The sequence below is a fragment of the Mesorhizobium sp. WSM4816 genome (genome assembly GCF_055811535.1).
Genome location: NZ_JBVVQR010000013.1, coordinates 1 through 57,671 on the forward strand (window position 1 = coordinate 1; position 57,671 = coordinate 57,671).

Sequence of the window (57,671 nt, forward strand, 5' to 3'; positions counted from 1 at the left end):
TGCGACATCGATGGCGTGAACCACCACGAAAGCGCAAATTTCAGTCCATGCCGAAGCTATCTTAGCGCATATGCCCTTGAGGGGGAGATGGCCGCGAAGCGGCCAGAGGGGCCGGTCCGACCGGGCTCGGCCCCTTATCGCAGACGCAGGAGGTTGGCGCTCCACGCGACACGACCCCCTCTGTCGCCTTCGGCGACATCTCCCCCCTCGAGGCGGGAGATTCGCCAGCCTGTTGATCGTCAGAAAACCTTCATGGTTTCGAGATGTGCGTGAAACATTGAGGCTGGACCTTGGCGGCGACGTTTAAGCCATCCAGGAGACAGCCATGAACAAGATTTCGCGCCGCGCTTTTGTCACGTCGGCGAGCGCCGCCGGCCTCGTCGGCGTATCGGGCCTCGCGCTTCCCTATTATTCGCGCGCCAATCAGCGGCCCGCCTTCACCCATGGCATCCAGTCGGGCGATGTCGACGCAACCAGTGGCGTGGTGTGGACGCGGACCGACCGCCCTTCGCGCGTCATGTTCGAAGTCTCGTCGACGGAGAATTTCGCCAATCCCTTGCGCCTTGCGCCGCTCGATACGTCGCCGGCCAGCGATTACACGGTAAAGCGGCTGCTCACCGACCTTACCTCCGACCAGGACATCTTCTACCGCATGGTCGCGGCCGATCTTGCCGACATCAACGCCGTCTCCGAGCCGATCGTCGGCCGCTTCCGCACGGCGCCGGCCTCGAAACGCGACATCCGCTTCGCCTGGTCGGGCGATACCGCCGGCCAGGGCTGGGGCATCGACGACACCGGCATGAAGACTTATGCCACGATCGGCAAGCATACGCCCGACTTCTTCCTGCATTCCGGCGACACCATCTATGCCGACGGCGCGATGAAGGACGAGGTCGAGCTGCCCGGCGGCAGCAAGTGGAAGAACAAGGTCCTCATTGACGAAAAGCGCAAGGTTGCCGAGACGCTGGACGAGTACCGCGGCCAGTGGAAGTACAACATGATGGACAGACATGTGCTGGGGCTCAACGCCATCTGCCCGACCTTCTACCAGTGGGACGACCACGAGGTGGTCAACAACTGGTCGGATTCGAAGAACCTGAGCGCCGACGACCGCTACTCGGAAAAAAACATCCATGTGCTGGCGGCACGCGCGGCACGCGCCTTCCACGAGATGACGACGATCCGCTACGAGCCGTCGGAACCGGGCCGCGTCTATCGCAAGATCGCCTACGGGCCGCTGCTCGATGTGTTCTTCCTCGACATGCGCTCCTATCGCGGCGCCAACGGTCCTGGCATGCAGGATACGGTGACGCCGCAATCGCGCATCCTCGGCGAACAGCAGATGAAGTGGCTGAAGCGCGAACTGGCAAACTCCAACGCGACCTGGAAAATCATCGCCGCCGACATGCCGCTTGGTCTCGTCGTCTGGAACGACGCCACCAACAAGGCCGGCGCCGAGGCCGTCAGCAATGGCGACAATGGCCCGGCCAAGGGCCGCGAACTGGAAATTGCCAACCTCCTTCGCTACATAAAGAATGCCGGCATCACCAACACCGTCTGGCTGACCGCCGACGTCCACTACACGGCGGCGCATTACTACAATCCCGACAAGGCGCAGTTCCAGGACTTCAATCCGTTCTGGGAATTCGTCTCGGGTCCGCTCCACGCCGGCAGCTATGGACCCAATGATTTCGACATGACCTTCGGCCCGGAGCTGAAATTCATCAAGGCGCCAACCGCCGAGCAGGGGCAGAACCTGCCACCCTCGGCCGGCCTGCAGTTCTTCGGCCTCGTCGACATCGACGGCGCCACTGAACAGATGACGGTGCGGCTGATGGATCGCGACGACAATGAACTCTACAAGGTCACGCTCGACCCGGTGCATTCGGCGTGAGGGGCTGAGTCACTTTGTATCAATCCTGGGTGACGTCGCGCTGCCCCTCATTGTCCTGCCGGGCATTTCTCCCCGTAAACGGGGAGAAAGTGGCCCGCATCGAAGATTTCGCTAATCGCGAACATTGCAGAGCCGACATTTAGCGCAGCGGGCTTCTCCCCGTTTACGGGGAGAAGGTGCCGGCAGGCGGATGAGGGGCTGCGCCGGCGTTGGCAAAACTTCAGGAAGGGTCGATCCGACCTTTTCGACAATGTGCGGAAAGCAGTCCTAATCCGGATAGCAAACGGTCGGAATATTGGGCCAAACAGCGCTGTCGCAGTTGGCGGCCTCCTGCCTTTGCTTGAAGGCGGCGCTGACCGGCCCGGTCACCACCGGGTCGACGCCATCGGGAGCGTCGGCAAACAACTGCTCCGCCGTTCGGGTGTCGGACGGCAGGGCAGGCTCCTTCGACGTCGCGGCCGACTGTGCCACGCCTGCCGCAAGCAGAACGGCGAGGGCAGCCCATGCAAGGATTGGCCGGTATCTGATGCCCGTTTTGCTCATGAAATTTGAACTGTCCCGACCGTGAAAGGTTCCGCTTTGGTTAATAATTCAATTTCACACCAAGACGCTTAAGATTTGGTGACCATGTATTTGGTGGCACGCCTCCTCTTTCGCAATTGCGAAAAACCCTGTATGAGCCGCCCAACCGAAAGAGGCAGCGCCTTTTGGCCTGCTGCCTGCAACGCTCCCGAGACCACAACATGAAAATTCGTAATATCGCGATCATCGCGCACGTCGACCATGGGAAAACCACCCTCGTCGACCAGCTCCTGAAACAGTCAGGCTCGTTCCGCGACAACCAGCGCGTTGCCGAACGCGCCATGGATTCGAACGACCTCGAAAAGGAACGCGGCATCACCATCCTGGCCAAGGCGACCTCGGTCGACTGGAAGGACACCCGCATCAACATCGTCGACACCCCCGGCCACGCCGATTTCGGCGGTGAAGTCGAGCGCATCCTGTCGATGGTGGATTCAGCCATCGTGCTGGTCGACGCCGCCGAAGGGCCGATGCCGCAGACAAAATTCGTCGTCGGCAAGGCGCTCAAGGTCGGATTGAAGCCGATCGTCGTCATCAACAAGATCGACCGGCCGGACGCCCGCCACGTCGAGGTGGTCAACGAAGTGTTCGATCTGTTTGCAGCGCTCGACGCCACCGACGAGCAGCTCGACTTCCCGATCCTTTACGGTTCGGGCCGCGACGGCTGGGTCTCGGAAAACCCCGAAGGTCCGAAGGACCAGGGTCTGGCGCCGCTGTTCGACCTCGTCATCGAGCATGTCCCGGCGCCGACCGTCCACCCCGGCCCGTTCCGGATGATCGGCACCATCCTGGAGGCCAATCCGTTCCTTGGCCGCATCATCACCGGCCGCATCGAATCCGGCACGCTGAAATCCAACCAGGCGGTCAAGGTGCTGCATCATGACGGCACCCAGGTAGAAACCGGCCGTATCTCGAAGATCCTGGCTTTCCGCGGGCTCGAGCGCCAGCCGATCGACGAGGCGCAGGCGGGTGACATCGTCGCCATCGCCGGCCTGTCGAAGGGCACCGTCGCCGACACGTTCTGCGACCCGTCGGTGACCGAGCCGCTGCATGCGCAGCCGATCGATCCGCCGACGGTGACGATGTCGTTCCTCGTCAACGATAGCCCGCTGGCCGGCACCGAGGGCGACAAGGTGACCAGCCGCGTCATCCGCGACCGCCTGCTGCGCGAGGCCGAAGGCAATGTCGCGCTGAAAATCGAGGAATCGCCGGACAAGGATTCGTTTTTCGTCTCCGGCCGCGGCGAATTGCAGCTTGCCGTGCTGATCGAGACGATGCGCCGCGAAGGGTTCGAGATCGCCGTGTCGCGGCCGCGCGTCGTCATGCAGAAGGGCGAGAATGGCGAGTTGCTCGAGCCGGTCGAGGAAGTCGTCATCGACGTCGACGAGGAGCATGCCGGCGTCGTCGTGCAAAAAATGTCGGAGCGCAAGGCCGAGATGGTCGAATTGCGCCCGTCAGGCGGCAACCGCCAGCGCATCGTCTTCCACGCGCCGACGCGCGGCCTGATCGGCTACCAGTCGGAACTGCTGACCGACACCCGCGGCACCGCCGTCATGAACCGGCTGTTCCATGCCTACGAGCCTTACAAGGGTGAGCTGCCGGGCCGCACCAACGGCGTGCTGATCTCCAACGAACAGGGTGAATCAGTGGCGTATGCCATGTGGAACCTGGAAGACCGCGGCCCGATGGTCATCGATCCGGGCGTCAAGGTCTATCAGGGCATGATCATCGGCATCCATTCACGCGACAACGACCTCGAAGTGAACGTGCTGAAGGGCAAGAAGCTGACCAACATCCGCGCCGCCGGCAAGGATGAGGCGGTGAAGCTGACGCCGCCGATCCGCATGACGCTGGAACGCGCGCTGGCCTGGATCCAGGACGACGAGCTGGTCGAAGTGACGCCGAAGACCATCCGCCTGCGCAAGCTCTATCTCGACCCGAACGAGCGCAAGCGTTTTGAGAAGTCGGCGAAAGTGGTCGGCGCGGCGTAAGGCCATTTCTTCTCAGCGATTGTGAGGAAGGGAGCACGCGCGTGCTTCCTCCCATTTTACTTTACCCGCCGGCAGCCGAGATGATGGCCTCGCGATCGGATTCGCGGGCCAGATCGATGCGCATCACCGTTCCCGCTCGAGCCGGCTTGCGCAAGGCTTTGGCCCCATCCGGATCAACGACCAGCAGTCTCTTCGCGTCCCAGGCCTGGAGCCGCGATCGCGAGATGTCGAGTTCACCGGCGAGCAACCGGTCGAGCCGCAGCGCTGTCGGCATTTCGAGCCTGAGCTGGAGCCCTAGAGCGGTGGTGTTTTCCGGCCTCTCCCCGAGCACCTGCTTGTGAACGGCGGCTTCAGGAAACTCCTCGACGCGCCCGACCCTGCTTCGCAGTGCGACAGCATCGAAAGCATGGCGACGCGCCAGGGCCGGGTCGTTGCTTTCGAGTGCCTGCAGCAGCGCAGAGTCGATGTCGCGGCGGTTGCACCGCTCCAGAATACCGAAATTCCAGGAATTGTCGCAATCTACGCAGCGATAGATCAGCCACGCATCGATGCGTTTACCGTTGGCGTTGACGCGGAATTTCCCGCTGCTGTGGTAAGCCTTCAGGCTGTTGCAACGGTTGCAGTTGATGTGCGGTCGAGGTGCGGTTTTGGGTGCGATCGTCCAGCGCATACGCAGTGTTGAAGACATGCCGAAAAGCCCTTCCCGTCGGGAAGTTCGTCAGATCGGCGATGTCGAGATGCCCATGCGGGCACGGCGTGGCGAGAGGCTGCGGTGGTCGGGAATCAGATGTCGCGGGTGGTAAAACGCGCCAGCGGTTCAGCAGTGCCAAACCGGTCTCGAACCGCCGCCCTGAGGAACACATAATATGAAACAGACGCTGCGAATGCGGCGCCATGCATTGTGTCGGGGGAGTTGACGAGACCGGCAGTTACGTAGGCAAAGTGAAGCTCGAAATTGTGTCGGGACGAAACTTCTAGCCGCGAGGTGTCGAGCCGACAAGCCTCTTCCTTGATCGATGCTACCGCCGGTGGAGCACTTGCGCTACAATCGAGCGGTCAACCTCTCGAGCAAAGATCCCGGTCATGCACGTCACCTCGCTTTTGATCTTCGCCGCCGCCCTTTTCGTCGCCGCGGGCTCGCCGGGCCCCTCGATTGCCGCCCTGGTGGCGCGGGTTATCGCAAAGGGCTTTCGCGACGTGTTTCCATTCCTGCTCGCCATGTGGATCGGCGAGGCCATCTGGCTGTCGCTTGCGGTGTTCGGGCTGGCGGTGGTGGCGCAGACCTTCCATCTTGCCTTCGTCGTGCTGAAATGGGTCGGCGTCGCCTATCTCGCCTACCTCGCCTGGAAGATGTGGACGGCCCCGGTCGAGGCGCGCGAAGGCGAGATGCCGCGCGAGGAGTCGGCCGTCAAACTGTTCTTTGCCGGCATGGCGGTGACGCTCGGCAATCCCAAGATCATGATGTTCTACCTGGCGCTGCTGCCGACCATCATCGATCTCGCCTCAGTGACGGTCGTCGGCTGGATCGAGCTGACGCTGACCATGGCCGTGGTTCTGGTCGCCATCGATCTGGCCTGGGTGCTGGCGGCAGCGCAGGCGCGAAAACTCTTGAAGAGCAGGCGGGCGATGAAGATCGCCAACCGCGTCAGCGCCACCACGATGGCCGGTGCCGCGGCGGCGATCGCAGCGCGATCCTGAGCCGTTGCATCAACCCATTTCGATGATCGGCGCGATCTCGACGCTGAAACCCGGGTCCTTCAGGATAGGACAATCCTTGGCCTTGGCGACGGCATCGTCGATGTCGTTCGCTTCGATGATTGTGTAACCGGCGGTCGGATTGCTGCCGCCATTGTTCTCGACTTTGCCGCCGGGCAGCACGGTCTTCGACATGCCGACCGGATTGCCACCGTCGACCACGGCCGAGCCAAGCTTGCCGTACCATCCGTTCCAGGCATCCATCGCTGCTTGCCGTTCGGCCTCGTCGGTCGGCATTTTGCCGGAGCCGTGATAGACATAGAGAAATTTCGCCATGTTCTCCTCCGTTGATCTTCCGTTGATCGGCGGGCGTCGAACCGACATGCGGTCACGCCGCAGGGGCAATCATCGGACCAAACCGGCAAAGACGCAACGAGAATGCGAATCACTAATGTGAGGTCCAGTTGGCTCGCAATCGCCATGCTCTTACCGCGCCATCGCCTGGTATGTCGGTGAAGGCATGCAGCTTCGCTTCATCGAAAGCGTAGGCCAAAAGCACGTTGGGAACGAGACCGAGCTTCTCCTCGCATTTGGCGAAATAGGCTTTCGTCGCTTCGCTCAGTTCCGCAGGCGCGAGGTCAAGTGCGACGATTTTGTCTTCTATGGCGGATTTTCTCCTCATTTTCGGTGACCCACCGGCGAATCCCGACATTTCGTCGCAAGCGGTCAAACCTTTGTCGCCAAATATCGGTCATCTGCTACCATAGTCGCAAAACATATGACGGGAGGGATTTAGCGACATGGCCGGCCTGAAATCTGCAAGCCAGTTGAAAAAGATAAGCACGGCCAAGGGCAGCGAGAAACCCGGCAGGCTTGCCGATTACCTGCTGGCCCGTGCGCCGGCCGAAGATGTCGCCGCCTATGACGTCACCGCCCTCGAACGCGCAGCCGATCTCGCCGGACGCGCCGTCGCCAGACACAAGAAGGGCGATTGCGTCGTCGCCATAGAGGTTGATTCCGGTGTCATGCGCCAGGGCAGGCCGATGACGGTGATCACCGTCGTCAACGACAACATGCCGTTCCTGTTCGATTCCATCCTCGGCGAGATCACCGAGAGCGCCGGGGAACCGCTGCTGGTTACCCATCCGGTCATCGTCGTCAGGCACGGCAAGAGCGGCGTCGACGAAATCCTCGGCGATGGCGGGTTCGCCAAGGGCGATCACAGTCATGAACGGCTGAGCGTCATCCACGTCCATATCGGCCGTGTTTCGTCCGAGCAGGCCGAGGCATTGGCTGACCGGCTGAAGAAAATATTGGGCCAGGTGCGCGCCGCCGTCACCGACTGGAAGCCGATGCTGGCCCGCCTCGACCAGGCAATCTCCGAGTTCCGCTACGCTCCGGTGCCGCTCGACAAGGCCAACGTCACCGAAGCGATCGCCCTCCTCGAATGGCTGCGCGACGACAACTTCACCTTCCTCGGCATGCGTGAGTTCAAATATACCGGCGGCGAGAAGAGCGGCACCCTGGAGCGCACCGAAAAGCCCGGCCTCGGCATCCTCTCCGATCCCGACGTGCTGGTGCTGCGGCGCGGCACCGAAGCGGTGTCGACGACGCCGGAAATCCGCGCCTTCCTACACGGGCCGGAACCGCTGATCGTCACCAAGGCCAATGCCAAATCGTCGGTGCACCGCCGCATCTATCTCGATTACATCGGCGTCAAGACCTACACCGCCAAGGGCGTGCTTGCCGGCGAGCTGCGCATTGTCGGCCTGTTCACCTCGACTGCCTACACGCGCTCGGTGATGAAGATCCCCTATCTCAGGTCGAAAGCCGAAACCATCATTGCCAAATCCGGTTTCAACCCTGAAGATCACTCCGGCAAGGCACTGATCAACGTGTTGGAGAGCTATCCGCGCGACGAGCTGTTCCAGGTTCCGGTGCCGATCCTGCGCAAGCACGCCGAAGCCATTCTGGGGCTGATCGAGCGGCCGCGCGTCAGAGCGCTGGTGCGCGCCGATCAGTTCGACCGCTTCGTCTCGATCCTCGTCTTCGTGCCGCGCGACCGCTACGACAGCGTTGTACGCGAGAAGATCGGCACCTATCTCAAGACGGTGTTCCAGGGCCGGCTGTCGGCCTACTACCCGGCCTTTCCGGAAGGCGGGCTGGCGCGCGTCCATTTCATCATCGGCCGTTCCGGCGGCAAGACGCCGAAGGTCGACCAGGCGACGATCGAGGCAGCGATCCGCGCAATCGTGCGGACCTGGGACGACATTCTGCGCGAGACCGCGGCCGAGACCGGCGCCGATGCGGCGCTCACGGCGATCGCCTCGCGCTTCTCGGGAAGCTATCGCGACAGCTTCTCACCGGCGGAGGCGCTGGCCGATGCCGGGCGCATCGCCAGGATCAGCGCGGCCAATCCGATCGCCATCGACTATTATCGTCATGCCAACCAGGAACCGCATCAGGCGGCGCTGAAGATCTATCACCATGGCAGCCCGGTGGCGCTGTCGCGGCGGGTGCCGGTGCTGGAGAACATCGGTTTCCGCGTCATCAGCGAGCGCACCTTCGAGGTCGGGGACGAGGCTTCCGGTATGATCGATAGTGATCAGCCGGGCATGGTCTTCATCCACGACATGGAGCTCGAAAACAGCTACGGCAAGCCAATCGACCTTGGCGACCGCGGCGCGCTGTTCGAGGACGCGTTCCTTTCCGTCTGGCGCGGCGACATCGACAATGACGGCTATAATGGCCTTGCCCAGACCGCCGGCCTGTGGTCGGGCGAGGTTTCCATCCTGCGCGCCTATGGCCGCTATCTGCAGCAGGCCGGGATTCCGCAAAGCCAGGATTTCATTGCCGCCGCACTCAACCGCTATCCGCAGATCGCGCGTGGCCTGCATGAGCTATTCGTCGCTCGCCTCGGACCGACGGCGCAGACGGAAGGGGTGGTCGCGGCCAGGCACCTCAAGGCCAAGGTCAGGGATGCGCTGGAAGAGGTTCCCAACATTGATGACGACACCATTATCCGTCGCTACCTCAACCTGATCGAAGCATCGCTGCGCACCAATCATTTCGTTCCCGATCTGAAGGAGAAGGGCCAGTCGCTGGCGATCAAGCTCGACTCGCAAGCGATCGACGGCCTGCCGGCGCCGCGGCCGTGGCGGGAGATCTTCGTCTACGGGTCCGAGGTCGAGGGCGTGCATCTACGCTTCGGCCCGGTCGCCCGCGGCGGCCTGCGCTGGTCGGACCGCGCCCAGGACTACCGCACCGAGGTGCTCGGCCTGGTCAAGGCCCAGCAGGTCAAGAATGCCGTGATCGTGCCGGTTGGCGCCAAGGGCGGTTTCTATCCGAAGAAGCTGCCGATGGGTGCCGGTCGCGACGCCATCTTCGAAGCCGGCGCGTCCGCCTACAAGAATTACGTCTCCAGCCTGTTGTCGATCACCGACAATATCGGCCTCGACGGCGTCATTCCGCCAGATGGGGTCGTGCGGCGCGACCAGGACGACCCCTATTTCGTCGTCGCCGCCGACAAGGGCACCGCAACCTTCTCCGACACCGCCAATGCCATCAGCGAGAAGCATGGCTTCTGGCTCGACGACGCCTTCGCCAGCGGCGGCTCGGCCGGCTACGACCACAAGAAGATGGGCATCACCGCCAAGGGCGCATGGGAAGCGGTCAAGCGGCATTTCCGCGAGATGAACCGCGATATCCAGGCCACACCCTTCACCGTTGTCGGCGTCGGCGACATGTCAGGCGACGTGTTCGGCAACGGCATGCTCCTGTCCGAGCAGACCCGGCTGATCGCCGCCTTCGACCATCGTGACATCTTCATCGATCCCGCTCCCGACATGGCAGCTTCGATGGCCGAGCGCCGGCGCATGTTCGCCCTCGCCCGTTCGAGCTGGCAGGACTACGACAAGACAAAACTGTCCGAAGGCGGCATCATCGTCTCGCGCAGCCAGAAATCGATCACCCTGCCGCCGGCCGCGGCCGCGGCGATCGGCCTCGGCAAGACGACCGCCTCGCCGGTCGAGATCATGAGCGCCATCCTCAAGGCGCCAGTCGACCTTTTGTGGTTCGGCGGCATCGGCACCTATCTCAGGGCATCGACGGAAACCAACCAGGACGCCGGCGATCGCGCCAACGATGCTATTCGGGTGACTGCGCTCGAAGTGCGCGCCAAGGTCATCGGCGAGGGCGCCAATCTCGGCGCGACGCAGCGGGCCCGCATCGAGTTCGGGCTGAATGGCGGGCGCTGCAATTCCGACGCCATCGACAATTCGGGCGGCGTCAACTGTTCCGACGTCGAGGTCAACATCAAGATCGCGCTGGCTTCCGCCATGCGCAAGGGGGCGCTGACCCGCCCAGCGCGCAACAAGCTTCTCGCCGAAATGACCGACGAGGTGAGCGCGCTGGTGCTGTCCAACAATTACGAGCAGACGCTGGCGCTGTCCCTTGCCCGCAAGCGCGGCCTTGCCGATATCGCCCATCAGAGCCGTTTCATGGCAGCGCTCGAGGCGCGCGGCCTGCTCGACCGCAATGTCGAAGCTCTGCCGTCGCCGGCAGCCCTTGCCGAGCGCGAGACGCGCGGCGAGCCGCTGACCAGGGCCGAGCTCGGCGTGCTGTTGGCCTATGCCAAGATCGTGCTGTTTTCCGACATCGTCGCCAGCGACGTGCCGGACGATCCGCATTTCGACCGTGACCTGATGGGCTATTTTCCGGACCGTATGACGAAGAAATTCGCGGCCGAAATCCATGGCCATCGCCTGCGCCGCGAAATCATCGCCCGTGTCGTCGCCAACGATCTGGTCAATCGCGGCGGCCCCCCCTTCGTCAACAGGCTGCAGGAAGCAACCGGCCGCAGCACGGCCGACGTGGTCCGGACCTTCGCTGTGGTGCGCGACGGCTTTGGCTTGCCGGCGCTCTATCGCCAGATCGACGCGCTCGACAACCAGATCGACGGACAGGTGCAGCTCGACCTTTATCAAGCCGTCAGTCGGCTTACCTATGTCGCCAGCGGCTGGTATCTCAAGAACGATACCAGCACCGCTCCGCTCGGCCAACGGATCGCCGAATTGCAGAACGCCCGCAAGGCACTGGAGCCGAAGCTCCCTTCGCTGCTTCCGGCCTTCTCGCGCGAGCGGATAGAGGAGCGGCGGCATGGTCTGGCCAAGGGCGGCGCGCCCGAACAGCTGGCAGAACATCTGGCGCTGACCGATGTGGCCGGCGTCGTGCCTGACATCGCGCTGACGGCCCGAACGGCGAATGCCGACATCATCGCCGCCGCGAAGGCGTTTTTCGCGGTCAGCGATGCCTTCCGCATTCCGCGCGTCGAGGATGCGGCGCGCTCGATCGCGCCGTCCGACTACTACGATCAATTGGCGCTTTTCCGCGCCACCGACACGATCGGCGCAGCCAGGCGCGGCATCGCCGTGGCGGCGCTCACCGGCCATGCCGGGGCGGCGGACCCGGTGGCGGCATGGCTGGAGGCCGGCGGCGAGAGGGTCGGGCGCATCCGCGAGCGGCTGCAGGCGCTGACCGAGGGCGGCGACATCACCGTGTCGCGGCTGTCGGTGGCATCGGGGCTGATCAGCGACCTGACGGCGCTGTGAGCTGTTCACTTCACAAGGCCGGCGCTGCCCCTCATCCGGCTGCCGCCACCTTCTCCCCGTATAGTGACGGGGAGAAGGAACTTGCTGCAATGCCAGCGCCTTTTCTGCAACGGCAGCCGTTCGCGAAACCGCCGATGACAATGTCTTTCTCCCCGTCCCTATACGGGGAGAAATGCCCGGCAGGGCAATGAGGGGCGGCGCGGCCCCTGTCATTTGCGTGAGCACCGGAAACATGCAGACATGGCGCCGGTCGCAGGCCAAGCGAACGGGGCAGGAGCGCATATGGCCGAGGTAGCAGTGCAGCGAGCGCCGGAACGCGGCATCTGGGGATGGATGCTGTTCGACTGGGCAGCACAGCCGTTCTTCACCGTCATCACCACCTTCATCTTCGGTCCTTATTTCGCTTCGCGCATGGTTCTGGATCCGGCTGCCATGCAAGCTGCCGAGGCAGCCGGTCCAGCCGCAGTTGAAGCTTACGTCGAATCCCAGCATCTACTTGGCCTGACGGTCTGGGGTTGGAGCATCGCCGCGGCGGGACTGGTCATTGCCGTTTTGTCGCCCATATTCGGGTCGATCGCAGACCAGACCGGCCCGCGAAAGCCGTGGATCGCGTGCTTTGCCGCGATCAAGATCACGAGTCTTTGTTTGCTCTGGTTTGCCGCGCCGGGCTCAAATCTGTTTCTTATCGCGGCTTTGTTTTCGCTTGCGTCGGTGGCGGCGGAATTCTCGACGGTGTTCAACGATTCGATGATGCCGCGCCTGGTTCCGAAGAGCGAAATCGGCCGCATCTCGAATATGGCCTGGGGTCTTGGCTATCTCGGCGGCATGATCGCGCTGATCTTCGTCGTCGCCTTCATGGCGGGTTTGCCGGAGACCGGTAAGACGATCGTCGGTCTCGACCCGCTCCTCGGTCTCGACCCGATCTTCGGCGAAGACGCTCGGGCGACCGGACCACTGTCGGCTGGCTGGTACTTGCTGTTCATCCTGCCGATGTTCTTCTTTACCCCGGATGCCGCCAAAGGCATTCCGATCGGGCCGGCGGTGCGCGAGGGGCTGTCGGAGCTGAAGTCGACACTGGCCGAAGTGCGCCAGCGCAGCGGCATCTTCCGCTTCCTGGTCGCCCGCATGATCTATCAAGACGGCGTCAATGCGCTGCTTGCGCTGGGAGGACTTTTCGCGGCAGGGATGTTCGCCTGGTCGATCACCGAGATCGGCCTGTTCGGCATCATCCTCAACGTCGTTGCCATCGTCGGCTGCTGGATCGCCGCCCGTCTCGACACGGCGCTCGGCTCCAAGGCCGTGGTGATGATTTCGCTGGTTATGCTGTCTGTCGCGACAATCGGCATCGTCTCGACCGGACCGGGTTTCACGCTGCTCGGGATGCTACAGCTCTCCACCGCCGATTCGGGCGGCCTGTTCGGCACGGCGGCGGAAAAGGCCTACATTCTTTACGGCTTGCTGATCGGCCTTGCCTTCGGGCCAGTACAAGCCTCGTCACGCTCCTACATGGCGCGTAGCGTCACCGCGGCCGAATCGGGCCGCTATTTCGGCATCTATGCACTGGCCGGACGGGCGACCAGCTTCCTCGCGCCGTTTCTGGTGTCGACCATAGGCTGGGTAAGCGGTTCGCAACGGCTCGGCATGGCTGTAATCGTGCTGTTCCTCGGTGTCGGCCTGGCGATCCTGGTCCGCACGCCGTATCCGGCAGACAACCCGACGGCGGAGTGAGCTTACCCTCCCCCTTGTGGGGAGGGTCGATCCGCGAAGCGGAGCGGGGTGGGGGGCGGCGCTGCCCCCACCCCGTCTCACGAACTTTGCTTCGCAAAGATCGTTCGCGGCCCCTCCCCACAAGGGGGAGGGTAAGGCGCCTAATGCCTGAAATGCCTGACGCCGGTAAACACCATGGCGATGCCGTGGGCGTCGGCGGCGGCGATGACATCGTCGTCGCGCATCGAGCCGCCCGGCTGGATAACGGCGGTAGCGCCGGCTTCGATCGCAGACAAAAGCCCATCGGCGAACGGGAAAAAGGCATCCGAAGCGACGACAGAATTCTTGGTCAGCGGTTCGGCCAGGCCGCCTGCCTCGGCCGCGTCGAGCGCCTTGCGCGCGGCGATGCGCGAGGAATCGACCCGGCTCATCTGGCCGGCGCCGATGCCGACGGTGGCACCGTCTCTGACATAGACAATGGCGTTCGACTTGACGTGCTTTGCGACGCGGAAAGCGAATTTGAGATCGGCCATTTCGGCCGTTGTCGGCGCCCGCCGGGTCACCACTTTCAGGTCGAGGTCGTCGACCACCGCATTGTCGCGGCCTTGGACGAGCAACCCGCCGGAAACAGATTTCACAGTGGAGCCGGCCGCGCGCGGATCGGGCAAGCCGCCGGTGACCAGCAAGCGCAGGTTCTTCTTGGCGGCGACGATGCGGATTGCTTCGTCCGAGGCGCCCGGCGCGATGATGACCTCGGTGAAGGTTTTGACGATCTCTTCGGCTGCCTCGGCATCGAGGGTGCGGTTCATCGCGACAATGCCGCCAAAGGCCGACACCGGATCGCAGGCAAGCGCTTTGGCATAGGCCGCCTTCAGCGAAGCGCCCGCGGCGACGCCGCATGGGTTGGCGTGCTTGATGATGGCGACGGTGGCGGAGCGCGCCGGATCGAACTCGCCGACCAGTTCGAAGGCGGCGTCGGTGTCGTTGATGTTGTTGTAGGAAAGCTGCTTGCCTTGAAGCTGGCGCGCCGTCGCGACGCCCGGTCGCTTGTCGCCATCGACGTAGAAGCCGGCGCTCTGGTGCGGGTTCTCGCCGTAGCGCATCACCTGGTCGAGCCTGCCGCCGAAGGCGCGCCAGGTGGGATGCTCGATCTCCAGCGCTTCGGCGAACCAGCCGGAAATCGCCGCATCATAGGTCGCGGTGCGGGCGAAGGCCTTGGCCGCCAGCTTCTTGCGGAAATCCAGCGAGAGCGAGCCGAAATTCATCTCCAGCGCGTTGAGCACCGAGGCATAGTCCTCGGGATCGGTGACGATGGCGACATAGGCGTGGTTCTTGGCGGCGGCGCGGATCATCGCCGGGCCGCCTATGTCGATGTTCTCGACGATCGACGCGTAAGCGGCGCCGGAGCGGCGGACATCCTCGAAAGGGTAGAGATTGGAGACGACGAGATCGATTGGCTCGATGCCATGATCGCGCATCGCCGCGACGTGTTCGGGATCGTCGCGCACGCCGAGCAACGCGCCATGCACGGACGGATGCAGGGTCTTGACGCGGCCGTCCATGATCTCGGGAAAGCCGGTGAGTTCGGAGACGTCGCGCACAGCCAAGCCTGCCTCGGCGATCGCCTTTGCCGTGCCGCCGGTGGAGACCAGCTCGACGCCGGCAGCGGCCAGCGCCCTGGCGAAATCGATGAGCCCGGTCTTGTCGAAAACGGAAAGCAGCGCGCGACGAACGGGAACGAGGTCGGGCGCGGGAATGTTCTTGGCGGCGACGGCCATGGGCTGGCGGCCTTTCACGGCTGGTTGGGACAGTGTCCGCGCGCCGTAGCACATGAGGCCTGGAAATCAAACTGCGGGGCTACCGCAGTCTCAGCTTTTTGCCGGATGACCGGCGATGGCCGTCCGTGTCAGTTGCCAATGGACTTCGGAAATCTCTGACGCCTTGAAGGCCAGCACGATCTGCCGGCTGCGGCGCGGCCCGCCAAGGCCGGCGAAATAGATGGATTCCTCGACCTCGGGCGCCACCTCGGTGCAGGTGAACACCCATGTGTCGGCTTCATCGGCGGTCAGCACCAGACGGTCGTGCTCGTCCTTGAGCAGGCCTATGTCGGGATGGATGTGGAAGCGCACGGTGACGAAATCGCGGCCGTTGTTACGGATCGCAGCATTGCCCGGCCGCAGAAGGCGATCCCTGCCGGCGAGCACATTGCCGTTCATCGACAATTTCAGTTCGCGCTCATGCAGCAAGCCGAAGCGCGCGACATAGCCGTCATGGCGAGCCAGAAAACCCTGGCTGCCTGGCTGGTCGGTGCGCTTGCAAGGCACATGCTGCGGGCCGCCGATCAGCGGCGTGCCGAGCAGATCGTTGACGCGCAGCGAGTGGCTGAAACGCGCCGACGAGGTGTCGTTGATGGTGGCGGTCGAATGGGCGGCCGTGGCGCGGGCAAGCGGCCGGAATTCGGCGGCGCCATAGGTGTCCACGCCGGCGTTGACGATATAGTGGCGGCGGCCGGAAGACAGCTCGAAGGAAAGGCATCCGGCGTGCGCCGCGTTGGAAACATCGATGCGCGGTGGCGGGCCGGTATCGGCGATCACGGTGACGCCGCCCATGGAGAGGCGCTCGTAGCCCGAATGCGGTGCGTGCAGCAACGGCGCGCCGGCGGTGTCGTCGTGGCGCAGAATGGTGGCGATGCGGTTGTGGATGGTCGCGCCCATGCCGTTGAAGCGGGCGAGGCTGCCGTCCTGGTGGCGAAAGAAACGCAGCGCTGGCAGCATGCGATCGATGGCGCCCATCAGCGCCGCCGGCGGCGTTTCGGCCTGATTGGCATAGGTCTGGCGCAGCGGCAGAAGGTCGGCGAGGATTTCAAGCACGGCCATCGGATTGCGGGAAATATGGCCGCCATCCGGCAGAATCTGACGGTCGAGCTCCTCGGCGAGGTTGCGGGTCGCGCCACGCAGCGCCGACGCCGGCGCCGGTAGCGACAGAGCGGCAAAGGCAAGCGCGATGCGGGCGCGCAGCCTGTCCTTGCCGTCCGGCATCTCGCGTGCCATCGCCCTGAGATAGCGGATCTGCATGGCCAGCGATTTCAGGAAGGCCCGGTAGAAGGGAAATTCAGCACCCTGCAGCACCACCGAGGAATGCTGCAGCCAGGCAATGACGCGCTTGGCCGTCGTGCCGGGCTCCCAGGCGACACCGGAAATATTGCTGCCATGAATGGCGATCCAGTCGGAGACCAGCGCGCGGGCATTGGCGGCGGCAAGCTCGGTACCGGCGGCGCGCATATGGCGCAGCCAGCGAAAGCCGTGCAGGGCCTTTTGCCAGCCGGGATTGGCCACGGCGATCTGGAAGGGCGACTTGCCGCCGGTTTCGACCAGATGTCCCGACAGCGGATAGCGGCCATAATAAATCTCGAGCGCGATCTGCCGGTCGGCCAGGCGCAGGTCCGGCGGCGCGATCAACACCCGTTCCGGTGTGCGGCCGGAGTAGCGCCAGCGATGGATCGGCCCGCCACGCAGGCGCCGGCGCGTCTTGCGCCAGAACTCCTTCGCGACGAGCGTCCATAGACGCGTCGTGCTGCCGGCAGCGATCGCCAAAAGCCCTCCTCATAGCGCCCAATCCGAAGACAAGCTTATGTGATTCAAGAACTTATGCGAAGGTGAATTCCACGGAGGCCATGAAATTCAGCCTGTTTTCCGCAGGATTCTTCCTAAAACAGTCTTCAAATTTTCAGCGCTGGCCGGCTCTGCGCATGCGGGCGGCGAAGAAGCCATCCAGGCCGGACCGTTCCGGGGAGCCGAGTTCCAGATCTGCGGGCGTGGTGCGCAGCGTGCCCTGCGGCGTCAGGAACGGATCGATGCCGGCGATCTCGCCCGGGCGGAGCGGATCGTCGACAATGTCAGCCGTCCCGGCGAGGAAGGCGCGGTGAAGCGCCTCGCCTTCGAGCGGGTCGAGCGAGCAGTTGGAAAAGACGATGCGCCCGCCAGGCCTGACCAGGCTGACGGCGCGGGCGAGCAGCCTGCGTTGCAGATCGGCGAGTTTTTCGATGTCGGCCGCCGTCTTCGTCCACGGCACGTCGGGATGCCGCCGCACCGTGCCGGTCGAGGAGCAGGGCGCGTCGAGGAGGACGGCGTCGAACAGTTGTTCCGGCTCGTATTTGAGCAGATCGGCCTGGACAATTTCTGCGGACAAACCGAGCCGTTCGAGATTTTGCGAGAGCCGCGCCAACCGGTTCTTCGAGGAATCGATCGCGGTGACCGTGGCGCCGCCGAGAATGAGCTGAGCGGTCTTGCCGCCGGGGGCGGCGCAGAGATCGGCGACGCGCAAACCCCTCACGTCGCCGAAAAGCCGGGCCGGAAGGCTGGCGGCGGCATCCTGGACCCACCAGGCGCCGTCTTCAAAGCCGGGCAGTTCAGTGACCGAGGCGCTGAGTTTCTCCACGCGCACAGTGCCGGTCGGCAGCACGATGCCGCCGAGCCGCTCGGCCCACAGCGCAGGATCCGTCTTGACCGTGAAGTCTACCGGCGCCTCGTATCTGTGGGCGGCGAGGATTTGCCTGGCTTTCTCAGTGCCATAGGCGGCTTTCAGCCGATCGGAAAACCATTTCGGCGCTTCGTCGGTGGCGGCAAGCGCTGCAGCGAGCTCGGCCTGCTTGGATCGCGCCAGCGTGCGCAGCACGCCATTGACGAGACCGGAGAAGCGCACCGTGCGCGGATCGGACTTGGCGTGGGTCACGGCAAGGTCGACTGCGGCGCTGTCGGGAATATCGAGGAACAGGATCTGCGCCGCTGCTACATGCAGAATATGCGAAAGCGCGGTGGCGTTGGGTGGCAGCGGCTTTTCCAGGCGGCGGGCCAGCAACCCTGATATGGTCATGCGGAAGCGCAGCGCAGTGACCAGTATGGCGCGCACCAGCGCCCGGTCGCGCAAATCGAGCGCCTTGTATTGCGGATGGCCGTTCTCGTGGTCGGTCAGCCCGTCCAGCGGCGTCCTCGCATCGATGACGGCGGCCAGCAATCGTGCCGCGGCCTTGCGCGCGGCCAGGCCGGCAACAGATTCGCCGGGGCTCGCTGCATTGTTTTCATGATCGCCTGAAATTCGGTGCCGGCGTTTCGCTTCGCTCACGACCACGGACCCTTGGGTCCGGTCGGATTGCGGCCCCAGGGATTGGACTTTGGCCTGGCCGGCTCAGCCGGCTGCTCAGCTCTCTCCCACGGGCCCGAAGGCCGCTGTTCGTCTGCCTGCCGCGACATCGGCGTTTGCGGCCGCGCGGAGGCGGATGCGCCACCGGCCATGTCCTGCGCCATCGCCTGCAGGGCGGCGATGCGGTTGTCGGTGCTCGGGTGGGTCGAAAACAGGCTGTCCATGCGCTCGCCGGAAAGAGGATTGATGATGAAGAGGTGGGCAGTTGCCGGATTGCGCTCGGCATCCGGGTTGCGGATGCGTTCGGCGCCGCGAGCGATCTTATCAAGGGCCGAGGCAAGCCAGAGCGGCTGTCCACAGATCTCGGCGCCGCGCCGGTCGGCCTCGTATTCGCGGGTGCGGCTGACCGCCATCTGCACGATCATCGCGGCAAAGGGCGCCACGATCATCGCCACCAGCACACCGATAATGCCAAGGGAATTGTTGTTGTCGCGGTTGCCGCCGAAAAAGAAGGCGAAATTGCCGAGCATCGAGATCGCACCGGCAAGCGTGGCGACGATCGTCATGGTCAGCGTGTCGCGGTGCTGGACATGGGCGAGCTCGTGCGCCATCACCGCCGCGACCTCTTCGTGCGACAGTTGCTGCAGCAGTCCGGTGGTGGCGGCGACCGCGGCATTCTGCGGGTTGCGGCCGGTGGCGAAAGCGTTGGGCTGCGGGTTGTCGATCAGATAGGTTTTCGGCATCGGCAGGCCGGCCTGTCTGGCGAGGCTCTGCACGATGGCGTAATATTCCGGGGCGTTCCTTTCGTCGACCTCGACCGCACGGTTCATCGACAGCACCATCTTGTCGGCGTTCCAATAGCTGAACAGGTTCATCGCGGCGGCAATCAGCAAGGCGATCACCATGCCGCCCGATCCGCCGATCAGATAGCCGACGCCCATGAACAGCGCGGTCATCGCTGCCAAAAGCATGGCGGTGCGAAGTGTGTTCATTGTCTGCTCCGTTTCTGCCGGCCTTTCGGAAAAAGGGTCGATCCTTGTCGGCTCATCGCTATATGATGGGAAACGTGTGGCCCTGTTTCAATTGGGGCCGGTTTCAATCGCCGGGAATATCGCATGATCGACGGAGCCAATATATCAGGCGAAACCAGCAATGCAGACGCCGGCCCCGGTCACGACGTGCCGCAAAGGACGCTGACACCGGCAGCCCGCCGCGCTTTGGCGGAAGCGGAAGCACGGCGCGAACACTATCGACGGCAGGAAGCCGCGATGCCCCGGGAACTCGGCGGCCGTGGCGGCAGGGAACCCGGCCGCTATGGCGATTGGGAAGTGAAGGGCCTGACCAGCGATTTCTAAAGGGTATGTCGATATTCAGGTGATGCCGGCCTGCGAACAGCGGATTCCTGCGCTTCTCACGGACCTGAAAGTCCGCTCCGTTCCGGTTCTCGGAACCCACCTAGTCTGGTCGCTTCGCGCCCGTCTTCGACTCCGGCTCGGCCTGACCTGAATCTCAACATACCCTAAGCCGCAGCGCGCTCCGCGCCGAGGACAATCCAGCCGCGGTCGTCGACGGTGACGCCGATCCCCTCATAACCGGCGATCGCAGCATGCGGCGTTTGCAACGGATGCTGGTGCGTGGCGCTGATCACCACGACGGTGGCTCCCGCGGCCTCGGCCGCCGCTATCCCGGCGGGCGCATCTTCGAAAACGAGGCAGTCGCGCGCGTCGACGCCCAGCCGCTCGGCCGCCAGCCGGAAGCAATCCGGCGCCGGCTTGCCGCGGGAAACGTCCTCGGCCGCGACAAGGGTGGCGGGAAGCGGGATGCCGGCGGCCGCGATGCGCAGCAGAGCCAGCTCGCGCGGCGCCGAAGTGACGATTGCCCAGCGCTCGGGTGGCAGCGACGCCAGAAACGCCGCGGCGCCGGCGATTGGAAGGATGCCGTCGATATCGGCCACCTCGGCCTGCAGAAGCGCATCGGCTTCACGCATCGGGTCAACGCCTGGAAGCGCCAGCCGAGCGATGGTCTCGATCGCCCGCACGCCGTGGATCGTTGGCAGGAATGCGGCAACGTCGAGATCTTGCCGGCGTGCCCAATCTGCCCAGACCCTTTCTGCCGCGGCAATCGAATTGACCACCGTGCCGTCCATATCGAACAGCAAGGCTGCGAATTTTCTGCCTGCGAACATCTGCTATCCCAAGTTGTTTCGGAAGGAACCAAAGCCTGTCGATCGACCGTAACGTCGCACCGGCGGCATGGGAAGGCACGAGATCGCCTTTTTCGACAGGCCAGGGAACCACGGCCGGCCATCTCGCGTTAATCCAATCGCCTTCCACGACATTCACAAGAGGGGAACCGCAATGCTGATTCGGCTCGGCTACGAAATCGCCATCGACTGTGCTGAATCCACCCCGGTGATTTCGCTGCTCGAGATCCACAAGCAGCGCCAGGCCGACATCAAGCGGCAAACGCGCGTGCTGACCTCGCCTTCCGTCCCAACCAGGCTCTATCACGATCTTTATGGCAACACCTGCCGCCGCTTCACCGCGCCTGGCGGAGGCTTTCGCATTCTTTACGACGCCGTCGTCGAGGACAGCGGCGAGACCGACGAGGTCAACACGCTGGCCAGGGAAGTGCCGGTGGCGGAGTTGCCCGACGAGGTGCTCTGTTATCTGCTCGGCAGTCGCTATTGCGAAACCGATCATCTCAGCGATCTGGCCTGGCAGGTTTTCGGGCCTGTTCCATCCGGCTGGGCCCGGGTTCAGGCGATCGTCGACTATGTCCACAACCGTCTGTCGTTCGGCTACGGCTATGCGCGCCCGACCCGCACGGCGGCGCAGGCGCATGAGGAGCGCGTCGGCGTCTGCCGCGACTTCGCTCATCTGGCGATCACGCTCTGCCGCTGCATGAACATCCCAGCCCGCTACGTGAACGGTTATCTCGGCGACATCGGCGTGCCGGTCGACCCGGCACCGATGGATTTTTCGGCGTGGCTGGAAGTGTTCCTCGACGGCAAGTGGTACACGTTCGACCCCCGCCACAACATGCCGAGGATCGGCCGCGTCGTCATCGCGCGCGGTCGCGACGCGACCGACGTGCCGCTGCTGCACAGTTTCGGCCCGCACCGGCTCAGCCTGTTCAAGGTCTGGACCTACGAGCAGGAAAGCAATCTGTTCAACCCGCCCCATCGCGACGTCGACAGGACGGCCAGCGCGCAGATGCTGGCATAGGAGCGCAAGCGCGAACGGCGCGTCCGGCTCTTACGATCATCGGCTGTCCTACGGATATGATGCGCCTGATCCGCTTCGGCACAGACCCTCTGTGCCGGATCGGGATCGGGCTGTTGTGCTCCACGGCAGACCTCGGGATCATGGTAAGCGCTTGGTAAACGAAACTGCCGCAGCGGCTTGTCGTTTACCGCCTATTTACCTTGCCCCATTTCGAAACCAAGCAAAAACAATGGCTTGACTATGAGCCGCCGGCATTTGCTGCGATGAGGACGCCGTCCGGCCGGAATCCTGCAATGCGGCCTTCACACGGCTCGAGTCGTGGCGAATGGAGGCGAGCATGCGGCGTTTTGGGGGTCTTGTTCACGCGATCGGCGGCTTTGCCGGAGATCGAAGCGGAAATTTAGCGGTTCTGTTCGGCATGGTCGCGTCGGTGCTGGCGCTTGCCGTCGGCTTTGCCGTCAATGCTTCGCAGCTCTACAACACCAAATCGAGCTTGCAGGGCGTGGTCGATGCGGCGGTGACCTCGACGGCACGGGACCTGACCACCGGCGTCATCACGGAGGCCGAGGCCAACAAGTCGGTGCAGGCGTTTCTCGATGCCAACAGCCGAGCGGGCATGCTGCAGGCTGATCGGATCGTCCTCGACAAATTGACCATCGACAAAATCGCCAAGACGGTTCAGGCGGAGATCCATGTCGATCTTGGCCTCTATTTTCCAATCTTCGGCATGGGCGACATGAAGCGCATTGCCGCATCGACGACGGCAGTCTATTCGGACAAGACGATCGAAGTGGCGATGATGCTCGACGTCACAGGTTCAATGGCCGGCCAGAAAATAATCGACCTGAGGACGGCCGCAGCGAACGCGGTCGACAGCTTCCTGGGCGGTCAGGACCCCGCCAACCCCCGAGTGCGAGTCTCCATCGTGCCCTACGCCAACTCGGTGAATGCCGGCGCGCTTGCCGGCAGCAGCGTCTACGTCGAAGCCTCGACCAGCCAGCGCAAGCAGGCGCCCGGCAATGGCGCTATACAGTATGTCTCCGGCTTAACGCGTCCGGACAATTGCGCCACCGAGCGCAAGGGCACCTATCAATATTCGGATGTAGGTCCCGACATCAGCATGATCAATCGCGATTACCTGTTGTCGTTCTTCGCCTGGCCGACCGGCACGGCTACCTGCCCGGTCGCCGCGTTGAAGCCGCTGACGGCGGACGCCGTGGCGCTCAAGAACGTCATCAAGAACTTTGTCGCATCGGGCGGCACCGCGGGCCATATCGGCGTGCAGTGGACCTGGTACATGCTTTCGGAAAACTGGGGCAGTGTGATGAACGCGTCGCAGCGGCCGGCCAAGGCGGATCCGAAAAAGGTCGCCAAAATCGCGATCCTGATGACCGACGGCGAGTTCAACCTGTCCTATTTCGATGCCAGCACTGTCGGTGAGGTCTACAATGATGCCGGCAAGGAACCGACCCGCACGGCAGCCAAGACGCTCTGTACCGCCATGCGCGACAAGGGCATCGAAATCTTCACCATCGGTTTCGATCTCAACGAGGAGAATGCCCAGGCGACACTGCAGAATTGCGCGAGCCCGGATACCGGCAAGATCAAGCACTTCTATCAGGCCGCGAACGGGACGGAACTCAACCAGGCTTTCCAGGACATAGCGCGCAACATCGAAAGCCTGGCATTGACCAAATAGAGGGCATTGACCAGGCAGGATCCGGACAAGGAAAAGGCCGCCGCTTCTTTCGAAGCCGGCGGCCTTCCGTGTTTCCGTCCATGGCGCGGCTCATGGCGGCGACGTGACTTAAAGTGCTGGAGCGTTCTTTGCGCGTCCAAAGGACGCGCGGCGCTCCAGGCGTCGCCAGCCGCGCATCTCGCGCCTTAACGGGAAGACTGCTTCCCGAAAGTGCAATCCGCTGAGGCCACGTTCTGGAAAACGAAATCACTCGACATCGGATCACCTCCTTTCGATTTGTTGAACACGCCCTCATGATGGGGTGTCGATCTGCAAATGGCAAGGCGCCATAGTGAAAATGCGGTGCGCGTTTGCCGCTAACTGCTTGCGGCTATCCGATCGGACAGGCAATGTCGCTGCCGGACCGTCAGGGGCTGAGCAGGAGGAACGGGGATGGAGGCAGCCGAGAGAGCCGCACGGATCGTTCGAACGGTTATCGAGACATTGAAGCCGGGTTTCGCGGTCAAGCTGTGGAACGGCGAGCGGATCGGCCCCGCCACCGGCCCGGTGGTCACCATCAACGACCAGGACATCGTCTGGCAGGTGATGCGCCGGCCCAACCTCTCGACGCTGATCGAAATGTGGATTTCCAAGACCATCGACGTGGAAGACGGGTCGCTGTTCGATTTCTACGCTCTGCCTGCGCAGGGCAAGCTCAGGGCGAAGCTCAAGTCGTTGCCCAAGCTCGCGGTCCTGCGCGACCTGCCGGCCGTGCTGTTTTCGAGAAAACAGATGACGGCGCGGACCGACCTTTCCGGGCGCAACCCCTTCGTCAGCGGGTCGAACAGGCAGGCAATCCAGCACCACTACGACATTTCGAACGCCTTCTACCGGCTCTTTCTCGACGACCGCATGGTCTATAGCTGCGGCTATTTCACCGATTTCGCCAATGGCATCGATCAGGCGCAGAAAGACAAGCTCGACCATATCTGCCGCAAGCTCCGGCTGAAGCCTGGCGAAAGGCTGCTCGACATCGGCTGCGGCTGGGGAGCCATGCTCATCCATGCCGCGAAAAATTACGGCGTCGTCGGCCATGGCGTCTCGCTGTCTGAAGCCCAGACCCAGCTCGCCCGCGAGCGCATCCGTGCTGAGGGACTGGAGGATCGCATCACCATCGAGATAAAGTCCTATGCCGAGCTGTCCGGCTCCTTTGACAAGATCTCGTCGATCGGCATGTTCGAGCATCTGGGGCTGGCCAACCACGCCGCCTATTTCTCGACCATTCGTCGCCTGCTCAAGCCAGGCGGCATCTATCTGCATCACGCCATTACCCGGCGCGACAAGGGCAGCATCAAGAAGACCTTGCGCAAGGGCCCGGAATTCAAAGCGCTGATCAAATACATCTTTCCCGGCGGCGAACTCGACACGATCGGCATGACGCTCGGCAATCTCGAAGCGCACGGCTTTCTTGTCTACGATGTCGAGAATTTGCGCGAGCACTACGCCCGCACCTGCCGTCTGTGGGCCGAGCGCCTCCACGCACGCTTCGACGAAGCGATCGCCGAGGTCGGCGAAGCCAAGGCGCGCCTCTGGCTGCTTTATCTCACCGGCTGTTCGATCACTTTCGAACGCGCCTCGGCGCAGATTTTCCAGACCGTCGTCACCAAGCGCGCGCGGGGCCCGAGCGGACTGCCGCCGACGCGGGCGGACCTTTATCAGTAGAGCGCCAGCGAGCCGATCTCATCCGATGGGGTTTCCGACGACCGTCGACCGGATGTTTCTTATGTCCGCTTGTTTTGCCGGTTGGCGATGAGGTCGTCGACGACCGCCGGGTCGGCCAGCGTCGAGGTATCGCCGAGCGCGGCAAAATCGTCCTCGGCGATCTTGCGCAGGATGCGACGCATAATCTTGCCCGATCGGGTTTTCGGCAGGCCCGGAGCGAACTGGATCTTGTCGGGCGTGGCGATGGCGCCGATGTCCTTGCGGACGTGGGTGACAAGTTCCTTGCGCAACGCCTCGTCCGGCTTCTCGCCAGCCATCAATGTGACGTAGCAGTAGATGCCCTGGCCCTTGATGTCGTGGGGGTAGCCGACGACGGCGGCTTCCGAGACTTTCTCGTGCGAAACCAGCGCCGATTCGACCTCGGCCGTGCCCATGCGGTGGCCGGAGACGTTGATGACGTCGTCGACCCGGCCGGTGATCCAGTAGTAGCCGTCGGCGTCGCGGCGGCAGCCGTCGCCGGTAAAATATTTGCCCTTGTAAGTCGAAAAATAGGTCTGCACGAAGCGCTCGTGGTCGCCATAGACGGTGCGCATCTGGCCCGGCCACGAATCGGCGATGCAGAGATTGCCGCTGGCAACGCCTTCCAGCACCTTGCCGTCGCCGTCGACCAGTTGCGGCTTGACGCCGAAGAACGGCTGCGTCGCCGAACCTGCCTTGAGCGGGGTGGCGCCGGGCAGCGGCGTGATCAGGATGCCGCCGGTCTCGGTCTGCCACCAGGTGTCGACAATCGGCACCTTGCCGTTACCGACGATGTTGAAATACCACTCCCAGGCTTCCGGATTGATCGGCTCGCCGACCGTGCCGAGCACGCGCAACGATTTGCGCGAGGTTTTGGCGACATGGGCGTCGCCGGCGCCCATCAGGGCGCGCAACGCCGTCGGCGCGGTGTAGAAGATGTTGACCTTGTGCTTGTCGATGACCTCCCAGAAGCGGGATTGCGAGGGATAGTTCGGCACGCCTTCGAACATCAGCGTGGTGGCGCCGTTGGCGAGCGGCCCGTAGACGATATAGCTGTGACCGGTGACCCAGCCGACATCGGCGGTGCACCAGTAGGTGTCGCCGTCGTGATAGTCGAAGACATATTGGTGGGTCATCGAGACGTAGACGAGATAGCCGGCCGTGGTGTGCAGAACGCCCTTCGGCTTGCCGGTCGAGCCCGATGTGTAGAGGATGAACAGCGGGTCCTCGGCCTTCATCTTCTCCGGCTTGCATTCCGCCTTAACCGTCGCGATCTCGTCATGGTACCAGACGTCGCGCCCGGCCACCCAGCCGGTCTTGCCGCCGGTGCGGCGCACCACGACGACCTTTTCGACTTTCGTTCCGGCCTTGGCGGCGATTTCGATCGCCTTGTCGGTGTTGTCCTTCAACGGGATCGGCTTGCCGCCGCGCAGGCCCTCGTCGGCGGTGATCACGAAGCTTGATTTGCAGTCGTCGATGCGGCCCGCCAGCGCGTCCGGTGAGAAGCCGCCGAAGACCACCGAATGGATGGCGCCGATGCGCGTGCAGGCAAGCATCGCATAGGCGGCTTCCGGGATCATCGGCATGTAGATGGTGACGCGGTCGCCTTTTTTGACGCCGTGCTTCTTCATCACATTGGCGAGCCGGCAGACATGCGCATGGAGCTCGTTATAGGTGATCTTCCTGTCATCGTAGGGATTGTCGCCTTCCCAGATGATGGCGGTCTGATCGCCGCGCTTCTTCAGATGCCGGTCGATGCAGTTCCAGGAAACATTGGTCTCGCCGTCCTCGAACCATTTGATCGAGACCTTGCCGTCGAAGGAGGTGTTCTTGACCTTGCTGTAGGGCTTGAACCAGTCGATGCGCTTGCCGTGCTTGCCCCAGAACTTGTCCGGGTTCTTCACGCTGTCGGCGTACCATTTCAAATAGGTGTCTTTATCGATCAGCGCATTCTTCTTCCACGCCGGCTGGACGCGATGGACATGAACCTCGGACATATCTTTGCTTTCCTCCCGAAACCAGGCCGCCCGGCTTGACCGCCGGCGGCATCGCGGCGAAGCGGCCGCGAATTCGCGCGCATTATTAACAGTTCCGCGGTGACGGCAACATTAGACGTTGGATTCGCGCGGCGGGATGCCGCACAGGTTTGAGTTGCAGCTATCAGCACTCGACCACGATCGCTGCTAACTGCATGTTTTTGTGTCGTAAATCCGGCCTCTAACTACGAAATATCAATAGACGATTAAGCAAATTGCGGGCACAATTTCAAATTGGGAGGAAGGAGAATCAACCGGGGGACCGCGATGCGTGACCATTCCGAAATGGACCTGATGCTCAAGGGCTATGGCTTGACCACGGCCAAAATCCTTTACCATTTTCCCGATCATCCGCATCTGCTGCAGAGCTTCATCTGGCAGGACTACGACATCGCTCCGAAATTTCCGGTGCTGATCCGGTTCATCGAGTTCTGGCAGGCCAAGCTCGATGGTCCGCTGCATTCGGTGAGCTATACGCACCAGAAGCTGATCGCGCCCAATGAGTGGCGGAAGCTCGATGGCGAGTTCGTGCTGCATTAGGGCAACGGCGCAGAAAGTTCTGGCGGGCTGCTTGCATGATGGATCTGCCTTAGTGATTGGCGGAAACATCCCGGAGCTTCGTCATCCTGGGGCGGAGTAAGGAGCGGAGCGACGCGGCGCAGACCCCAGGATCCATGCCGTGACTTCAAAGCGCCGGCTGCGGTGCCGAATTCTGCTCCGCTGCACCCTACGGCCAAGGTTATGGCATGGATCCCAGGGTCTCCGCGACGGAGCTTCGCTCCTGCTTCGCCCAGGGATGACGAAGTTGGGGAGGCTTCGGCTAGTCCCGAATGTTTATGATGGTCACCCGAACGAGCGATCGAGTCTCTCAGACCGCAGGCTGGCTCAACCGGGCAAAACCCTCCTGCCGGCGATACGGAAAATACGGGTAGGCTGCGGTCACCGCGCTTGCTGCGTCGAGCGTCTTGATCTGGTCTGATGTCAATGACCAACCGACGGCACCAAGATTCTGGCGCAGCTGTTCCTCGGTGCGCGCGCCGATAATGACGGAGGCGACGGTCGGCCGCTGCAGCAACCAGTTAATGGCGATCTGCGGCACGGTCTTGCCGGTTTCCCTGGCCGCGGCTTCGAGCGCATCGACAACCCTGTAGAGCAACTCGTCTTCTACCGGCGGCCCGAAGCTTGCGGTGTCGTGCAGCCGGCTTTTTTCCGGCAGTGGCTCGCCGCGGCGGATATTGCCGGTCAGCCGGCCCCAGCCGAGCGGGCTCCAAACCAGCGCGCCAACGCCCTGGTCGAGGCCGAGCGGCATCAACTCCCATTCATAGTCGCGCCCGACCAGCGAATAGTAGACCTGATGGGCGACGTAGCGCGGGTAGCCGTGCTTGTCCGCCAGGGCGAGCGATTTCATCACTTGCCAGCCGGAAAAGTTGGAGACGCCGACATAGCGCAGCTTGCCGGCGCGCACGAGACTGTCCAGCGTCGACAGCACCTCCTCGATCGGCGTTGCGGCGTCGAAAGCATGCAGCTGCAGCAGGTCGATGTAATCGGTGCCGAGACGCTTGAGCGCGTCCTCGACCGCGTTGATGAGGCGCGAACGGGAGGAGCCGGCATCATTGGGTCCGTCGCCCATCGGCAGCGAGGTCTTGGTCGAAATCAGCACGGCATCGCGGCGGCCCTTGACGGCTGCGCCGAGCACTTCCTCGGAGGCGCCGTTCGAATAGACGTCGGCGGTGTCGAACAGGTTGACGCCGGCCTCCAGGCAGATGTCGACCAGCCGCCGCGCTTCCGTCGCATCGCTGCTGCCCCAGGCGCCGAACAGCGGCCCCGAACCGCCGAAGGTTCCAGCGCCGAACGAGAGCGCCGGAACCTTCAGGCCCGAGGCGCCAAGACGTCGATAATCCATCTTTTTCTCCTGTGATGTCTAAGGGGTTCGTCGGGTTGCTACGAGCGGGCAGATGCCGGCTCGCCAAGCGTCGGGCGATCGAGGCGCAGCGCCAGCCACGCCACGGCGAGCGCCGAGAGCGGCAGCAGGGCGGCGACCCAGGTGACGGCGCCGAGGCCGGGGCCATGCGCGATGACCATGCCGCCGAGCCAGGCGCCGGCGGCGTTGCCGAGGTTGAAGGCGGCGATGTTGATGGACGAGGCGAGGCTCTGGCCGGCGCCTTCAGCCTTTTCCAGGACCCACATCTGCAGCGGCGCTACGGTGGCGAAGGCGGCGGCGCCGAGCAGGCCGACATGGATGACAGCCATCGCCCGGCTGTGCAGGGCGAAGGTCATCGTGCCGAGCACCAGCGCCAGCACAACGAGACTGCCGAGGACGGAAGGCACCAGCCAGCGGTCGGCGAACTTGCCGCCGGCGAGATTGCCGGCGATGAGGCCGCCGCCGAAGACAAGCAGGATCGGCGACACCGCCGCTTCCGCAAAACCGGTGATCTCGGTCAGCAGGGGGGCGATATAGGTGAAGACGGCGAAGACGCCCGCATAGCCGAGAACGGTGACGGCGAAGCCAAGCAGAACCGGGGCGCGGCCGAGCACGGCGAGATCGCCGCGCAGGTCGCTCTTTTCCAGCGCTGTCGGGCTGCGCGGCACCAGCAGGAGAATGATGGCGAAGGCGACGATGCCGACCAGGGTTACAGCCCAGAAGGTCGCCCGCCAGCCGAAGGCCTGGCCGAGCCAGGTGCCGAAGGGCACGCCGAGGATGTTGGCGATGGTCAGGCCGGTGAACATCAGGGCGATCGCCGAGGCCTTCCTGTTGGGAGCGACCAGCCCGGTCGCAACCACCGCACCAACGCCGAAGAAGGTGCCGTGGGCGAAGGCGGTGAGCACACGGGCAGCCATCAGCGTCCAGTAGTCGGGGGCCAGCGCGCAGGCGAGGTTGCCCAGCGTGAAGACCGCCATCAGCACCAGAAGCACGGTCTTGCGCGGCCAGCGGCCGGTGGCGATCGTCAGCAGCGGCGCGCCGATGACGACGCCCAGCGCATAGCCGGAGATCAACTGGCCGGCGGCCGAGATCGAGACGCCGAGATCGGTGCTGACGTCGAGCAGCAGGCCCATAATGACGAATTCGGTGACACCGATGCCGAACGCACCGGCGGCGAGAGCATAAAGTGCAAGAGGCATTGCGGTTCCCACTCGATGACAGCAGTTTTGACGACAGGACGCCGTGTCCTCCTGCGCCCCGACCCGGAAGATCGTGTTGCCATGTGCTGTGAACCAGCCTTGCGTCGGGCACATTGTCTGTGAAATAGATTCACGAATGGCGAGGCCTGACATCAACCGCTCCGGCGAGATCGAAGTGTTTGTCCGTGTCGTCGAAGCGGGCAGTTTTTCGGCTGCGGCGCGGATGCTGCGGATGACGCCGTCAGCGGTGAGCAAGCTGATTGCGCGGCTTGAGGCGCGGCTTGGCGCGCGGCTGATCAGCCGTTCGACGCGCAAGCTGCAACTGACACCGGAGGGAGCGGCGTTCTTCGACAGCGGCGTGCGCATCCTGGCCGACATGGCGGCAGCCGAGCGCGAGGCGGCGGCTGGTGCTGCGCCGCGCGGCCGGCTGCGGGTCAACAGCTACGTGCCGTTCGGGCAGCACCGGCTGATCCCGCTGTTGCCGCGCTTTCTCGAACGCTATCCGGAAATCGCCATCGATCTGGTTTTGACCGACAATGTCATCGACCTGATGGAGGAGCGCGCCGATGTCGCCATCCGCGCCGGGCCGCTCGGCGAGTCACGTTTGGTGGCGCGCAAGCTCGGGCAGAGCCGGCTGGTCGTCGTCGCCGCGCCATCGTACATCAGGACGCATGGCGCGCTCCAAACGCCGGCCGATCTCGATCATCACAATCGGATGGGTTTCTGCTTCGTGCGCCATGTCGACGGCTGGCCCTTCGTCAGCGCGGCCGGCGAGGCCTTCATCGTCCCGATCACCGGAAACACGCTGGTCAGCGACGGCGAGGCGATGCGGCTGATGGCGCTCTCGGGCGCTGGCATCGCCCGGCTGGCACGCTGGCATGTGGAGCCCGACATCGCCGCCGGTCGGCTGGTCCCGCTTCTGGAGGACTTCAACCCCGGCGACGAGGAGCTTACCCACGCTGTTTACGTCGGCCAGGGCAAACATTTGCCGGCGCGAGTGCGGGCCTTTCTCGACTTTCTGGTCGAGACGGTCCGGCTGAGCTGAGCCCAAAAAGATCGGGAGCCCGCCGGCTCCCGAAATCGAAGATAAGATTGAATTACTTTTTCGCCGCAAAGGGTGCCGGATGCCGGCCAGCCGCCTGGCGCTCGATCATCCAGCCCGGATATTCGGATGGCAGCGCGCTGACTTCGTCGAGACGAGCAAGATCGTCGCTGTCGAGCTTCAACGCGGTGGCGGCAAGGTTCTGTTCGAGCTGCTCCATGCGGCTGGCGCCGATGATCACGCTCATCACGAAAGGCTTGGCCAAGACATAGCCAAGTGCCACCGTGGCGACGCTGGCGCCGTGCTTGCCGGCGATCTCGCGCATGACGGCGACCGCCGCCCAGGCGCGGTCTTCATCGACCGGCGGGAAATTGAAGCTGGCGCGGCGGCCCTCGCCATTGCCGGGCGCGCCGGGTCCGTATTTGCCGGAAAGCAGCCCGCCCGCCATCGGCGACCAGACCATCAGCCCAAGCTTCTCCTCGTTGAGCAGCGGCACGATCTCGCGCTCCAGATCGCGGCCGGCGATCGAATAGTAGGACTGAACCGTCTCAAAACGGGCAAAGCCCTTGCGTTCGGCGATGCCCAATGCCTTGGCGATGCGCCAGGCCGCCCAGTTCGAGACGCCGACATAGCGGACCTTACCGCTGGCAACCAGATCGTCGAGCACCCTGAGCGTCTCGTCGATCGGCGTTACCGCGTCGGTGCCGTGCAACTGATAGAGATCGATATGGTCCAGTTGCAGCCGCTCGAGACTGCCGTCGACCGAATCCATGATGTGGCCGCGCGAGGAGCCGCGCTGGTTGGGGCCGTCGCCCATGGCGCCATGGACTTTGGTGGCGATGATCACGTCCTGCCGCTCGATTCCGAGATTGCGCAGCGACTGGCCGAGAAACCGTTCCGATGCGCCGAAGGAATAGACATCGGCCGTGTCGAAGAAATTGATGCCGGCGGCGAGCGAGCGCTGGACGATCCTGTCGACGCCATCCTGGTCGAGGCTGGCGATCAGGCCCCATTGGTTGTTTTGGTCGGCGGCGCCGAAGGTCATGGTGCCGAGGCAAAGTTCGGAGACAAACATCCCCGTGTTTCCAAGTTGACTGTAGCGCATGGTGCGGCTCCGGAAAGTTTTGGAATGACCCGGTCGATATAGGAACGATACGTTTCGTTTCTACTTGCTGGTGTAACGGCCTGGTGGTTCTGGACCAAGCTCCGCGACGCGACGATCCGGTGCAGCGGGAAACAGGTCAGATTGTCCAAGGATCGAGGACCGTCACCCCGGTATCGTCGAAATCGGCGACGTTGCGCGTAACCAGAATGAGCTCGTGGACAAAAGCTGTGGCGGCAAAGCGTGTCGGCGCGCCCGACTATCAAGGCTGATCGCTAAACTGCCGCTAAAATGCGGCTGCCGAAGATCGCCGAGCCGACCCTGATGCTGGTTGCACCGAAGGCGATCGCGGTTTCATAGTCGCCGGACATGCCCATCGAAAGCGCCTCCACCCCTGCCTCCGTGCTGAGCTTTTCCAGCAGAGCGAAATGCGGGCCGGGATTCTCATCGGCCGGCGGAATGCACATCAGGCCTTCGATGGCGAGGCCATGGACCTCGCGGCAGCGCGTAACGAAGGGTACGGCTTCGCGCGGCTCGATCCCTGCCTTTTGCGGTTCCGAGCCGGTGTTGACCTGAACGTAGAGTTTTGGTGACCGGCCTTGCCTGGCGATTTCCTTGGCGAGTTCGGCGGCGATCTTCTCGCGATCGACCGTCTCGATGACGTCGAACAGGGCGACTGCTTCCTTCGCCTTGTTCGATTGCAGCGGACCGATCAGGTGCAGCTCGATGTCGGGGAAGGCTTGCTTCAGCGCTGGCCATTTGGCTTGTGCTTCCTGGACGCGGTTCTCGCCGAAGACGCGCTGCCCGGCGTCGATGACCGGGCGGATATCGTCGGCGCTGAAGGTCTTCGAGACCGCGACCAGCGTCACCGCGCCGGCTTGCCGTCCTGCCTCGCGCTCGGCGGCGGCGATCCTCGCCTTGACCGTGAAAAACTGTTCGACGGCGCTCGCCATGCCTATATCCTGACTCTGGTTTTTGTCCTGGCCGGGGCGTCGCAGTTGACGGGTCCGGCAATCCATGGTGAACACCGCGACGACATTTCCTGAGCCGCCGGGCATGTCCGGCTGTTCGCGCATGCTTTTTAAGTGAAAAACACCCAATGGCAACCGAACGATACAATCCGCGCGCATCAGAGCCCAAATGGCAGAAGGCCTGGGACGCCAAGAAGCTGTTCGAGGCTGACAACGACGACGCGCGTCCGAAATACTACGTGCTCGAGATGTTTCCGTATCCGTCGGGGCGCATCCATATCGGCCATACCCGCAACTACACGATGGGCGACGTGGTGGCGCGCTACAAGCGGGCCAAGGGTTTCAACGTGCTGCACCCGATGGGCTGGGACGCCTTCGGCATGCCGGCCGAGAACGCGGCGATGCAGAACAAGGTCCATCCCAAGGACTGGACCTATCAGAACATCGCCGCCATGCGCGAGCAGCTCAAGGTCATGGGCCTGTCGCTCGACTGGGCGCGCGAATTCGCCACCTGCGATGTCGACTACTACCACCGCCAGCAGCTGCTGTTCGTCGATTTCGTCGAGAAGGGGCTGGTGACGCGCAAGTCCTCCAAGGTCAACTGGGATCCGGAGGACATGACGGTGCTTGCCAACGAGCAGGTCATCGACGGACGCGGCTGGCGCTCCGGTGCGCTGGTCGAACAGCGCGAGCTGACGCAGTGGTTCTTCAAGATCACCGACTATGCGCAGGACTTGCTGGACTCGCTGGAAGGCCTCGACGAATGGCCGGAAAAAGTCAAGCTGATGCAGGCGAACTGGATCGGCCGTTCGGAAGGCCTGCTGATCCGCTGGCCGCTGGCCACTCCAGTTGACGGCGAAGATGAGCTGGAGGTCTACACGACGCGGCCCGACACCATCTTCGGCGCCTCCTTCATGGCGGTCGCAGTTGACCATCCGCTGGCCAAGACGGCGGCCGAAAACAATCCGGCGCTGGCCAAGTTCAACGACGAGGTTCGTCACATGGGCACTTCGGTGGCGGCGCTGGAAACGGCCGAAAAAAAGGGCATGGATACCGGTATACGAGTCGTCCATCCGTTCGACGCGAACTGGACGCTGCCTGTCTATGTCGCCAATTTCGTGCTGATGGAGTACGGCACCGGCGCCATATTCGGTTGCCCGTCCGGTGACCAGCGCGACCTCGACTTCGCTAACAGATATGGCCTGCCGGTCATTCCGGTGGTGATGCCGGAAGGCGAGATCCAGGGAAACTTCCAGATCATCGACGAGGCCTATGTCGGCGACGGCGTGATGATCAATTCGCGCTTCCTCGACGGCATGAAGCCTGATCAGGCGTTCGACGAAGTGGCCAAGCTGCTGGAACAAAAGACCATCGGCAACCGGCCGATGGCCGAGCGCAAGGTCAACTTCCGCCTGCGCGACTGGGGCATTTCACGCCAGCGCTACTGGGGCTGCCCGATCCCGATGATCCATTGCGAGGATTGCGGCGTGGTGCCGGTGCCGAAGGCGGACCTGCCGGTCAAGCTTCCCGACGACATCGAGTTCGATCGCCCCGGCAATCCGCTCGATCGCCATCCGACATGGCGGCATGTCAAATGCCCGCAATGCGGCAAGGATGCACGCCGCGAAACCGACACGATGGACACGTTCGTCGATTCGTCGTGGTATTTCGCGCGCTTCACCGCGCCCTGGGCGAACGACCCAACCGATCCCAAGGCAGCTACCGAATGGCTGCCGGTCGACCAGTATATTGGCGGCATCGAGCACGCCATTTTACACCTGCTCTATTCGCGCTTCTTCACCCGCGCCATGCGTGAGACCGGCCATGTCGATCTCGCCGAGCCGTTCAGGGGCCTGTTCACGCAAGGCATGGTGGTGCACGAGACCTATCGGGTCGGCATTGGCGCGAACAGCCGCTGGCTTGCGCCCAGCGAGGTGCGGCTGGAGGACGTTGATGGCAAGCGCCGCGCCATAGAAATCGCGACCGGCGAAGAGGCGGTGATCGGCCCGCTCGAAAAAATGTCGAAGTCGAAGAAGAACACGGTGAGCCCCGAAGAGATCACCGACGGCTACGGCGCCGACACCGCGCGCTGGTTCATGCTGTCGGACTCGCCGCCCGAACGTGATGTCGAATGGACCGACGAGGGCGCCGCCGGCGCGCACCGCTTCATCCAGCGTATCTGGCGCCTGGTGTCGACAGCCGCCGAATCGCTCGCCGGAATCCAGCCGGCAGCGGCGAAGCAGGGCGAGGCAGGGACTGTTTCCAAGGCCGCGCACAAGATCCTGAAATCGGTGGGCGAGGACATTGAAAAGCTCGCCTTCAACCGCGCCATCGCCCGCATCTACGAACTCGCCAATGCGCTCAACACGCCGCTCAACGAGGCGGCCGAAGGCAAGGCCGATCCGGCGCTCAAAGCTTCTTGCCGGCAAGCCGTCGACATCCTCGTGCATTTGATTGCGCCGGTCATGCCGCATCTGGCCGAGGAATGCTGGCAGGCGCTCGGCGGCACCGATCTGGTCGCCGAACGGCCCTGGCCTGTCTTTGATCCGTCGCTTGTCGTCGACAGCGAGATCGTGCTGCCGGTCCAGGTCAACGGCAAGAAGCGCGGCGATTTGACAATTGCCCGCGACGCGGACCAAGGTGCCGTCGAAAAAGCGGTTCTGGCTCTCGACTTCGTGCAGAAAGCGCTCGAAGGTAAGGCACCGCGCAAGGTGATCATCGTCCCGCAGAGGATCGTCAATGTCGTTGCCTGATCCGAGGAAGACAGAAGTGACGCATTTGCTGCGCCGTGCCGCGCTGTATGGACTGGTCGCTTCGGTTGCGCTGGTTTCGGCCTGCACGGTGCGCCCGCTCTATTCGAGCGCGCCGCTGTCGGCCGGTTCGCAAGTTGGCGCTGCCGCCGAACTCGGGTCCATCTCGGTCAAGCCGGTCAACACGCGCTACGCCCAGCAGGTCCGCAACAATCTGATTTTCGCGCTCGGCCAGGGTGCGGGCGAGCCGGCGTCGCCCGCCTATTCGCTCGATCTCGGCGTTACCGAACTTATTGAATCCGCTGCAAAGGTGCAGGTCACGACCGATGACGACGAACCAACCGCGGGCACGGTGACACTGACCGCGAATTATGTGCTGACCGACGCCAGGACCGGCACGACGATCGCGACCGGCAAGCGCTCGATAGCGTCGTCCTTCGACCGGCCCCGTCAGGAGTTCGCCTCCTACCGGGCGCAAATCGACGCCGAGAACCGCGCGGCGCGCGAACTGGCGGACCTGCTGCGCCTGTCGATCGCCCAGGCTCTGGTCAAGCACGGCAAGACGGTGGCGGGTTAGCGCCGTTCGGCCTGGATCAAGACGTTCCGGCTACCGCCGAGGCCTGATTGCTGGCGCAAAAAAAGGCCGATTGCTAGGCCTTTTTTACGGGAACACGGCGTTTTGATTTCAGCCGATCTTCTTGATTTCAGCCGATTTTCTGGCCGGTCTTGGCCCAGTCAGCGAGGAACTGCTCCAGGCCCTTGTCGGTCAGCGGGTGCTTGACCAGCGCCTTCAGCGTCGCCGGCGGCGCGGTGATGACGTCGGCGCCGATCAGCGCGGCCTGCTTGACGTGGTTCACCGTGCGCACCGAGGCGGTCAGGATCTCGGTCTGGAAATCATAATTGTCGTAGATGGTGCGGATATCGGCGATCAGTTCCATGCCGTCCCAGCCGCTGTCGTCGATGCGGCCGACGAAGGGCGAGATGAAGGAGGCGCCGGCCTTGGCGGCGAGCAGCGCCTGGGTAGCCGAGAAGCACAGCGTGACATTGACCATGCGGCCGTCCGAGCGGATGTCCTTGCAGGCCCTCAGGCCGTCGAGCGTCAGCGGCACCTTGATGCAGACGTTGTCGGCGATCCTGGCCAGGATCTTGGCCTCCGCCATCATGTCCTTGTATTCGGTGGCGACGACTTCGGCCGAGACCGGGCCCTTGACGATCTCGCAGATCTCTCTGGTGACTTCGGCGATCTTGCCGCCGGATTTGAGGATCAGCGAAGGATTGGTGGTGACGCCGTCGAGCAGCCCCAAATCGTTCAGTTCACGGATTTCCTTGACATCGGCGGTGTCGACAAAAAATTTCATGACGGTCTCCTGAAGATTTTTATCGCATCGGCCCGAAAATCGAATCGATTTTCGGAAGCACGATGCGAGGTTTAAAGTTCTAGAGCGTACTTTGTGCGTCCGGATGGACGCACGTCGCTCTAGTCATGTCATGCACCTCTGGGGGTCGGACTTTGATCTAGACGAAAGTCGGGGCAAGGTCACGCCTCATGATCGAAGATTCGCCCTTTGTCGCGGCCGCACCGGTGCTGGTGCCGATGCCCGCCGAGCGGCCCTACACCTATGCCGTGCCCGCCGGCATGCGCGTGGTGCCGGGCTCGATCGTACGCGTGCCGCTCGGTCCGCGCCAGGTTGCCGGCATCGTCTGGGACGGCGCCGTCGAAAAGGTCGATGCCAAAAAACTGCGCTCGATCGAGCAGGTCTTCGACTGCCCGCCGATCGACCGCGCCATGCGCCGCTTCGTCGACTGGATTGCGCAATACACGCTGTCGCCGCCCGGCATGGTGGCGCGCATGCTGCTGCGGGCGCCGGAGGCCTTCGACCCGGAACCGTGGATCGAAGGCCTGCAACGCACCTTGGCCAGACCCGACCGTGTGACGGATGCGAGGATGCGCGTGCTGGAGACAGCCGAAGGCGGGCTCGCCTGGACGCGGTCCGGTCTGGCGCATGCGGCCGGCGTGTCGTCGACGGTCATCGACGGGCTGAAGGCGCAAGGCGTCTTCGAGACCGTCATGATCCCGCCGCGACCGGTGGTCGCAGCACCCGACCCAGGCTACGCCCAGCCATCGCTGATGCCGGACCAGCGCGATGCAGCCGAGATGCTGCGCAGCAATGTCGCGGCCGGCGCATTCGGCGTCACGCTGCTCGACGGAGTGACCGGATCGGGCAAGACCGAGGTCTATTTCGAGGCGGTGTCGGCGGCGCTCGACCGCGGCAAGCAGGTGCTGATCCTGCTGCCGGAGATCGCGCTGACCCACGCCTTCCTCGAGCGCTTCCAGGAACGGTTCGGCGCCAAGCCGGCCGAATGGCACTCGGACCTGCCGCCAAGGATGCGCGAGCGTGTCTGGCGGCAGGTGACGGAAGGTGGCGTGCGCGTCGTTGCCGGCGCGCGTTCGGCGCTGTTTTTGCCGTTCAGGGAGCTTGGGCTGATCGTCGTCGACGAGGAGCACGACCCCGCCTACAAGCAGGAAGACCGCGTCTTCTACAATGCCCGCGACATGGCGGTGGTGCGCGGCCACATCGGCGGCTTTCCGGTCGTGCTCGCCTCGGCGACACCGTCGGTCGAAAGCCGGGTCAATGCGAGCCAAGGCCGCTATAGCAGGGCGGTGCTTTCGGCGCGCTTTGCCGAGGCGGCGCTTCCCGACCTGAAGACGATCGACATGCGCCGCGCCCCGCCGGCACGCGGCGGCTTCCTGTCGCCGGTGCTGCTTGGCCATATGCGCCAGACACTGGAGAAGAAGGAACAGTCACTGCTGTTCCTCAACCGGCGCGGCTATGCGCCGCTGACGCTGTGCCGGGTCTGCGGCCATCGCTTCGGTTGCCCGGTCTGCTCGGCCTGGCTGGTCGAGCACCGCTTTCGCGGCCAGCTCGTCTGCCACCATTGCGGGCACAATGAGCGGCGGCCCGAGGCCTGCCCGGAATGCGGCACGCTCGACCATCTGGTCGCCTGCGGGCCGGGCGTCGAGCGCATCGCCGAAGAAGTCGTCGCGCATTTCCCCGACGCCCGCACCATCGTCCTGTCGTCCGACCTGATGGGCGGCGTGCGGCGGCTGAGGCTGGAGCTTGAAGCCATCGCAAATGGCGAGGCCGACATCGTCATCGGCACGCAGCTCGTCGCCAAGGGACACAATTTCCCCAACATGACACTGGTTGGCGTGGTCGACGCCGACCTCGGCCTGGCCAATGGCGATCCGCGCGCCGCCGAGCGCACCTTCCAGCTGCTCAGCCAGGTGACCGGCCGCGCCGGCCGCACCGGCAAGAAGAGTCTTGGCCTGCTGCAGACCTTTCAGCCCGACCACCCGGTCATGCGGGCGATCGTCTCCGGCGACGCCGAGGCTTTTTACGAGCGCGAAATCGCTGAGCGCGAGCGGGCGGTGCTGCCGCCTTTCGGCCGGCTCGCCGGCGTCATCGTCAGTGCTTCGACGCGGGCGGAAGCGGAGGGCCATGCGCGGGGTTTGCGGCGCGCCGCACCTCAGGCCGCCGATCTGTTCGTGCTCGGCCCGGCCGAGGCGCCGCTGTCGCTGATCGGCGGCCGCCATCGCTTTCGCCTGCTGATCCAGGGCGAACGGCGCGCCGACATTCAGGGGTTCATTCGCGCCATGCTGGCCGAGGGACCGAAGCTGCGGGGCTCGGTGCGCGTGCAGGTCGACATCGACCCGCAGAGCTTTTTGTGAGGCGTTTGGAGTTAGCCTAGTCAGCCGCAGGCGGGTCTTGCAATATGTTCCAGCACCACCCCTCGAGCGCCTCACTCCCTGTGTGGTCTCATGTGGTCATAATGCATAACGTTCCATAAAGTAGGAACAGCCCGTCATGAAGCTCTTGGTACGACGCGCATCCATACCGAGGCGGCGGTCGTGTTCGCGTTGGACTGATGCGCGCCCGTAATTCGTGACGCGCATCTGGCGCATGTCTCTTGCTTCGCTAGAATGCCAGAAATTTCGAAACAGCCATTTGCGAGGGGACAGTATGGAATTTGCGTTTCCGTGGCCGATGAGCCAGGGCGAGTGGCTGGCGTGGTCGAGCGCCGTCGTGACCTTGCTGTTCGGGCTGATGTTGTTCCTGGCGCCGGCACTGGCTTTCCGGATACTCAGACTGCAGGTCAAGCCCGAAAAGGCGGCGGCGATCGCCGAAGGGCGCGGCAGGATGTCGGGCTTCTATCTCGGCGTCGGCCTGTGCTGCATTCTGCTTGCGCAACCGCTGCTCTACATGGCGCTTGGCTTTTCCTGGCTGTTCACCGCCTTCGGCCGCCTGCTGTCGATGATGTCGGATGGCGCCAACACGCCCTTCAACTGGGTTTCCATCGTGGTGGAACTGGTGCTGGCGGCGCTGCCGCTTGCCTTCGCCTTCGGCTTTGTGCCTTGAATCAAAGGCTAATTCGGGACCGGCGGTCGAACCGCGCCGCCGGATGCGACAATAGTGCCTGAAAACCATGCCGGGCGACGCATTGCGGTCTTAAAATGCCTGTGCTAGACGGCAATCGACTTTCGGCCGGGGATAGCGGAAGCCGCGTCTTCGTGCTTGGAAAAATGCAGTAAGGTCAAAGATTTAGCCAGAGTTTTCGCTCGCGCCAATAATCTGCGGCCTGTCAGACAAGAGAAAAGACGGTCCGTGGCCCAATCGTCATCGCCAATCTCAGGTGTCGCAGAGCGCTATGCGGGTTCGCTGTTCGAGCTCGCGCTCCAGGCGAATTCGGTCGGCCAGGTCGAGGCCGACCTCAACAGTTTCGCGGCGATGCTCGAAGGCAGCGCGGATCTGACCCGCCTGATCAATAGCCCGGTGTTCTCCAGCGAGGACCAGGCCAAGGCCATTGCGGCGATCGCCGACAAGGCAGGGATCACCGGCCTCACCGGCAATTTCCTGCGCGTCGTCGCCCAGAACCGCCGGTTGTTCGCCATTCCCGGCATGATCAAGGCATTCCGCCAGATCGCCGCCGAGCATCGTGGCGAGACCGCCGCTGAAGTGACCTCGGCGCATGCGCTGACCGACGCCCAGCAAACCGAGCTGAAGGCGGCGCTGAAAAGCGTTGCCGGCAAGGATGTCGCGATCACCGTGACCGTCGATCCGTCGCTGTTCGGCGGGCTGGTGGTCAAGATAGGCTCGCGCCAGATCGATACGTCGCTCAAAACCAAACTCAATTCGCTCAAGCTTGCACTGAAAGAGGTCGGCTGATGGACATCCGCGCCGCGGAAATTTCCGCAATTCTGAAAGACCAGATCAAGAATTTCGGCAAGGAGGCCGAGGTCTCCGAAGTCGGCCAGGTTCTGTCCGTCGGTGACGGCATCGCCCGCGTCTATGGCCTCGACAATGTCCAGGCCGGCGAGATGGTCGAGTTCCCCGGCGGCATCCGCGGCATGGCGCTCAATCTCGAAGCTGACAATGTCGGCGTCGTCATCTTCGGCGCCGACCGCGACATCAAGGAAGGCGATATCGTCAAGCGCACCGGCGCCATCGTCGATACGCCGGTCGGCATGGGCCTGCTCGGCCGCGTCGTCGATGCGCTCGGCAACCCGATCGACGGCAAGGGCCCGATCCAGGCGACAGAGCGCAAGCGCGTCGACGTCAAGGCGCCCGGCATCATTCCGCGCAAATCGGTGAACGAGCCGATGTCGACCGGCCTCAAGGCCATCGATGCGCTGATCCCGGTCGGCCGCGGCCAGCGCGAGCTGGTCATCGGCGATCGCCAGACCGGCAAGACCGCGATCATCCTCGACACGATGCTCAACCAGAAATCGGTGCACGAGCACGGCCCGGAGAAGGAAAAGCTCTACTGCGTCTACGTCGCCGTCGGCCAGAAGCGCTCGACTGTTGCGCAGTTCGTGAAAGTTCTCGAAGAGCGCGGCGCGCTCGATTATTCGATCATCATCGCCGCCACCGCTTCCGATCCGGCGCCAATGCAGTTCCTGGCGCCGTTCACCGCCTGCACGATGGGCGAATATTTCCGCGACAACGGCATGCACGCGCTGATCAGCTACGACGATCTGTCGAAGCAGGCCGTCGCCTATCGCCAGATGTCGCTGCTGCTGCGCCGCCCGCCTGGCCGCGAAGCCTATCCGGGCGACGTCTTCTACCTTCATTCGCGCCTGCTGGAGCGGGCCGCCAAGCTCAATGACGACAATGGCGGCGGCTCGTTGACGGCTCTGCCGATCATCGAGACCCAGGCCAACGACGTGTCGGCCTATATCCCGACCAACGTCATCTCGATCACCGACGGCCAGATCTTCCTGGAAACCAATCTGTTCTTCCAGGGCGTCCGCCCGGCGGTCAATGTCGGCCTATCGGTGTCGCGCGTCGGCTCCTCGGCGCAGATCAAGGCGATGAAGCAGGTCGCCGGCTCGATCAAGGGCGAGCTCGCGCAGTACCGCGAAATGGCGGCCTTCGCCCAGTTCGGCTCCGACCTCGACGCCGCGACGCAGCGCCTGCTCAACCGCGGTGCACGCCTGACCGAACTCCTGAAGCAGCCGCAATTCTCGCCGCTCAGGGTCGAAGAACAGGTCGCGGTGATCTTCGCCGGCGTCAACGGCTATCTCGACAAGTTGGCGATCGACCAGGTCAGCAAATTCGAGCATGGCTTGCTCAGCCACATGCGCTCGGCCGGCAAGGAGGTGCTCGACGGCATCCGCAAGGAGAAGGCGCTGTCGGACGATCTGCGCGCCAAGCTGAAGGCGGAGATCGACACCTTCGCCAAGACCTTTGCTTGAACGACGGCCGGACGGACGGGATCAGGTTTGAAGCATGCCTTCACTAAAAGACCTTCGTAACCGTATCGCCTCGGTCAAGGCGACGCAGAAGATCACCAAGGCGATGCAGATGGTCGCCGCGGCGAAGCTGCGCCGCGCGCAGGAGGCGGCGGAAGCAGCGCGCCCCTATTCGGAGCGCATGGGTGCGGTGCTGGCCAACATCACCCAAGCGATCGGCGGCGGCGGCGAAGCCCCGGCGCTGATGACCGGCACCGGCAAGGATGATGTGCATCTGCTCGTCGTCTGCACCGCCGAGCGTGGTCTGTGCGGCGGCTTCAATTCACAGATCGCACGCCTTGCCCGCGACCACATCCGCAAGCTTTTGGCCGACGGGAAACAGGTCAAGATCATCTGCGTCGGCAAGAAGGGGTTCGACATCCTGCGTCGCGACTATGCGGCGCTGATCCTCGAGCGCGTCGACTTGCGCGAGGTGAAGACGCTGGGCTTCGTCAATGCCGATGGCATTGCCAAGAAGGTCATCCAGCTCTTCAACGAGGGCGGCTTCGACATCTGCACGCTGTTTTATTCGCAGTTCAAATCGGTGATCAGCCAGATCCCGACAACCCAGCAGATCATCCCGGCAGGCGTGCCTACCGCTCCCGCCGAAGCGACGGACGGCGGCAGTGCCGTCTATGAATACGAGCCGGAGCCGGGCGAAATCCTCTCCGACCTCATTCCGCGCAACATTTCCGTACAGGTTTTTCGCGCCCTGCTCGAAAACGCCGCCGGCGAGATGGGCGCCAAGATGAGCGCCATGGACAATGCGACGCGCAACGCAGGCGACATGATCAACAAATTGTCGATCACCTACAACCGCCAGCGGCAGGCGCAGATCACCAAGGAATTGATCGAAATCATTTCGGGCGCCGAGGCGCTCTAGGCGCGCTCCCATGAAGGTCAGCGACCTTCAGGCGGATCGCGTGAGAAACAAGAGACGAAAAGGGTAAAGACGATGGCGAAAGCAGCGACCCCCCAGAAGGCGGCCCCGAAGACCGCCGCGACGGCGGCAGCACCGGCAAAGCCTCCGGCAGCCGCAGCGAAGGCGGCTCCGGCCAAGAAGGCGGCAGCGCCCGCCAAGGCTGCCGCGGCGAAGGCGCCGACCGTTGCCATCAACAAGACCGGCCTGGCTGGCAAGGTTCGCCAGGTCATCGGCGCCGTTGTCGACGTGCAGTTCGGCGAACATCTGCCGGCGATCCTGAACGCCCTGGAAACGTCCAATGTCGGCAATCGCCTCGTGCTCGAGGTGGCGCAGCATCTCGGCGAGAATACGGTGCGCTGCATCGCCATGGACTCGACCGAAGGTCTGGTTCGCGGCCAGGACGTCTATGACACCGGCGCGCCGATCACCGTGCCGGTCGGTCCGGGCATGCTCGGCCGCATCATCAACGTCATCGGCGAGCCGGTCGACGAGGCAGGCCCGGTCGACGGCATCGAGATGCGCTCCATCCACCAGCCGGCGCCGACCTATGTCGAGCAGTCGACGGAAGCACAAATCCTGGTCACCGGCATCAAGGTTCTCGACCTGCTGGCGCCCTATGCGCGCGGCGGCAAGATCGGCCTGTTCGGCGGCGCCGGCGTCGGCAAGACGGTGCTGATCCAGGAATTGATCAACAACGTCGCCAAGGCGCATGGCGGCTTCTCGGTGTTCGCCGGCGTCGGTGAGCGCACCCGCGAAGGCAACGATCTCTATCACGAGTTCATCGAGTCCGGCGTCAACAAGAAGGGCGGTGGCGAAGGATCCAAGGCGGCGCTGGTCTATGGCCAGATGAACGAGCCGCCGGGCGCACGCGCCCGCGTCGGCCTGACCGGGCTGACTGTTGCCGAATATTTCCGCGACCAGGGCCAGGACGTGCTGTTCTTCGTCGACAACATCTTCCGCTTCACGCAGGCTGGCTCCGAAGTGTCGGCGCTGCTCGGCCGTATCCCCTCGGCCGTGGGCTATCAGCCGACGCTGGCCACCGACATGGGCGCGCTGCAGGAGCGCATCACGACGACGACCAAGGGCTCGATCACCTCGGTGCAGGCGATCTACGTGCCGGCCGACGATCTGACCGATCCGGCGCCCGCGACCTCGTTCGCCCACCTTGACGCGACGACCGTGCTCAACCGCGCGATCTCGGAAAAGGGCATCTATCCGGCCGTCGATCCGCTCGATTCGACCTCGCGCATGCTCGACCCGATGGTCGTCGGCGAAGAGCACTACCAAGTCGCCCGCCAGGTGCAGTCGATCCTGCAGCGCTACAAGTCGCTGCAGGACATCATCGCCATCCTGGGCATGGACGAGCTGTCGGAAGAGGACAAGCAGACGGTGGCCCGCGCCCGCAAGATCGAGCGCTTCCTGTCGCAGCCCTTCTTCGTCGCCGAAGTGTTCACCGGCGCGCCGGGCAAGCTGGTCGATCTCGCCGACACCATCAAGGGCTTCAAGGGCCTCTGCAACGGCGACTACGACCACCTGCCGGAAGCCGCCTTCTACATGGTCGGCGGCATCGAAGAAGCGGTCGAGAAGGCACAGCGCCTGGCGGCCGAAGCGGCGTGATTGGTGAATGGTCAATAGTGAATTGTGAATGGGGAGCAGCGGACAGGAAATCGAGGCTGAGTGAAGGTCTTTCGGACCATTCACCATTCACCATTCACCATTCGCTGAGTTGATCATGCCTGAAGCTTTCAAATTCGAACTGGTCTCGCCGGAGCGCCTGCTGGTTTCCGAGCAGGTCGAATCCGTCGTCATTCCGGGCGCCGAAGGTGAAATGACCGTCATGGCCCATCACGCGCCGGTCATGACCACGATCAAGCCCGGCGTCGTCACGGTGAAGACCGCGGAAGGCAAGACAGAGCGCTACGTCGTGTTCGGCGGCTTTGCCGACATTGTTCCGGCCGGCTGCACGCTGCTGGCCGAATCGGCTGTAGCCGTCGGCGACATCGACCGCGCCGACCTCGCCCGCCGTATCCAGGAAGCCAGGGAAGACGTCGCCGACGCCAAGGACGACGAGACGCGCAGCAAGGCCGAGCAGTTCCTTAGCCAGCTCACCACACTCGAAGGCGCGATTTTGCCGGCATAGAGGGCAGGGCGCCACTTCCCTTCTCCCCCTTGTGGGAGAAGGTGGAATGGCGCGCAGCGCCAAGACGGTTGAGGGGTGTTGGAAGAAATGAGGCGTCGGTGTTCTCGGGAACACCCCTCATCCGGCCGAGCTTCGCTCGGCCACCTTCTCCCACAAGTGGAGAAGGTAAGTAGGCGGTCGGCCCATTAGCGAATCTACCGCGCGCATGGCGCGTTTCAGGGCGGCCTCATGGCCTTTTAGTGACTATCCCCAGCGCTGTGAAAGCAGCAGCCACGCCGCCCTGGCGCAGGCGTTCGAGATGGGCGGCCGCGAGGTCGATCAGCGTCAGGCGCTCAGCACCGCCCTTGGCGAAGCCGGCCAGTTCGAACACCGCCACCACCGCTTCGCCAGCCGACAGATGCCGAGTGTCGAGTGCGGCCAAAGCCAGGTCGAGCGGGTCGGTGAAGTGGTTTTCCGGCAAGGCTTTGCCGCGCGCCTCGCAAGCCGCGATCCAGGCGGCGACCACCAGCATCAGATAGGCGGGCGGGGCACCGTCACTCATCCGCTCCATTGCCGAGGCAATGATGCGCTGGGGCAGTTTCTGGCTGCCATCATTGGCGATCTGCGCCGTCCGATGGGCGAGCGCGGTGTTCGAATAGCGCTTGGCAAGCTGGGCCGTGTAGTCGGTCGTGTCGAGCCCGGCGTCCTTCGGCAGTGTCGTGATCGCCTCGGCCCACAATCCGTCGACAAATTGCTGGATCGCCGGATCGGCGAAGGCGCGGTCGACCGTCTCAAAGCCGCTGAGCAGGCCAAGATAGGCGATCGCCGAATGCGAGCCGTTGAGCAGGCGCAGCTTCATGTCCTCGAACGGCCCGACGTCACCGACCATGGTGACCCCGAACCTTTCCCAGGCCGGCCTGCCCGCCGGGAAATCGTCTTCGACCACCCATTGGCAGAACGGCTCGGTCATGACAGGCCAGGCGTCATCGACGCCGAGCTGGCCTGATATCCGTGCCCGGTCGGCATCGGTGGTCGCCGGCACGATGCGATCCACCATGCTCGACGGAAACGCCACCTCATCGGCGATGTGGCGGGCGAGATCGGTACCGCGCAAAGCGGCGAATTCGACCAGCAGCCGGCGCAGCGTGGCGCCGTTGGCCGGGAGATTGTCGCAGCACAGCACTGTGAATGGCTGGATACCGGCGGCGCGGCGACGCGCAAGCGATTCGGCCAGAAAACCATGCGCCGTTCGCGGCATTTGCGGGTTGGCCAAATCGTGGACGATGTCGGCTTGGGCTGTGTCCAGTCCGCCACCCGCCGCCCTGAGATAGGCTTTTTCGGTGATCGTCAGCGTGACGATGGCGGTGCGCGGATCGGTCAGCGCGGCCAGCACCGCGCCGGGATCTTCCGGGGCCACCAGCATCGACAGGATCGAGCCGACGACGCGCAGGCTTTCGCTGTCGCTGCTCCTGACCGCCAGCGTGTAGAGCCCGTCCTGCGGCGCCAGCGCGTCGCGTGTGTCGGCGCTGCGCAGCGAGACGCCGACAATGCCCCAATCCATCTCTCCCGCCGCCAGGCAGTCGTCGACATAGGCTGCCTGATGGGCGCGGTGGAATGCGCCGACGCCGAGATGGACGATTCCGGGTACGACACGGTCGCGGTCGTATCCGGGGACCGCGACCGAGGCCGGCAATGCCTGCCGCGTGCTGTTGGAAAGGCCTCTGTCTGTCATCGTGCGATGGGTCTGATCGAGCTCGTGCCGGGCGTGGCAGGCATGCGGCGTAACATCCGTTTCGTTCCCGCACAATGGGCTGACGTTGCGTTAAAGTCATCATACAACAATCTATTTTTTGTATGTTGACATTATTTCTTTCCGACCCTACCGATGGCCGGATTGGGAGGAACGACGTGGCCGCATTGACCGATCCGGATCTGCTGTTTCCGTCGGAGGCGCGTCCGCTGTCGCTCGCCCGCGATCTTTACGCAGCTGTCAAGGATCTGCCGATCGTCAGCCCGCACGGTCACACCGATCCGCGCTGGTATGCGCTCAACGAGGCGTTTTCCGATCCAGCGCAGTTGCTTGTTGTGCCGGACCATTACATCTTCCGCATGCTGTTCAGCCAGGGCGTCCGGCTCGAGGATCTCGGCGTGCCAACGCTCGACGGCTCACCGGTGGAGACCGACGGCAGAACGATCTGGCGGCGCTTCGCCGAGCACTATCATCTGTTCCGCGGCACGCCGACGCGGCTGTGGCTCGACCATGTGCTTGCCCATTTGTTCGGCATCGAAGAGCCGCTGACGGCCGCAACCGCCGACGGCCATTACGACACGATCTCGTCCTTGCTGCAGTGGGAGAATTTTCGCCCGCGAGCCCTGTTCGAGCGCTTCAACATCGAGGTCATCGCGACGACCGAAGGCGCGCTCGACGATCTCAGATGGCACCAGATGATCCGCGACAGCGGCTGGGAGGGCCGCGTCGTCACCGCCTACCGGCCGGACGCCGTCGTCGATCCCGATTTCGAAGGCTTTTCTGCCAATCTCGATCGACTCGGCGACATCACCGGCTGCGATACCGGCAGCTGGGCCGGCTATCTCGATGCGCATCGCCAGAGAAGAGCCTTCTTCAAAAGTTTTGGCGCGACCGCGTCGGATCACGGCCATCCGACGGCGGAGACCGCCAATCTGTCGGATGCTGCCGCGCAGGAACTGTTCAACCGCATCCGCCGGGGCTCGGACGACGAGCGTGAGCGAAAACTGTTTCGCGCCCAGATGCTGACCGAGATGGCCAAGATGAGCCGCGACGACGGGCTGGTCCTGCAGATCCATCCCGGCTCCTGGCGCAATCATTCGCCTGCCGTCTTCCACAAGTTCGGCAGAGACAAGGGTTTCGATATCCCGACCAGAACCGACTATGTGACGGCGCTGAAGCCGCTGCTCGACTGCGTCGGGCTGGAGTGCGACCTTGCAATCATCCTCTTCACGCTCGACGAGACCAGCTATGCGCGCGAACTGGCGCCGCTCGCCGGCGTCTATCCGGCGCTGAAGCTCGGGCCGGCCTGGTGGTTCCACGACAGCCCGGAGGGCATGCGCCGGTTCCGCGAGATGACCACCGAGACTGCCGGCTTCTACAACACCGTCGGCTTCAACGACGACACCCGCGCCTTTCCATCCATCCCGGCTCGCCATGATGTGGCGCGTCGGGTCGATTGCGCCTTTCTTGCGCGTCTCGTCGCCGAGCACCGGCTCCGCGAAGACGAGGCGCACGAGCTGGCGCAGGAACTTGCCTATACGCTCGCGAAAAAGGCGTACCGGCTCTAACGGCGCTTGCCGCCATCGTTCAAACGGGAGGAACCAATGCTGCATTTTTCTAGACTGGCGGGAGCTACGCTAATGGCCGCCGCACTGATGGCCGGAACGGCAAGCGCCCAGACGGTCCTGCGCTCGTCCGACACGCACCCGGACGGCTATCCGACGGTCGAGGCGGTCAAATATTTTGGCGAGCTTGTGAAGGAGCGCACGGCCGGCCGCTATTCGGTCGATGTCTATCATTCCGCGCAGCTCGGCGAGGAAAAGGACACGATCGAGCAGGTGCGCTCGGGCGTGATCGACCTCAACCGCGTCTCGATGGCGCCGTTCAACGGACTCATCCCCGAAACCACCGTTCCCTCGCTGCCCTACATCTTCCGCTCGGAAGACCATATGCACAAGGTCATGGACGGACCGGTCGGCGACCAGATCGCGGCGGCGTTCGAACAGGTCGGGCTGGTGCTGCTCGCCTTTTATGACGGCGGCGCGCGCTCCTTCTACAATTCGAAGAAGCCGATCAACACTGTAGCCGATATGGCCGGCTTGAAATTCCGCGTCATCCAGTCCGACATCTTCGTCGACATGGTGGCCGCACTCGGCGCCAACGCGACGCCGATGCCGTATGGCGAGGTGTATTCGGCGATCGAAACCGGGGTCATCGACGGCGCGGAGAACAATTTTCCGAGCTACGACACCGCCAAGCATGCGGAAGTCGCCAAGCACTATTCGCTCGACGAGCACACGATGGTGCCGGAAGCCTTTGTTATGGCAAAGTCGAGCTGGGACAAGCTGACGCCGGAAGACCAGGCGATCTTCAAGGCGGCCGCCAAGGAAAGCGTCGCCAAGCAGCGTGAGCTGTGGGCCGCCAAGGTCAAGGAATCGCGCGCCAAGGTCGAGGCGGCCGGTTCGCAGATCACGACGCCGGACAAGCAGCCCTTCATCGACGCGATGGGACCGGTCTACGAAAAGCACGTCAAGGACGACAAGCTGAAGGCGATGGTCGAAGCCATTAGGGCCGTGCAGTGATCAAGCGGCGGCGCGGGCATTACGCGCCGCCACCCTCTTGCGGAGAGAACCAGTGACCTCCAGCTCAGAACAGAGACCGTCCCTGTCCGGCATCGCGCGGGTGATGTCGCGCGTCAGCACGGCGGCGCTATGGATCGCTGGCATCGGGCTGGTGCTGATGACCGCTTTCGTCGCCTGGCAGGTGTTCGGCCGCTATGTTCTGAACCGCTCGCCGAGCTGGACCGAGCAGGGCTCGGTGATGCTGATGAGCTGGTTCATTTTCCTCGGCGCTGCCGTCGGGGTGCGCGAGAACTATCACCTCGGCTTCGACGTCCTGCTCTACGTGCTGCCGAAAGGCGGCAAGCGTTGGCTGAGGATGATCTCGGATCTCGTCGCGCTCGCCTTCGGCATCGGCATGATCTGGTTTGGCAGCCAGCTGGTCGCGCTGACCTGGGGCGCCACCTTGCCGTCGCTCGGCATATCGGGGGGCTGGGACTACGTCCCGCTTGTCGCGGGAGGCGCGCTCATCGTGCTGTTCACGCTGGAGCGCATCGTGCTTCGCCTCTCCGGTGCGCCGATCGACGATGCGCTCGATGAGCTGCCGCCGGCGGAAGTCGCAGCCGAACTCGACACAGCCAACGTGAAGGTCTGACGCCATGGAACTCTGGATACTCTTTGGCGTCTTCACCGTCCTGATGCTCATCGGCACGCCGATCGCTTTCTGCCTCGGCGTCGCAAGCTTTGCCACCGTCCTCTATATCGGCCTGCCGCCGCTCATCGTGTTCCAGCGCCTGAATTCCGGGATGAGCGTCTTTTCGCTGCTGGCCATTCCGTTTTTCATCTACGCCGGCGACCTGATGGTGCGCGGCGGCATCGCCAGCAAGATCGTTGCCTTCGCCGGCTCGCTCGTTGGCCACATGCGCGGCGGCCTCGGGCAGGTCAACATCGCCACCGCTACACTGTTCGGCGGCATTTCGGGCTCCGCGGTGGCGGAGGCAGCGGCGGTCGGCGGCTTGATGATCCCGCAGATGAAGGCGCGTGGCTATGGAGCGGATTACGCCGTCAACGTCACATCGATGGCGGCGCTGATCGCGCTGCTGCTGCCGCCGTCGCACAACATGATCATCTACTCGATCTCGGCAGGCGGAAAGATCTCCATCGCCGACCTGTTCACCGCCGGCATCATCCCGGGCCTGCTGTTGGCCCTGGCGCTGATGATCACCGCCTATTTCGTGGCGCGCTCGCGCGGCTATCCGACCGAGCCGTTTCCCGGCTTCGCCGCGGTCGCGCATCTCTTCGCGGTCGCGGTGCCAGGCCTGCTGCTGATTGCGATCATCTTCGGCGGCGTGCGATCGGGTGTTTTCACGGCCACCGAGAGTTCCTGCATCGCCGTCATCTATGCGTTGCTCGTGACCGTCCTGGTCTACCGGCAGATGACTTGGGAAGGTTTCGTTCATGCCACCCATGGCGCCGTGCGCACCACGGCCATGGTGCTGCTCATCATCGGCATGGCAGCGGCGTTCTCGTGGTTGATGGCCTTCCTGAAAGTGCCGGCAGCGCTGATAGCGTCGATGAACGCGATCTCGGAAGATCCGCTGGTCGTGCTGCTCCTGCTCAACCTCTTGATGCTGTTCCTCGGCACCTTCATGGACATGGGACCGACGATTATCATCTGCACACCGATCTTCCTGCCCGTGGCACAGGCCTACGGCGTCGATCCGGTGCATTTCGGCGTCATCATGATCCTCAACTTCGGCATCGGGCTGAACACCCCGCCGGTCGGCGCAGTGCAGTTCGTGGCGTGCGCGGTGGGCAAGATATCCGTCTGGGAAGCGATGCGCTCGATCTGGCCGTTCTATGGGGCCGGCCTCGTGGTGCTGGGGCTCGTCACTTACATTCCGGCCATCTCGCTATGGTTGCCGAGCGTCTTCAAATAGGGGCTGGCAATGGCATCGGACATGGCAATCAACCTGAAGGTCGAACGCAAGCCCAAGCTGTCGGAGACCGTGGTCGCGGCGATCCGCAAGCAGTTGCAGGCGGGCGAGATCCAGCCAGGCCAAAAGCTGCCGACCGAGGGTCGGCTGACCGAAACCTTCGGGGTCAGCCGCACCGTCATCCGCGAAGCGCTGGCCAAGCTTGCCGCCGACGGTCTGGTCGAGCCGCGCCAGGGCGCCGGGGTCTTCGTCACCGAGCATATCTCGACGATGTTCGGCACGCTGGCTGCGGACATCGGCAGCAAGGATTCGATCGCGCTCAACGTGCTGGAGGTGCGCCTGGCGATCGAGATCGAATCCGCCGGGCTGGCCGCTATCCGTCGCAATGCCGCGCAGGAAGCGGCGATCCAGGAGGCGTTCTTCGAGTTCGAGCGGCTGCTGTTGAACAGCGAGCCGACAGGTCCGGCCGACCTCGCCTTCCACCGGGCGATCGCCAGCGCCACCAACAATCCGTTCTATGTCGAGATGCTCGACGTGCTTGGCCGGCGCGCCATTCCTTGCGACGTGACATCGCCGTGGTCGACCGAACTCGCCCAATCCGACGCCTATCAGCGCGGACTGCAAGACGAGCATCTGGTGATCCTGAACGCCATTACATCAGGCGATGCCGAGTCGGCGCGCGAAGCGATGCGCGCGCATCTCAGCGCCAGCCAGCAGCGCTATCGCGAGCGCCTGCACGCACGCCAGATTTTTTATGCCGATTCGGTCAAGGCCGCGGCAACCGAATGACCAATGAGGCAGCCCAATGGGACAGCAATGAATCACACTGACAATCACACCGACTTCACCTCGCGCTTCGCCATCGACCCTGTCACCGCTGCGGCGATGGGGACGGACGAGCTCCGCCACAATTTCCTGATCGAAGGCCTGTTCCAGCCCGGCCGCATCGGCCTGGCCTATACGCATTACGACCGCATGATCGTCGGCGGCGCCATGCCTGCCGGGACACCGCTTCCGCTGCAGGCGATCAAGCCGACCGGGACAAAGAACTTTCTCGATCGCCGCGAAATGATCGCCGTCAACATCGGCGGCGCCGGCATCGTCAAAGCCGGCGGCCAGTCCTACGAGCTGCAGCCGCGCGACATGCTGTATCTCGGCATGGGCGCCAATGAGGTGTCATTCGCCTCAGTCAACCCAGCCGAGCCGGCCAAGTTCTATCTGCTCAGCGCGCCGGCGCATCAGAGCCATCCCAGCCAGCTGATCCGCATCGGCGATGCCAAGCGCCTCGACCTCGGCAGCCAGGCGACCTGCAACGAGCGCTCGATCTTCCAGTTCATCCATGCCGAGGGTGTGAAGACCTGCCAACTCGTCGTCGGCATGACCCAACTCGCCCCAGGTTCGGTCTGGAACACCATGCCGTGCCATGTGCATGACCGGCGCATGGAGGCCTATCTCTATTTCGACCTGCCGGAGACGGCGCGGGTGTTTCATTTCATGGGCGAGCCGGACGAGACACGCCATCTCGTCATGCGCAACGAGGAAGCGGTGCTGTCGCCGGGTTGGTCGATCCATTCGGGCGCCGGCACCTCCAACTACGCCTTCATCTGGGCGATGGCCGGCGACAATGTCGACTATACGGATGTCGACCCGGTAACGATGGAAGAGCTGCGATGAGCGCCCTCTCGGCTTTCAGCCTGGCCGGCAAGCGCATTCTCGTCACCGGCGCTAACACCGGCATTGGCCAAGGCATCGCCCTGTCGATCGCGCGCGCCGGTGGTGCGGTGGTCGGCGTCGGCCGCTCTGCAATGGATGAGACCGCGGAAAAGATCGCTGCTGCGGGCGGCGGCTTCGAGGCGGTGCGCTGCGATCTTGCCGACCACGCCGCCGCCCAGGCGATGCTCGATCGCGTCTGGGACGAAACCGGGCCGCTCGACGGACTGGTCAACAATGCCGGGATCATCCGGCGCGCCGACGCCGTCGATCTGGGGCAAGCCGATTGGGAGGATGTCATGGACGTCAACCTGAAGACGGTGTTTTTTCTCAGCCAGAGCTTCGCCCGGCGCGTGCTTGCCGATCCCGAACGGCGCGGCAAGATCGTCAACATCGCCTCGGTGCTGAGCTTCCAGGGCGGCATCCGCGTCGCCTCCTACACCGCCTCGAAACATGGCGTGCTCGGCATCACCCGGTTGCTCGCCTGCGAATGGGCGTCGAAAGGTATCAACGTCAACAGCATTGCGCCCGGCTACATCGAAACCAACAACACCGAGGCGCTACGTGCCGACCCGGACCGCAGCACGGCCATTCTGGCGCGCATTCCGGCCGGGCGCTGGGGCGGGCCGGAAGACATCGGCGACGCGGCCGTCTTCCTGCTGGCGCCGGCGTCAAACTACATGCATGGCGCGGTTGTGCCGGTGGACGGCGGCTGGCTGGCACGATGAGGCGCATGCCCATGATGAGGATGTGGCGATGACCGGAACGAAGATCTTTGCGCATGCCGGCGAGGGCGCGTGGACGCCGACCGCGGATGGCAACCGCAGGCGCGTTCTGCTGCACACCGACGAATTGATGATGGTCGAGTTCGGGTTCGACAAGGGCGGTGTCGGCGCGCTGCATTCGCACCCGCATGTCCAGGCGAGCTATGTCGCCGAGGGCCGCTTCGAGGTCACCATCGACGGCACGACCGAGATCCTGGAAACGGGAAGCAGCTTCATCGTCCCTTCCAACCTGATCCACGGCGTCAAGGCGCTCGAGGCCGGCCGCCTCGTCGACAGCTTTACCCCGCATCGCGCCGATTTCCTCGACTGACCGTACGAGAACCCCCCGCAGCTCACCACGCAGCGGCAGCCTGTCTCGGAAGCGAAAAGCCCGCGCCTCCGGAGAGACGCGGGCGTGTTGCCTGGGCGCTTGTGGCGCCGCGGTACTCAAACATCACCGCAGGACCTGAACCTGCCGAATCATGGTGAAGATAGGATTAATCGGCCCGAGCCGTTGCGCGATATTCACAGCCAAAGTGAATAGAGGCTGGAATCACGCTCGCATATCCGCCAATGAGGGGGATAACTTTTCAGACGGAGCCGACGGAGACAGGACTTGAGGAGCGTTCGAATGTCCGAATCGGCTATCCAAGCGGTCACCCGACGATTCGCCAGGGAGCTTCGGCAGATCACGTCGCCGCTGACTCGGGCCGTTCCCCCAATGCCTTTTCGGGCAGCGCCGATCATAGAAATTCCCTGATGCAGGCAGCGGCGGCGAGCGTCCCGGCGGAGGATCCCAAGCGGCGCGTCCTGAAGGACGTGTTCGGCTTCGACGATTTTCGTCCCGGCCAGGACGCCGTGACGGAGGCGCTGCTGGCCGGGCGTCATGTGTTGGCCGTCATGCCGACCGGCGCCGGCAAATCGCTCTGCTACCAGGTCCCGGCGCTGGTCCTGGGCGGCCTCACCATTGTCGTTTCGCCGCTGGTGGCGCTGATGCAGGACCAGGTCGCCGCATTGCGTCTTGCCGGCGTGGCGGCCGATACGATCAATTCCTCGCTCGATCGCGATGCCAATGTCGCCGCATGGCGCCGCGTCGCGGCGGGCCAGACGCGCCTGCTCTATCTTGCACCGGAGCGGCTCATGACCGTGCGGATGCTCGAGGCGCTGGCCAGGCTCGACATCCGGCTGATCGCTGTCGACGAGGCGCATTGCATCTCCCAATGGGGGCCGTCGTTCCGGCGCGAATATGAAGAGTTGTCGCGGCTGCGCGACATTTTCGCTGATGTGCCGATCATTGCGCTGACCGCGACAGCGGACGAGGCGACGCGCACCGACATCGCCGGACAGCTGTTCGCCGGGCGCGTCGAAACCCTGGTGCTGGGTTTCGACCGGCCGAACATCAAGCTTGGCGTCGAGGCCAAGCAGGACAGCAAGCGCCAATTGCTGGGCTTCGTGCAGCGTCATGCCGGCCGCAGCGGGATCGTCTATTGCCTGTCGCGCAAGAAGACGGAAGAGATGGCGGCGTTCCTCGATAAGAACGGCGTGCGCGCCCTGGCCTATCATGCCGGCATGAGCAAGGAGGCGCGTGAAGCAAATCAAAACGCTTTCATGACCCTGTCGGGCGTGGTGATGGTGGCGACCATCGCCTTCGGCATGGGGATCGACAAGCCGGACGTCGCCTATGTCTTCCACACCGACCTGCCGGGCAGCCTCGAAGCCTATTATCAGGAAATCGGCCGCGCCGGCCGCGACGGGCGGGCTGCCGAGGCACATATGCTCTTCGGTCTCGGCGACGTTCGCATGCGGCGGCTTTTCATCGACGACGAGGACGCGCCGGCGGAGCATAAAAGGCGCGCGCATGGCCGGCTCGATACGCTGATAGGCTATTGCGAAACGGCCCAGTGCCGTCGCCAGATCCTGCTTGGCTACTTCGGCGAACCAGCAATGCCTTGCGGCAATTGCGACAACTGCCTCGACCAGACGCCGCACGCGGATGGCGAAGCGGAGGCGCGGATCGTCTTCGCGGCCATTGCGCAGACCGGCGAGCGCTTTGGCGCCGTCCATGTCGTCGATGTTCTGCTCGGCCATGAAACCGAGAAAGTCCTGGCCAGGAACCACCACAGGCTTGCCAGCTTCGGGACCGGCGTGGCGCGCAAGAAGGATGTCTGGCAGTCGCTCATCCGCCAGCTCGTCGCGGGAGGGTTTCTGACGTTGGACTCAGGCGGCCATGGCGGCCTTGCCATCGCGGAAAAGGGCCGCGAGCTGGCCCGTGGCGAGGTCCCGTTCCGGTATCGCGTAGAGGTGCGGAACCGCGCGGCACAAGGCAAGACTCGTCCCATCCCGAATGCTGCCGCGGGTACTGAAGACCTGGATACCGCGCTTTTGGCCACGCTCAAGGCGGTTCGGCTGCGTCTCGCCCGGGAGCGCCAGGTGCCGGCCTTCGTCATCTTCTCCGATCGCGCGCTGATCGACATGGCCGAACGCTGCCCGCGCGACCTCGACGCCTTCGCAGCAGTCAACGGCGTCGGTGCCGCAAAACTCAGGGAATTCGGCGAGATCTTCCTCGGCGCAATCGCTGCGCACCAATCCCGTGGATCGGCCTGAGACAGCCAAGGATCAAGTCCGCGGTGCTGCAGCAGGTCAATTTGCGAGACAGCATTTCTTCGCTTTCTTGCCGCTTCCACAGGGACATGGGTCATTTCGTCCGACATGGCGCAAAGGATTTGTGACCGGCGCTGTCAGGCTCGGCAACTCGTCGAGCCAGGTTTTTTCAGGGAAGGGCGAGTGCAAATCTTCCTTGCCAAAATACTCAAGGTGGCTGGTCCATTCCAACGCTTC

The 57,671-nt window shown here is 63.7% G+C and carries 45 protein-coding genes and 2 pseudogenes (1 of these 47 running past the window's edge); 29 read left to right on the forward strand and 18 right to left on the reverse strand.

What is annotated here, in order from left to right; genetic code table 11:
* Positions 1 to 325: 325 nt before the first annotated feature.
* A complete protein-coding gene (locus AC0L3H_RS15840) occupies positions 326 to 1,894 on the forward strand; it encodes an alkaline phosphatase D family protein (protein WP_473586092.1) in 1,569 nt (522 codons plus the stop codon).
* 267 nt (positions 1,895 to 2,161) lie between these two features.
* Here AC0L3H_RS15840 and AC0L3H_RS15845 read toward each other — a convergent pair whose 3' ends face one another.
* Positions 2,162 to 2,437, reverse strand: coding sequence for a hypothetical protein (locus AC0L3H_RS15845; RefSeq protein ID WP_236374700.1), 276 nt, complete (start codon positions 2,435 to 2,437; stop codon positions 2,162 to 2,164).
* Positions 2,438 to 2,637: 200 nt separating this feature from the next.
* On the opposite strand from AC0L3H_RS15845, the gene typA reads away from it, so the two are divergent.
* Complete coding sequence (typA, locus tag AC0L3H_RS15850) at positions 2,638 to 4,467, forward strand: translational GTPase TypA (RefSeq protein ID WP_473492470.1); 1,830 nt, start codon at positions 2,638 to 2,640, stop codon at positions 4,465 to 4,467.
* Positions 4,468 to 4,528: 61 nt separating this feature from the next.
* On the opposite strand, the gene AC0L3H_RS15855 is transcribed toward typA, so the two are convergent.
* Positions 4,529 to 5,155, reverse strand: a complete 627-nt coding sequence (locus tag AC0L3H_RS15855; RefSeq protein ID WP_473586093.1) for a DUF1062 domain-containing protein — start codon at positions 5,153 to 5,155, stop codon at positions 4,529 to 4,531.
* A 395-nt stretch (positions 5,156 to 5,550) separates the two neighbouring features.
* Between AC0L3H_RS15855 and AC0L3H_RS15860 the strand changes: the two genes are divergently transcribed.
* Complete coding sequence (locus tag AC0L3H_RS15860; protein ID WP_023800471.1) at positions 5,551 to 6,165, forward strand: LysE family translocator; 615 nt, start codon at positions 5,551 to 5,553, stop codon at positions 6,163 to 6,165.
* Between the two features lie 9 nt (positions 6,166 to 6,174).
* Here the strand turns inward: AC0L3H_RS15860 and AC0L3H_RS15865 are convergent, their stop codons facing one another.
* On the reverse strand, positions 6,175 to 6,498 hold the full coding sequence (locus tag AC0L3H_RS15865; protein ID WP_091592503.1) for a YciI family protein: 324 nt from the start codon (positions 6,496 to 6,498) through the stop codon (positions 6,175 to 6,177).
* A gap of 160 nt (positions 6,499 to 6,658) precedes the next feature.
* Positions 6,659 to 6,826 (reverse strand): annotated as a pseudogene (locus AC0L3H_RS15870) (peroxidase-related enzyme); the annotation flags it as partial.
* 136 nt (positions 6,827 to 6,962) lie between these two features.
* On the opposite strand from AC0L3H_RS15870, the gene AC0L3H_RS15875 reads away from it, so the two are divergent.
* Positions 6,963 to 11,771 carry an NAD-glutamate dehydrogenase gene (locus AC0L3H_RS15875; protein WP_473586094.1) on the forward strand — a complete coding sequence of 1,603 codons (4,809 nt, stop codon included), beginning with the start codon at positions 6,963 to 6,965 and terminating at the stop codon, positions 11,769 to 11,771.
* A gap of 282 nt (positions 11,772 to 12,053) precedes the next feature.
* The gene (locus tag AC0L3H_RS15880; protein WP_473586095.1) at positions 12,054 to 13,499 is read left to right on the forward strand and encodes an MFS transporter; all 1,446 of its coding nucleotides are present in this window, start codon (positions 12,054 to 12,056) and stop codon (positions 13,497 to 13,499) included.
* 140 nt (positions 13,500 to 13,639) lie between these two features.
* On the opposite strand, the gene purH is transcribed toward AC0L3H_RS15880, so the two are convergent.
* The 4 genes from purH to htpX all read right to left on the reverse strand — a co-directional run bounded on the left by purH (position 13,640) and on the right by htpX (position 19,609).
* Positions 13,640 to 15,256, reverse strand: coding sequence for a bifunctional phosphoribosylaminoimidazolecarboxamide formyltransferase/IMP cyclohydrolase (gene purH, locus AC0L3H_RS15885; RefSeq protein ID WP_473586096.1), 1,617 nt, complete (start codon positions 15,254 to 15,256; stop codon positions 13,640 to 13,642).
* A gap of 90 nt (positions 15,257 to 15,346) precedes the next feature.
* On the reverse strand, positions 15,347 to 17,071 hold the full coding sequence (locus tag AC0L3H_RS15890; RefSeq protein WP_473586097.1) for a heparinase II/III family protein: 1,725 nt from the start codon (positions 17,069 to 17,071) through the stop codon (positions 15,347 to 15,349).
* A 133-nt stretch (positions 17,072 to 17,204) separates the two neighbouring features.
* Positions 17,205 to 18,605: an RsmB/NOP family class I SAM-dependent RNA methyltransferase gene (locus AC0L3H_RS15895; RefSeq protein WP_473586098.1), complete on the reverse strand. Its 1,401-nt coding sequence runs from the start codon at positions 18,603 to 18,605 to the stop codon at positions 17,205 to 17,207.
* A complete protein-coding gene (htpX, locus tag AC0L3H_RS15900) occupies positions 18,596 to 19,609 on the reverse strand; it encodes a zinc metalloprotease HtpX (protein WP_473536395.1) in 1,014 nt (337 codons plus the stop codon). The genes AC0L3H_RS15895 and htpX overlap by 10 nt, the downstream gene beginning before the upstream one ends.
* A gap of 123 nt (positions 19,610 to 19,732) precedes the next feature.
* Between htpX and AC0L3H_RS15905 the strand changes: the two genes are divergently transcribed.
* Positions 19,733 to 19,972, forward strand: coding sequence for a DUF1674 domain-containing protein (locus tag AC0L3H_RS15905; protein WP_473586099.1), 240 nt, complete (start codon positions 19,733 to 19,735; stop codon positions 19,970 to 19,972).
* Positions 19,973 to 20,136: 164 nt separating this feature from the next.
* Here the strand turns inward: AC0L3H_RS15905 and AC0L3H_RS15910 are convergent, their stop codons facing one another.
* A complete protein-coding gene (locus AC0L3H_RS15910) occupies positions 20,137 to 20,802 on the reverse strand; it encodes an HAD-IA family hydrolase (protein WP_128173621.1) in 666 nt (221 codons plus the stop codon).
* A gap of 172 nt (positions 20,803 to 20,974) precedes the next feature.
* Here AC0L3H_RS15910 and AC0L3H_RS15915 point away from each other — a divergent pair, with 172 nt between their 5' ends.
* The 3 genes from AC0L3H_RS15915 to AC0L3H_RS15925 all read left to right on the forward strand — a co-directional run bounded on the left by AC0L3H_RS15915 (position 20,975) and on the right by AC0L3H_RS15925 (position 25,244).
* A complete protein-coding gene (locus AC0L3H_RS15915) occupies positions 20,975 to 21,844 on the forward strand; it encodes a transglutaminase-like domain-containing protein (RefSeq protein ID WP_473586100.1) in 870 nt (289 codons plus the stop codon).
* 337 nt (positions 21,845 to 22,181) lie between these two features.
* Complete coding sequence (locus AC0L3H_RS15920) at positions 22,182 to 23,543, forward strand: pilus assembly protein TadG-related protein (RefSeq protein WP_473586101.1); 1,362 nt, start codon at positions 22,182 to 22,184, stop codon at positions 23,541 to 23,543.
* Between the two features lie 432 nt (positions 23,544 to 23,975).
* A complete protein-coding gene (locus AC0L3H_RS15925) occupies positions 23,976 to 25,244 on the forward strand; it encodes a class I SAM-dependent methyltransferase (protein ID WP_473518058.1) in 1,269 nt (422 codons plus the stop codon).
* Between the two features lie 59 nt (positions 25,245 to 25,303).
* Here the strand turns inward: AC0L3H_RS15925 and acs are convergent, their stop codons facing one another.
* Positions 25,304 to 27,259: an acetate--CoA ligase gene (gene acs / locus AC0L3H_RS15930; protein WP_473586102.1), complete on the reverse strand. Its 1,956-nt coding sequence runs from the start codon at positions 27,257 to 27,259 to the stop codon at positions 25,304 to 25,306.
* Between the two features lie 306 nt (positions 27,260 to 27,565).
* Here acs and AC0L3H_RS15935 point away from each other — a divergent pair, with 306 nt between their 5' ends.
* On the forward strand, positions 27,566 to 27,838 hold the full coding sequence (locus AC0L3H_RS15935; RefSeq protein ID WP_077380769.1) for an usg protein: 273 nt from the start codon (positions 27,566 to 27,568) through the stop codon (positions 27,836 to 27,838).
* 328 nt (positions 27,839 to 28,166) lie between these two features.
* Here the strand turns inward: AC0L3H_RS15935 and AC0L3H_RS15940 are convergent, their stop codons facing one another.
* Positions 28,167 to 29,201 carry an aldo/keto reductase gene (locus AC0L3H_RS15940; protein WP_473586103.1) on the reverse strand — a complete coding sequence of 345 codons (1,035 nt, stop codon included), beginning with the start codon at positions 29,199 to 29,201 and terminating at the stop codon, positions 28,167 to 28,169.
* Positions 29,202 to 29,239: 38 nt separating this feature from the next.
* Entirely contained in the window at positions 29,240 to 30,418 is a 1,179-nt protein-coding gene (locus AC0L3H_RS15945; RefSeq protein ID WP_473586104.1) for an MFS transporter, read from the reverse strand.
* Between the two features lie 136 nt (positions 30,419 to 30,554).
* On the opposite strand from AC0L3H_RS15945, the gene AC0L3H_RS15950 reads away from it, so the two are divergent.
* Positions 30,555 to 31,463, forward strand: a complete 909-nt coding sequence (locus AC0L3H_RS15950; protein WP_473492096.1) for a LysR family transcriptional regulator — start codon at positions 30,555 to 30,557, stop codon at positions 31,461 to 31,463.
* Positions 31,464 to 31,515: 52 nt separating this feature from the next.
* On the opposite strand, the gene AC0L3H_RS15955 is transcribed toward AC0L3H_RS15950, so the two are convergent.
* The 3 genes and pseudogenes from AC0L3H_RS15955 to AC0L3H_RS15965 all read right to left on the reverse strand — a co-directional run bounded on the left by AC0L3H_RS15955 (position 31,516) and on the right by AC0L3H_RS15965 (position 33,515).
* Positions 31,516 to 32,565 (reverse strand): aldo/keto reductase, encoded by a 1,050-nt coding sequence (locus AC0L3H_RS15955; protein WP_473586105.1) that lies wholly within the window; start codon positions 32,563 to 32,565, stop codon positions 31,516 to 31,518.
* Between the two features lie 136 nt (positions 32,566 to 32,701).
* Positions 32,702 to 32,800, reverse strand: a pseudogene (locus tag AC0L3H_RS15960) (type II toxin-antitoxin system VapC family toxin); the annotation flags it as partial.
* Positions 32,801 to 32,837: 37 nt separating this feature from the next.
* On the reverse strand, positions 32,838 to 33,515 hold the full coding sequence (locus tag AC0L3H_RS15965; protein ID WP_473586106.1) for a YggS family pyridoxal phosphate-dependent enzyme: 678 nt from the start codon (positions 33,513 to 33,515) through the stop codon (positions 32,838 to 32,840).
* A 146-nt stretch (positions 33,516 to 33,661) separates the two neighbouring features.
* Between AC0L3H_RS15965 and leuS the strand changes: the two genes are divergently transcribed.
* A complete protein-coding gene (gene leuS / locus AC0L3H_RS15970; protein WP_473586107.1) occupies positions 33,662 to 36,286 on the forward strand; it encodes a leucine--tRNA ligase in 2,625 nt (874 codons plus the stop codon).
* A complete protein-coding gene (locus tag AC0L3H_RS15975; RefSeq protein ID WP_091600163.1) occupies positions 36,273 to 36,860 on the forward strand; it encodes an LPS assembly lipoprotein LptE in 588 nt (195 codons plus the stop codon). Before leuS ends, AC0L3H_RS15975 begins: the two co-directional genes overlap by 14 nt.
* Before the next feature lie 127 nt (positions 36,861 to 36,987).
* On the opposite strand, the gene fsa is transcribed toward AC0L3H_RS15975, so the two are convergent.
* Entirely contained in the window at positions 36,988 to 37,641 is a 654-nt protein-coding gene (gene fsa / locus AC0L3H_RS15980) for a fructose-6-phosphate aldolase (protein WP_027154569.1), read from the reverse strand.
* Between the two features lie 188 nt (positions 37,642 to 37,829).
* Between fsa and AC0L3H_RS15985 the strand changes: the two genes are divergently transcribed.
* From AC0L3H_RS15985 to AC0L3H_RS16015, 7 genes are all read left to right on the forward strand, one after another.
* Positions 37,830 to 40,013 carry a primosomal protein N' gene (locus AC0L3H_RS15985; protein ID WP_473586108.1) on the forward strand — a complete coding sequence of 728 codons (2,184 nt, stop codon included), beginning with the start codon at positions 37,830 to 37,832 and terminating at the stop codon, positions 40,011 to 40,013.
* Between the two features lie 292 nt (positions 40,014 to 40,305).
* Entirely contained in the window at positions 40,306 to 40,701 is a 396-nt protein-coding gene (locus tag AC0L3H_RS15990) for an AGROH133_08824 family phage infection protein (RefSeq protein ID WP_287323507.1), read from the forward strand.
* A 246-nt stretch (positions 40,702 to 40,947) separates the two neighbouring features.
* Complete coding sequence (locus AC0L3H_RS15995) at positions 40,948 to 41,508, forward strand: F0F1 ATP synthase subunit delta (RefSeq protein WP_473586109.1); 561 nt, start codon at positions 40,948 to 40,950, stop codon at positions 41,506 to 41,508.
* Positions 41,508 to 43,037 carry a F0F1 ATP synthase subunit alpha gene (gene atpA, locus AC0L3H_RS16000; protein ID WP_023800086.1) on the forward strand — a complete coding sequence of 510 codons (1,530 nt, stop codon included), beginning with the start codon at positions 41,508 to 41,510 and terminating at the stop codon, positions 43,035 to 43,037. The genes AC0L3H_RS15995 and atpA overlap by 1 nt, the downstream gene beginning before the upstream one ends.
* Positions 43,038 to 43,071: 34 nt before the next feature.
* Positions 43,072 to 43,956 carry a F0F1 ATP synthase subunit gamma gene (locus AC0L3H_RS16005; protein ID WP_287247004.1) on the forward strand — a complete coding sequence of 295 codons (885 nt, stop codon included), beginning with the start codon at positions 43,072 to 43,074 and terminating at the stop codon, positions 43,954 to 43,956.
* Between the two features lie 72 nt (positions 43,957 to 44,028).
* Entirely contained in the window at positions 44,029 to 45,612 is a 1,584-nt protein-coding gene (atpD, locus tag AC0L3H_RS16010; RefSeq protein WP_473586110.1) for a F0F1 ATP synthase subunit beta, read from the forward strand.
* Between the two features lie 115 nt (positions 45,613 to 45,727).
* Entirely contained in the window at positions 45,728 to 46,135 is a 408-nt protein-coding gene (locus AC0L3H_RS16015; protein WP_473586111.1) for a F0F1 ATP synthase subunit epsilon, read from the forward strand.
* A gap of 226 nt (positions 46,136 to 46,361) precedes the next feature.
* Here AC0L3H_RS16015 and AC0L3H_RS16020 read toward each other — a convergent pair whose 3' ends face one another.
* The gene (locus tag AC0L3H_RS16020; protein WP_473586112.1) at positions 46,362 to 47,846 is read right to left on the reverse strand and encodes a mannitol dehydrogenase family protein; all 1,485 of its coding nucleotides are present in this window, start codon (positions 47,844 to 47,846) and stop codon (positions 46,362 to 46,364) included.
* Between the two features lie 176 nt (positions 47,847 to 48,022).
* On the opposite strand from AC0L3H_RS16020, the gene uxaC reads away from it, so the two are divergent.
* From uxaC to recQ, 9 genes are all read left to right on the forward strand, one after another.
* Positions 48,023 to 49,432 (forward strand): glucuronate isomerase, encoded by a 1,410-nt coding sequence (uxaC, locus tag AC0L3H_RS16025; RefSeq protein ID WP_473586113.1) that lies wholly within the window; start codon positions 48,023 to 48,025, stop codon positions 49,430 to 49,432.
* A 36-nt stretch (positions 49,433 to 49,468) separates the two neighbouring features.
* Positions 49,469 to 50,446 carry a TRAP transporter substrate-binding protein gene (locus tag AC0L3H_RS16030; RefSeq protein WP_473586114.1) on the forward strand — a complete coding sequence of 326 codons (978 nt, stop codon included), beginning with the start codon at positions 49,469 to 49,471 and terminating at the stop codon, positions 50,444 to 50,446.
* Between the two features lie 103 nt (positions 50,447 to 50,549).
* Positions 50,550 to 51,077 carry a TRAP transporter small permease gene (locus AC0L3H_RS16035; RefSeq protein WP_473586182.1) on the forward strand — a complete coding sequence of 176 codons (528 nt, stop codon included), beginning with the start codon at positions 50,550 to 50,552 and terminating at the stop codon, positions 51,075 to 51,077.
* A 4-nt stretch (positions 51,078 to 51,081) separates the two neighbouring features.
* Positions 51,082 to 52,362, forward strand: a complete 1,281-nt coding sequence (locus tag AC0L3H_RS16040) for a TRAP transporter large permease (RefSeq protein WP_292597357.1) — start codon at positions 51,082 to 51,084, stop codon at positions 52,360 to 52,362.
* Between the two features lie 9 nt (positions 52,363 to 52,371).
* Complete coding sequence (locus AC0L3H_RS16045) at positions 52,372 to 53,148, forward strand: FadR/GntR family transcriptional regulator (protein WP_023800077.1); 777 nt, start codon at positions 52,372 to 52,374, stop codon at positions 53,146 to 53,148.
* Between the two features lie 27 nt (positions 53,149 to 53,175).
* Positions 53,176 to 54,033 carry a 5-dehydro-4-deoxy-D-glucuronate isomerase gene (gene kduI, locus AC0L3H_RS16050; RefSeq protein WP_473586115.1) on the forward strand — a complete coding sequence of 286 codons (858 nt, stop codon included), beginning with the start codon at positions 53,176 to 53,178 and terminating at the stop codon, positions 54,031 to 54,033.
* Positions 54,030 to 54,797: a 2-dehydro-3-deoxy-D-gluconate 5-dehydrogenase KduD gene (kduD, locus tag AC0L3H_RS16055; protein ID WP_473586116.1), complete on the forward strand. Its 768-nt coding sequence runs from the start codon at positions 54,030 to 54,032 to the stop codon at positions 54,795 to 54,797. Before kduI ends, kduD begins: the two co-directional genes overlap by 4 nt.
* Before the next feature lie 28 nt (positions 54,798 to 54,825).
* The gene (locus AC0L3H_RS16060; RefSeq protein WP_236374618.1) at positions 54,826 to 55,164 is read left to right on the forward strand and encodes a cupin domain-containing protein; all 339 of its coding nucleotides are present in this window, start codon (positions 54,826 to 54,828) and stop codon (positions 55,162 to 55,164) included.
* A 428-nt stretch (positions 55,165 to 55,592) separates the two neighbouring features.
* Positions 55,593 to 57,437 (forward strand): DNA helicase RecQ, encoded by a 1,845-nt coding sequence (gene recQ, locus AC0L3H_RS16065; protein ID WP_473586117.1) that lies wholly within the window; start codon positions 55,593 to 55,595, stop codon positions 57,435 to 57,437.
* A gap of 36 nt (positions 57,438 to 57,473) precedes the next feature.
* Here the strand turns inward: recQ and AC0L3H_RS16070 are convergent, their stop codons facing one another.
* Positions 57,474 to 57,671, reverse strand: partial view of a DUF1186 domain-containing protein gene (locus AC0L3H_RS16070; RefSeq protein WP_473586118.1) — the 3' portion only. The gene runs 918 nt beyond the window's last position; the window shows 198 of its 1,116 coding nt (coding positions 919–1,116); the start codon falls outside the window, past its right edge; its stop codon occupies positions 57,474 to 57,476.

Excerpts from the sequence above, each read along its gene's own strand:
- AC0L3H_RS15985 (WP_473586108.1), top strand. The coding sequence starts at position 37,830 with ATGATCGAAGATTCGCCCTTTGTCGCGGCCGCACCGGTGCTGGTGCCG.
- atpD (WP_473586110.1), top strand. The coding sequence starts at position 44,029 with ATGGCGAAAGCAGCGACCCCCCAGAAGGCGGCCCCGAAGACCGCCGCG.
- AC0L3H_RS16035 (WP_473586182.1), top strand. The coding sequence starts at position 50,550 with ATGTCGCGCGTCAGCACGGCGGCGCTATGGATCGCTGGCATCGGGCTG.
- AC0L3H_RS15940 (WP_473586103.1), bottom strand. The coding sequence starts at position 29,201 with ATGGATTATCGACGTCTTGGCGCCTCGGGCCTGAAGGTTCCGGCGCTC.
- AC0L3H_RS15860 (WP_023800471.1), top strand. The coding sequence starts at position 5,551 with ATGCACGTCACCTCGCTTTTGATCTTCGCCGCCGCCCTTTTCGTCGCC.
- AC0L3H_RS15920 (WP_473586101.1), top strand. The coding sequence starts at position 22,182 with ATGCGGCGTTTTGGGGGTCTTGTTCACGCGATCGGCGGCTTTGCCGGA.
- AC0L3H_RS16020 (WP_473586112.1), bottom strand. The coding sequence starts at position 47,846 with ATGACAGACAGAGGCCTTTCCAACAGCACGCGGCAGGCATTGCCGGCC.
- AC0L3H_RS15990 (WP_287323507.1), top strand. The coding sequence starts at position 40,306 with ATGGAATTTGCGTTTCCGTGGCCGATGAGCCAGGGCGAGTGGCTGGCG.
- AC0L3H_RS16030 (WP_473586114.1), top strand. The coding sequence starts at position 49,469 with ATGCTGCATTTTTCTAGACTGGCGGGAGCTACGCTAATGGCCGCCGCA.
- AC0L3H_RS15905 (WP_473586099.1), top strand. The coding sequence starts at position 19,733 with ATGATCGACGGAGCCAATATATCAGGCGAAACCAGCAATGCAGACGCC.
- AC0L3H_RS16015 (WP_473586111.1), top strand. The coding sequence starts at position 45,728 with ATGCCTGAAGCTTTCAAATTCGAACTGGTCTCGCCGGAGCGCCTGCTG.
- acs (WP_473586102.1), bottom strand. The coding sequence starts at position 27,259 with ATGTCCGAGGTTCATGTCCATCGCGTCCAGCCGGCGTGGAAGAAGAAT.
- kduD (WP_473586116.1), top strand. The coding sequence starts at position 54,030 with ATGAGCGCCCTCTCGGCTTTCAGCCTGGCCGGCAAGCGCATTCTCGTC.
- AC0L3H_RS16045 (WP_023800077.1), top strand. The coding sequence starts at position 52,372 with ATGGCATCGGACATGGCAATCAACCTGAAGGTCGAACGCAAGCCCAAG.
- purH (WP_473586096.1), bottom strand. The coding sequence starts at position 15,256 with ATGGCCGTCGCCGCCAAGAACATTCCCGCGCCCGACCTCGTTCCCGTT.
- AC0L3H_RS15865 (WP_091592503.1), bottom strand. The coding sequence starts at position 6,498 with ATGGCGAAATTTCTCTATGTCTATCACGGCTCCGGCAAAATGCCGACC.
- AC0L3H_RS15845 (WP_236374700.1), bottom strand. The coding sequence starts at position 2,437 with ATGAGCAAAACGGGCATCAGATACCGGCCAATCCTTGCATGGGCTGCC.
- AC0L3H_RS15875 (WP_473586094.1), top strand. The coding sequence starts at position 6,963 with ATGGCCGGCCTGAAATCTGCAAGCCAGTTGAAAAAGATAAGCACGGCC.
- fsa (WP_027154569.1), bottom strand. The coding sequence starts at position 37,641 with ATGAAATTTTTTGTCGACACCGCCGATGTCAAGGAAATCCGTGAACTG.
- AC0L3H_RS16060 (WP_236374618.1), top strand. The coding sequence starts at position 54,826 with ATGACCGGAACGAAGATCTTTGCGCATGCCGGCGAGGGCGCGTGGACG.
- AC0L3H_RS15855 (WP_473586093.1), bottom strand. The coding sequence starts at position 5,155 with ATGTCTTCAACACTGCGTATGCGCTGGACGATCGCACCCAAAACCGCA.
- AC0L3H_RS16040 (WP_292597357.1), top strand. The coding sequence starts at position 51,082 with ATGGAACTCTGGATACTCTTTGGCGTCTTCACCGTCCTGATGCTCATC.
- htpX (WP_473536395.1), bottom strand. The coding sequence starts at position 19,609 with ATGAACACACTTCGCACCGCCATGCTTTTGGCAGCGATGACCGCGCTG.
- AC0L3H_RS15965 (WP_473586106.1), bottom strand. The coding sequence starts at position 33,515 with ATGGCGAGCGCCGTCGAACAGTTTTTCACGGTCAAGGCGAGGATCGCC.
- recQ (WP_473586117.1), top strand. The coding sequence starts at position 55,593 with ATGCAGGCAGCGGCGGCGAGCGTCCCGGCGGAGGATCCCAAGCGGCGC.
- AC0L3H_RS15910 (WP_128173621.1), bottom strand. The coding sequence starts at position 20,802 with ATGTTCGCAGGCAGAAAATTCGCAGCCTTGCTGTTCGATATGGACGGC.
- AC0L3H_RS15975 (WP_091600163.1), top strand. The coding sequence starts at position 36,273 with ATGTCGTTGCCTGATCCGAGGAAGACAGAAGTGACGCATTTGCTGCGC.
- AC0L3H_RS15925 (WP_473518058.1), top strand. The coding sequence starts at position 23,976 with ATGGAGGCAGCCGAGAGAGCCGCACGGATCGTTCGAACGGTTATCGAG.
- AC0L3H_RS15935 (WP_077380769.1), top strand. The coding sequence starts at position 27,566 with ATGCGTGACCATTCCGAAATGGACCTGATGCTCAAGGGCTATGGCTTG.
- AC0L3H_RS15840 (WP_473586092.1), top strand. The coding sequence starts at position 326 with ATGAACAAGATTTCGCGCCGCGCTTTTGTCACGTCGGCGAGCGCCGCC.
- AC0L3H_RS15915 (WP_473586100.1), top strand. The coding sequence starts at position 20,975 with ATGCTGATTCGGCTCGGCTACGAAATCGCCATCGACTGTGCTGAATCC.
- atpA (WP_023800086.1), top strand. The coding sequence starts at position 41,508 with ATGGACATCCGCGCCGCGGAAATTTCCGCAATTCTGAAAGACCAGATC.
- leuS (WP_473586107.1), top strand. The coding sequence starts at position 33,662 with ATGGCAACCGAACGATACAATCCGCGCGCATCAGAGCCCAAATGGCAG.
- AC0L3H_RS15950 (WP_473492096.1), top strand. The coding sequence starts at position 30,555 with ATGGCGAGGCCTGACATCAACCGCTCCGGCGAGATCGAAGTGTTTGTC.
- AC0L3H_RS16005 (WP_287247004.1), top strand. The coding sequence starts at position 43,072 with ATGCCTTCACTAAAAGACCTTCGTAACCGTATCGCCTCGGTCAAGGCG.
- AC0L3H_RS15955 (WP_473586105.1), bottom strand. The coding sequence starts at position 32,565 with ATGCGCTACAGTCAACTTGGAAACACGGGGATGTTTGTCTCCGAACTT.
- AC0L3H_RS15945 (WP_473586104.1), bottom strand. The coding sequence starts at position 30,418 with ATGCCTCTTGCACTTTATGCTCTCGCCGCCGGTGCGTTCGGCATCGGT.
- kduI (WP_473586115.1), top strand. The coding sequence starts at position 53,176 with ATGAATCACACTGACAATCACACCGACTTCACCTCGCGCTTCGCCATC.
- typA (WP_473492470.1), top strand. The coding sequence starts at position 2,638 with ATGAAAATTCGTAATATCGCGATCATCGCGCACGTCGACCATGGGAAA.
- AC0L3H_RS15880 (WP_473586095.1), top strand. The coding sequence starts at position 12,054 with ATGGCCGAGGTAGCAGTGCAGCGAGCGCCGGAACGCGGCATCTGGGGA.